At 68.6% G+C, this 56,974-nt stretch carries 53 protein-coding genes and 1 riboswitch (2 of these 54 running past the window's edge); of the genes, 39 read left to right on the top strand and 14 right to left on the bottom strand.

Annotated features, from left to right (window positions below; all coding sequences use genetic code 11):
• From FX134_RS05760 to FX134_RS05745, 4 genes are all read left to right on the top strand, one after another.
• On the top strand, positions 1-380 hold the 3' portion of the coding sequence (locus tag FX134_RS05760; protein WP_080798921.1) for an amidohydrolase family protein. Its footprint begins 922 nt before the window's first position; the window shows 380 of its 1,302 coding nt (coding positions 923-1,302); its start codon lies beyond the left edge, outside the window; the stop codon is at positions 378-380.
• Positions 381-733: 353 nt separating this feature from the next.
• Entirely contained in the window at positions 734-1,576 is an 843-nt protein-coding gene (modD, locus tag FX134_RS05755; protein ID WP_080798918.1) for a ModD protein, read from the top strand.
• A 167-nt stretch (positions 1,577-1,743) separates the two neighbouring features.
• Complete coding sequence (locus FX134_RS05750; protein WP_080798916.1) at positions 1,744-2,352, top strand: RNA polymerase sigma factor; 609 nt, start codon at positions 1,744-1,746, stop codon at positions 2,350-2,352.
• Positions 2,349-3,983, top strand: coding sequence for a DUF4179 domain-containing protein (locus FX134_RS05745; RefSeq protein WP_080798914.1), 1,635 nt, complete (start codon positions 2,349-2,351; stop codon positions 3,981-3,983). Before FX134_RS05750 ends, FX134_RS05745 begins: the two co-directional genes overlap by 4 nt.
• 49 nt (positions 3,984-4,032) lie before the next feature.
• On the opposite strand, the gene FX134_RS05740 is transcribed toward FX134_RS05745, so the two are convergent.
• Complete coding sequence (locus tag FX134_RS05740) at positions 4,033-4,341, bottom strand: hypothetical protein (RefSeq protein WP_080798910.1); 309 nt, start codon at positions 4,339-4,341, stop codon at positions 4,033-4,035.
• A 217-nt stretch (positions 4,342-4,558) separates the two neighbouring features.
• Between FX134_RS05740 and FX134_RS05735 the strand changes: the two genes are divergently transcribed.
• Positions 4,559-4,882 carry a DUF1292 domain-containing protein gene (locus FX134_RS05735; protein WP_080798907.1) on the top strand — a complete coding sequence of 108 codons (324 nt, stop codon included), beginning with the start codon at positions 4,559-4,561 and terminating at the stop codon, positions 4,880-4,882.
• A gap of 15 nt (positions 4,883-4,897) precedes the next feature.
• Here the strand turns inward: FX134_RS05735 and FX134_RS05730 are convergent, their stop codons facing one another.
• Positions 4,898-5,092 (bottom strand): hypothetical protein, encoded by a 195-nt coding sequence (locus FX134_RS05730; RefSeq protein WP_080798904.1) that lies wholly within the window; start codon positions 5,090-5,092, stop codon positions 4,898-4,900.
• 132 nt (positions 5,093-5,224) lie between these two features.
• Between FX134_RS05730 and FX134_RS05725 the strand changes: the two genes are divergently transcribed.
• Positions 5,225-5,443, top strand: a complete 219-nt coding sequence (locus FX134_RS05725) for a helix-turn-helix domain-containing protein (RefSeq protein ID WP_080798900.1) — start codon at positions 5,225-5,227, stop codon at positions 5,441-5,443.
• Between the two features lie 41 nt (positions 5,444-5,484).
• Here FX134_RS05725 and FX134_RS05720 read toward each other — a convergent pair whose 3' ends face one another.
• The 5 genes from FX134_RS05720 to FX134_RS05700 form a co-directional block, all read right to left on the bottom strand.
• Positions 5,485-5,898: a pyridoxamine 5'-phosphate oxidase family protein gene (locus FX134_RS05720; protein ID WP_080798897.1), complete on the bottom strand. Its 414-nt coding sequence runs from the start codon at positions 5,896-5,898 to the stop codon at positions 5,485-5,487.
• A gap of 46 nt (positions 5,899-5,944) precedes the next feature.
• Positions 5,945-6,739 (bottom strand): energy-coupling factor transporter transmembrane component T family protein, encoded by a 795-nt coding sequence (locus tag FX134_RS05715; protein ID WP_080798895.1) that lies wholly within the window; start codon positions 6,737-6,739, stop codon positions 5,945-5,947.
• Positions 6,732-7,709: an energy-coupling factor transporter ATPase gene (locus tag FX134_RS05710; RefSeq protein ID WP_080798892.1), complete on the bottom strand. Its 978-nt coding sequence runs from the start codon at positions 7,707-7,709 to the stop codon at positions 6,732-6,734. Before FX134_RS05710 ends, FX134_RS05715 begins: the two co-directional genes overlap by 8 nt.
• A complete protein-coding gene (locus tag FX134_RS05705; protein ID WP_080798889.1) occupies positions 7,685-8,506 on the bottom strand; it encodes an energy-coupling factor transporter ATPase in 822 nt (273 codons plus the stop codon). Before FX134_RS05705 ends, FX134_RS05710 begins: the two co-directional genes overlap by 25 nt.
• A 61-nt stretch (positions 8,507-8,567) precedes the next feature.
• Positions 8,568-9,203 carry an ECF transporter S component gene (locus FX134_RS05700; protein WP_232050854.1) on the bottom strand — a complete coding sequence of 212 codons (636 nt, stop codon included), beginning with the start codon at positions 9,201-9,203 and terminating at the stop codon, positions 8,568-8,570.
• A 136-nt stretch (positions 9,204-9,339) separates the two neighbouring features.
• Positions 9,340-9,516, bottom strand: a riboswitch (FMN riboswitch).
• Positions 9,517-9,798: 282 nt separating this feature from the next.
• Here FX134_RS05700 and FX134_RS05695 point away from each other — a divergent pair.
• The 3 genes from FX134_RS05695 (at position 9,799) to FX134_RS05685 (ending at position 12,334) form a co-directional block, all read left to right on the top strand.
• Positions 9,799-10,299: an L-2-amino-thiazoline-4-carboxylic acid hydrolase gene (locus FX134_RS05695; protein ID WP_080798886.1), complete on the top strand. Its 501-nt coding sequence runs from the start codon at positions 9,799-9,801 to the stop codon at positions 10,297-10,299.
• A gap of 132 nt (positions 10,300-10,431) precedes the next feature.
• Positions 10,432-11,880, top strand: coding sequence for an alanine/glycine:cation symporter family protein (locus tag FX134_RS05690; RefSeq protein WP_080798883.1), 1,449 nt, complete (start codon positions 10,432-10,434; stop codon positions 11,878-11,880).
• 322 nt (positions 11,881-12,202) lie between these two features.
• Positions 12,203-12,334 (top strand): LuxR C-terminal-related transcriptional regulator, encoded by a 132-nt coding sequence (locus FX134_RS05685; protein WP_143412143.1) that lies wholly within the window; start codon positions 12,203-12,205, stop codon positions 12,332-12,334.
• A gap of 125 nt (positions 12,335-12,459) precedes the next feature.
• Here FX134_RS05685 and FX134_RS05680 read toward each other — a convergent pair whose 3' ends face one another.
• From FX134_RS05680 to FX134_RS05670, 3 genes are read right to left on the bottom strand one after another with little or no spacing between them, the layout of a single operon-like run.
• The gene (locus FX134_RS05680; protein ID WP_080798880.1) at positions 12,460-13,149 is read right to left on the bottom strand and encodes a ferric reductase-like transmembrane domain-containing protein; all 690 of its coding nucleotides are present in this window, start codon (positions 13,147-13,149) and stop codon (positions 12,460-12,462) included.
• Between the two features lie 24 nt (positions 13,150-13,173).
• A complete protein-coding gene (locus tag FX134_RS05675; RefSeq protein ID WP_080798877.1) occupies positions 13,174-15,441 on the bottom strand; it encodes a molybdopterin-containing oxidoreductase family protein in 2,268 nt (755 codons plus the stop codon).
• Positions 15,442-15,459: 18 nt separating this feature from the next.
• A complete protein-coding gene (locus FX134_RS05670; RefSeq protein WP_080798874.1) occupies positions 15,460-16,260 on the bottom strand; it encodes a 4Fe-4S dicluster domain-containing protein in 801 nt (266 codons plus the stop codon).
• A 257-nt stretch (positions 16,261-16,517) separates the two neighbouring features.
• On the opposite strand from FX134_RS05670, the gene FX134_RS05665 reads away from it, so the two are divergent.
• A complete protein-coding gene (locus tag FX134_RS05665) occupies positions 16,518-17,975 on the top strand; it encodes a helix-turn-helix transcriptional regulator (protein ID WP_080803808.1) in 1,458 nt (485 codons plus the stop codon).
• 708 nt (positions 17,976-18,683) lie between these two features.
• Here the strand turns inward: FX134_RS05665 and FX134_RS05660 are convergent.
• Together FX134_RS05660 and FX134_RS05655 are read right to left on the bottom strand one after the other, a co-directional pair.
• Entirely contained in the window at positions 18,684-19,382 is a 699-nt protein-coding gene (locus FX134_RS05660) for a response regulator transcription factor (protein ID WP_080798871.1), read from the bottom strand.
• Positions 19,363-21,105: an ATP-binding protein gene (locus FX134_RS05655; RefSeq protein WP_080798868.1), complete on the bottom strand. Its 1,743-nt coding sequence runs from the start codon at positions 21,103-21,105 to the stop codon at positions 19,363-19,365. Before FX134_RS05655 ends, FX134_RS05660 begins: the two co-directional genes overlap by 20 nt.
• Before the next feature lie 226 nt (positions 21,106-21,331).
• Here FX134_RS05655 and FX134_RS05650 point away from each other — a divergent pair, with 226 nt between their 5' ends.
• The 6 genes from FX134_RS05650 to FX134_RS05625 all read left to right on the top strand — a co-directional run bounded on the left by FX134_RS05650 (position 21,332) and on the right by FX134_RS05625 (position 29,523).
• Positions 21,332-23,698, top strand: a complete 2,367-nt coding sequence (locus tag FX134_RS05650) for a molybdopterin-containing oxidoreductase family protein (RefSeq protein ID WP_080798864.1) — start codon at positions 21,332-21,334, stop codon at positions 23,696-23,698.
• Positions 23,699-23,702: 4 nt separating this feature from the next.
• On the top strand, positions 23,703-24,266 hold the full coding sequence (locus FX134_RS05645; RefSeq protein WP_080798859.1) for a 4Fe-4S dicluster domain-containing protein: 564 nt from the start codon (positions 23,703-23,705) through the stop codon (positions 24,264-24,266).
• 254 nt (positions 24,267-24,520) lie between these two features.
• A complete protein-coding gene (locus tag FX134_RS05640; protein ID WP_080798855.1) occupies positions 24,521-25,936 on the top strand; it encodes an alanine/glycine:cation symporter family protein in 1,416 nt (471 codons plus the stop codon).
• A gap of 370 nt (positions 25,937-26,306) precedes the next feature.
• Positions 26,307-27,557 carry an aminoacetone oxidase family FAD-binding enzyme gene (locus tag FX134_RS05635; RefSeq protein WP_232050852.1) on the top strand — a complete coding sequence of 417 codons (1,251 nt, stop codon included), beginning with the start codon at positions 26,307-26,309 and terminating at the stop codon, positions 27,555-27,557.
• Positions 27,550-29,247 carry an NAD(P)/FAD-dependent oxidoreductase gene (locus FX134_RS05630; protein ID WP_080798844.1) on the top strand — a complete coding sequence of 566 codons (1,698 nt, stop codon included), beginning with the start codon at positions 27,550-27,552 and terminating at the stop codon, positions 29,245-29,247. Before FX134_RS05635 ends, FX134_RS05630 begins: the two co-directional genes overlap by 8 nt.
• 30 nt (positions 29,248-29,277) lie before the next feature.
• Positions 29,278-29,523, top strand: a complete 246-nt coding sequence (locus FX134_RS05625; RefSeq protein WP_080798840.1) for a hypothetical protein — start codon at positions 29,278-29,280, stop codon at positions 29,521-29,523.
• A 4-nt stretch (positions 29,524-29,527) separates the two neighbouring features.
• On the opposite strand, the gene FX134_RS05620 is transcribed toward FX134_RS05625, so the two are convergent.
• On the bottom strand, positions 29,528-29,926 hold the full coding sequence (locus tag FX134_RS05620) for an MGMT family protein (RefSeq protein WP_080798837.1): 399 nt from the start codon (positions 29,924-29,926) through the stop codon (positions 29,528-29,530).
• Positions 29,927-30,294: 368 nt separating this feature from the next.
• Here FX134_RS05620 and FX134_RS05615 point away from each other — a divergent pair, with 368 nt between their 5' ends.
• The 13 genes from FX134_RS05615 (at position 30,295) to FX134_RS05555 (ending at position 48,605) form a co-directional block, all read left to right on the top strand.
• Positions 30,295-31,578, top strand: coding sequence for an efflux RND transporter periplasmic adaptor subunit (locus tag FX134_RS05615; protein WP_232050851.1), 1,284 nt, complete (start codon positions 30,295-30,297; stop codon positions 31,576-31,578).
• 2 nt (positions 31,579-31,580) lie between these two features.
• Positions 31,581-32,297, top strand: a complete 717-nt coding sequence (locus FX134_RS05610) for an ABC transporter ATP-binding protein (RefSeq protein ID WP_080798833.1) — start codon at positions 31,581-31,583, stop codon at positions 32,295-32,297.
• Complete coding sequence (locus tag FX134_RS05605; protein WP_080798830.1) at positions 32,294-33,481, top strand: ABC transporter permease; 1,188 nt, start codon at positions 32,294-32,296, stop codon at positions 33,479-33,481. Before FX134_RS05610 ends, FX134_RS05605 begins: the two co-directional genes overlap by 4 nt.
• A gap of 326 nt (positions 33,482-33,807) precedes the next feature.
• The gene (locus tag FX134_RS05600; protein WP_080798828.1) at positions 33,808-39,228 is read left to right on the top strand and encodes a DUF4430 domain-containing protein; all 5,421 of its coding nucleotides are present in this window, start codon (positions 33,808-33,810) and stop codon (positions 39,226-39,228) included.
• The gene (locus FX134_RS05595) at positions 39,225-39,944 is read left to right on the top strand and encodes a DUF4430 domain-containing protein (RefSeq protein WP_080798826.1); all 720 of its coding nucleotides are present in this window, start codon (positions 39,225-39,227) and stop codon (positions 39,942-39,944) included. The genes FX134_RS05600 and FX134_RS05595 overlap by 4 nt, the downstream gene beginning before the upstream one ends.
• A gap of 28 nt (positions 39,945-39,972) precedes the next feature.
• Positions 39,973-40,866 (top strand): energy-coupling factor transporter transmembrane component T, encoded by an 894-nt coding sequence (locus tag FX134_RS05590; protein ID WP_232050850.1) that lies wholly within the window; start codon positions 39,973-39,975, stop codon positions 40,864-40,866.
• Positions 40,854-41,540, top strand: a complete 687-nt coding sequence (locus FX134_RS15055; RefSeq protein WP_080798823.1) for an energy-coupling factor ABC transporter ATP-binding protein — start codon at positions 40,854-40,856, stop codon at positions 41,538-41,540. Before FX134_RS05590 ends, FX134_RS15055 begins: the two co-directional genes overlap by 13 nt.
• A 32-nt stretch (positions 41,541-41,572) precedes the next feature.
• Positions 41,573-42,340, top strand: a complete 768-nt coding sequence (locus FX134_RS15050; protein WP_232050849.1) for an ATP-binding cassette domain-containing protein — start codon at positions 41,573-41,575, stop codon at positions 42,338-42,340.
• Positions 42,337-43,032, top strand: coding sequence for an ECF transporter S component (locus FX134_RS05575; RefSeq protein WP_080798820.1), 696 nt, complete (start codon positions 42,337-42,339; stop codon positions 43,030-43,032). The genes FX134_RS15050 and FX134_RS05575 overlap by 4 nt, the downstream gene beginning before the upstream one ends.
• 44 nt (positions 43,033-43,076) lie before the next feature.
• Positions 43,077-43,685 (top strand): L-threonylcarbamoyladenylate synthase, encoded by a 609-nt coding sequence (locus FX134_RS05570; protein ID WP_080798818.1) that lies wholly within the window; start codon positions 43,077-43,079, stop codon positions 43,683-43,685.
• A 334-nt stretch (positions 43,686-44,019) separates the two neighbouring features.
• Positions 44,020-44,997, top strand: coding sequence for an alpha/beta hydrolase (locus FX134_RS05565; protein ID WP_080798815.1), 978 nt, complete (start codon positions 44,020-44,022; stop codon positions 44,995-44,997).
• Positions 44,976-46,469, top strand: coding sequence for a glycerol kinase GlpK (gene glpK / locus FX134_RS05560; RefSeq protein ID WP_080798812.1), 1,494 nt, complete (start codon positions 44,976-44,978; stop codon positions 46,467-46,469). The genes FX134_RS05565 and glpK overlap by 22 nt, the downstream gene beginning before the upstream one ends.
• Before the next feature lie 192 nt (positions 46,470-46,661).
• Positions 46,662-48,605 (top strand): FAD-binding protein, encoded by a 1,944-nt coding sequence (locus tag FX134_RS05555; protein ID WP_172623399.1) that lies wholly within the window; start codon positions 46,662-46,664, stop codon positions 48,603-48,605.
• Between the two features lie 87 nt (positions 48,606-48,692).
• On the opposite strand, the gene FX134_RS05550 is transcribed toward FX134_RS05555, so the two are convergent.
• A complete protein-coding gene (locus FX134_RS05550) occupies positions 48,693-50,126 on the bottom strand; it encodes a helix-turn-helix domain-containing protein (protein WP_080798809.1) in 1,434 nt (477 codons plus the stop codon).
• Between the two features lie 90 nt (positions 50,127-50,216).
• On the opposite strand from FX134_RS05550, the gene rpiB reads away from it, so the two are divergent.
• The 10 genes from rpiB to atpA form a co-directional block, all read left to right on the top strand.
• On the top strand, positions 50,217-50,657 hold the full coding sequence (gene rpiB / locus FX134_RS05545; RefSeq protein ID WP_080798807.1) for a ribose 5-phosphate isomerase B: 441 nt from the start codon (positions 50,217-50,219) through the stop codon (positions 50,655-50,657).
• 223 nt (positions 50,658-50,880) lie between these two features.
• Positions 50,881-52,137, top strand: a complete 1,257-nt coding sequence (glyA, locus tag FX134_RS05540) for a serine hydroxymethyltransferase (protein WP_080798804.1) — start codon at positions 50,881-50,883, stop codon at positions 52,135-52,137.
• Between the two features lie 13 nt (positions 52,138-52,150).
• Positions 52,151-52,792 (top strand): uracil phosphoribosyltransferase, encoded by a 642-nt coding sequence (gene upp / locus FX134_RS05535; RefSeq protein ID WP_080798800.1) that lies wholly within the window; start codon positions 52,151-52,153, stop codon positions 52,790-52,792.
• A 228-nt stretch (positions 52,793-53,020) separates the two neighbouring features.
• Positions 53,021-53,482, top strand: a complete 462-nt coding sequence (locus tag FX134_RS05530; RefSeq protein ID WP_080798796.1) for a deoxycytidylate deaminase — start codon at positions 53,021-53,023, stop codon at positions 53,480-53,482.
• A 299-nt stretch (positions 53,483-53,781) separates the two neighbouring features.
• Entirely contained in the window at positions 53,782-54,063 is a 282-nt protein-coding gene (locus FX134_RS05525; protein WP_080798793.1) for a hypothetical protein, read from the top strand.
• 19 nt (positions 54,064-54,082) lie between these two features.
• Positions 54,083-54,868 carry a F0F1 ATP synthase subunit A gene (gene atpB, locus FX134_RS05520; protein WP_080798791.1) on the top strand — a complete coding sequence of 262 codons (786 nt, stop codon included), beginning with the start codon at positions 54,083-54,085 and terminating at the stop codon, positions 54,866-54,868.
• A gap of 104 nt (positions 54,869-54,972) precedes the next feature.
• Positions 54,973-55,185: an ATP synthase F0 subunit C gene (gene atpE, locus FX134_RS05515; protein WP_080798788.1), complete on the top strand. Its 213-nt coding sequence runs from the start codon at positions 54,973-54,975 to the stop codon at positions 55,183-55,185.
• Between the two features lie 51 nt (positions 55,186-55,236).
• On the top strand, positions 55,237-55,854 hold the full coding sequence (atpF, locus tag FX134_RS05510; RefSeq protein WP_080798785.1) for a F0F1 ATP synthase subunit B: 618 nt from the start codon (positions 55,237-55,239) through the stop codon (positions 55,852-55,854).
• Positions 55,844-56,422 carry an ATP synthase F1 subunit delta gene (gene atpH, locus FX134_RS05505; protein WP_080798783.1) on the top strand — a complete coding sequence of 193 codons (579 nt, stop codon included), beginning with the start codon at positions 55,844-55,846 and terminating at the stop codon, positions 56,420-56,422. The genes atpF and atpH overlap by 11 nt, the downstream gene beginning before the upstream one ends.
• Positions 56,416-56,974, top strand: partial view of a F0F1 ATP synthase subunit alpha gene (gene atpA, locus FX134_RS05500; RefSeq protein ID WP_172623398.1) — the 5' end (the start) only. It continues 1,013 nt past the right edge of the window; the window shows 559 of its 1,572 coding nt (coding positions 1-559); the start codon lies at positions 56,416-56,418; its stop codon lies beyond the right edge, outside the window. Before atpH ends, atpA begins: the two co-directional genes overlap by 7 nt.

Raw genomic sequence — 56,974 nt, 5'->3', positions numbered from 1 at the left:
ACCACGACCTGATGCAGGACCTCTACCTGCTGGCGCTTCTGTACAAGGGGTCGACGGGCGACCCGGCGCAGGTCACGCCGAAGCAGGCGCTTGCCGCCGCCACGCGCATGGGGGCGCTCTCGCAGGGGCGCGAGGACTGCGGGTATGTGGCGGTGGGGGCGAGGGCCGACCTCTGCGTGTTGGACACGTCCGGCCCCTCGTGGGCGCCCATGACGAACCCGCTGGTGAACGTCGTGTACGCAGGCCACGGCGCGGACGTGTGCCTGACGATGTGCGACGGCCAGGTGGTCTATCGCGACGGCGCGTGGCCCACCCTCGACGTCGAGCGCGCCAAGGCCGAGGTCGAGGCGCGAACGAAGCGCATCATCGCCGAGCTGTAGGGAAGGAAGGTTTTCGACTCTGCGCGCTGTGTTCGCCTCCGCTCAGGCGTCTAGCGCGCTGGTCTGCGATGTGCCGCAACGGCTTGCGGCGACAATTCGCTCATCTGGAAGGTCATGGACAAAAACGGCCTTCAGGACTGATTTGGAAGCCGAAACACCCGGCTCGAATCCTCGCGACCAGGGGTTTCTTCTATTTCCAGCCGCAAGGTGCGCAAAAAATCAGTCCCGAAGGCCGATTCTGTCCACGCCTCTCCTCGGGCGGACAGTTTCTAAGCGCCACAGAATTCGCCTCTAGGCGCGGGGGCGTCGTTGGCCTATCCTTAGATGGCGATAATCTAAAGGAAGGGAAGGCCATGCTGAGGATTCCTGACGCGCGTATCGACGGGTTCATCGCCGAGGACGTGCCGTATGTGGACTTGACCTGCGCGGTGCTCGGCATCGACGGGCAGTCGGGCGAGATGGCGTACTTCACGCGCGAGGATTGCGTGCTGGCGGGCGCGAACGTGGCCGCGCGCATCGTGGGGAAGCTCGGCTGCGAGGTGGGCGAGGCGCGCCGCGACGGCGAGCATGTGGCGGCCGGCGAGGAGTTCTTCGTCGTGCGCGGCGCGGCGGCCGACCTGCACGCGGCGTGGAAGGTGTGCCTCAACGTGTTCGACCACCTGTCGGCCGTTGCCACGAAGACGCGCGCGATGGTGGACGCGGCGCACGCCGAGAACCCGCGCTGCGAGGTGCTCACCACGCGCAAGAGCATGCCGGGCGCGAAAGACCTGCTCACCGAGGCCGTCATGGCGGGAGGCGCGTTCCCGCACCGGCTCGGGCTCTCGGAGACGGTGCTCGTGTTCGACCACCACCTCACGTTCTTCGGCGGCTTCGACGCGTTCGTGGAGCAGCTGCCGGACATCAAGGCGCGCTGCATCGAGAAGAAGCTCTTCGTGGAGGCCGACGCCGCCCGCGCCCGGGTGCTCGCGGCCGCCGGCGTGGACGGCATCCAGCTGGACAAGCTGCCGCCCGAGGAGCTGGCCCCGCTCGTGGCCGAGCTGCGCGCCATCGACCCGCGCGTAACGCTCGTGGCCGCGGGTGGCGTCAACCCCGCCAACGCGGGGGCGTACGCCGCCACCGGCGTGGACGGCCTGGCCACCACGGCCCCCTTCGCCGCCAAACCCCTCGACATGAGCGTGAGGATGCGCGCGCTGTAGGATGCTCGCGGCCGAACGGCGCGCATTTGCCATCAAGCGGAGCGCCCGGCCCCTACTGCGAGCGAAGGCCTCCCGTCCCCCAATTTTCTCCGGCTTTTTTCCCGAACGCCGTAACATTCCGCCCGTCCCGCCCGTCTAATAGGCATCCGACTGAAAGAGGAGGCCGCGTGGACGATCTGATACACCGGGCACGGCATGGCGACGCCGAGGCGTTCGCCGCGCTGTTCGAGCACAACAAGGATCCCTTGTGGAGGGCCGCGATGGCGGTGCTCGGCAACGTGGACGACGCGGCCGACGCGCTGCAGGAGACGGCCGTGAAGGCGTGGCGCGCCATGCCGCGGTTCGGCGGGCGCAGCAGCCTGGGCACGTGGCTCATGCGCATCCTGCTTCGGACCTGCGTCGACGTGCGCCGGGCGCGCATGAGCGAGACGCCCTGGGCCATGGAGGCGTCGGGCGACGCGGGCGCGTTCGACGAGGCGCGGGCGCTCGTGGGGCGCGGCCCGACGGCCGACCGCGACGAGGTCATGGACGTGCGCGCGGCCATCGCGCGGCTCTCGGCGGACGATAGGGCGGTGCTCTCGTTGTTCTACGTGAGCGATTTCCCCACGCGCCGCATCGCGGACATCCTCAACCTCTCGGAGGGGGCCACCCGGACGCGACTCGTGCGGGCGCGCGAGCGCTTCAAGGCCGCCTACCTGGGAGAAGGCGCGGAACAAGGCCGAGACAAAAGCGAAGACGACGAAGACGGACGGTGGAAAGCGGAGGTGGCGCGATGAGCGACGCGAGGCGCGAGCAGGAGGAGAAGCTGAACAGGGCCCTGGCCCAGGGGCTCGACGCGGGGCCAGTCCCCCCGCGCGTCCAGGCCGGGCTGGATGAGACGTACGCGTCCCTCGGGTCGATCCCGCAGGAGCGTCCGCAGGGCGCCGGCGTCCAGGCCCAGGCGGCGCAGCGACCCTATGCGGCCCAGCCGACGCGCCGCAGCGGGCGCGTCGTGCGCCGCGGAGCCGTGGTGGCCGCGGCGGCGGTGCTCGTCGTGCTGCTCTCCGGCGCCGCGTTCGCCGCGACCACGCTTCTGCAGATGCAGCCGGGCGACGTGCCGTTCTTCGGCAGCGGCAAGAACCTGCCCATCTACGGCAGCCTGCAGGAGGGCGTGAGCAGCCTCAACGCCGAGGTGGGCCAGACCGTCGAGGTCGACGGCGTGCGCGTGACGCTGGACACCGTGTCGTCCGACCGCAACATCGTGAACCTGTTCTTCACGCTGGAGAAGGAGGGCGGCTTCGACCTGTCGCAGCTGGCCAACTACGAGGGCTCGCAGGAGAACGAGTGGTCGCGCCTGCAGCGCCTCGCGCCGCGCTTCACCTACACGCTCACGAGCGCAGGCGAGCAGCTGGGCACGGGGCAGGCCAGGCTGCTCGACGCCTACCAGGAGGGCGACACGGTGAAGGTGATGCAGCGCATCGTCCCAGAGGCGACGCTGCCCGACCAGACTGAGATCGCGCTCGAGGGCTGGGCGAGCTGGAAGCCCTACGAGGAGGGCACCGAGCCGTTCTCGTTCGATGTCGGACTCGACCTCAGCACCGTGGCGCAGCCGCGCGAGCTGGGCGCGCAGGACCTCGTGTTCCCCACGAGCGACGGCGACAAGACCATGGGCATCCTGCGCTTCACGGCCTCCGAGCTGGGCACCGTCATGGTGGTGCGCAACGACAACGCCTGGACCGGCGAGCCCATGACGGAGGGGTCGTCCTACGACCCGCCCGAGAACGTGCTGCCGCCCGAGCTGGTGAAGATGACCGACGACAAGGGCAACGTGCTGAACTTCGTGAACGCCGGCGACGGAGCGGGCCACAGCCTCGATGCGCCCGTCGTGGCCGAGCTCTCGGGCTTGGCGAGCGACGCGACAAGCGTCACGTTCACGCCGATGACCAAGACCGATGCGGCGAAGGCGGGCCAGGAGCCGGACGCCGTAGAAGCCCGCAAGGCGATGAACGCCCAGAACGAGCCGCGAAGCGTGGACGTCTCGCAGATCGGGACGAAGCTGGAGACGAGCGAGTTCGGCGGTTACGAGGTGGTGGAGCGGAGCGTCGCCGACCGCACGATCGCCATCAAGCTCAAGCCGTTCGGATGGGTGCCCGGCGGCCTGCACTCCATGTTCGAGCTCATTCCCGACGAGGATGTCACGTACCTGGCCAGCGAGTGGACGAACCCCGAGACGGGCGAGACCGAGAAGGCCTACCATTCGGCCATCCGCTACAGCAAGTACGATTACCTCACCGGCGACCTCGTGCAGATGGACTCGTACTACGCGGCGTCGGACGAGGAGCTCCAGGGTCTGACACAGTACAGCTATTCCACGATGTTCGGCTACTTCGTGGAGGACGCAGACGCGGCGCAGACGCTCTCGTTCTAAAGCGCGACCGCAAAATGGCGTAGAAGGGGACTGTCCCCTTCTACGCCATTCACTTTCCTAAGAGCTTCTTGATGCCGCCGGCCGCCAGGGCCGCGCCGCCGCCGATGGCGAGCAGGCCGGGGCCGGGCAGGACGAGCATCGGCACGCCCACGGCCATGACCGCGCCGCCGATGGCCGTCTGCACGGCGCCGCCGATGCGGTTCGGCTTCTTCGCGCCCGCCTCGTCGATGATCGTAGCGGCGCTGCGGGCTGCGCCTGTGGCCTTCTTGCCGTAGGACGGCGCTTGGAACGTGCCGGCCGCCTTCTCGCGCGCGCTGGAAACGGGGTCGACGTCGATGAGAGTGTACTGCTTGCCCATGGTGTCCTCGCTTGATCTCGGTGTCCCCCCGATTATACGGGCCGCGCGCCCGTAGCGGCTGCGTTCCCGCGCATGTCACCGTTCGGTAACGTGCTCACCGCGCCTTCTCCAAAGGTCGCGCCGACTTGGTGAAGCGCGGGGGCGAGGGGCGTCCTGCCGCGGCGCTTGTGGTACCCTGGTCGGACACGCGAGACGTCACGAGGTAAGGAGCCAGCCAATGCGCGAGGGAAGCGCCCCGAATTTCTGCCCGCCGGTTGAGGAGGGCCTCACCATCGTGCTCGAGGACGAGGCGGGGGAGCAGGTGGACCTCGAGTTCCTCGGCGTCATCCTGCACAACGGGCGCCGCTACGGGTTCTTCTTCCCGGTGACGGACGACGAGCCGGCGGGCTCTTCCGGCGAGGTCGTCCTGCTCGAGGTGACGGAGCTCGACGAGGAGGGCCAGCCCGCCGCGTTCGAGCTCGTCGAGGACGAGGGCATCGCCGCCGAGGTGTACGCGGACTTCCGCGCCGCGACCAAGGACCTCTACGACTTCGCCGGCTGACGCCCCGTCCGCGCGCTAGCGCCCGAGCGGATCCCAGCCGGCAGCCGGCTTGACCCGCTCGGACTGCGCGATGGCCGCCAAGTACATGATCTCCTGGTTGATGGCCTTCTCGAGCCGGCACACCTCTTCCTCGGTGCGCGCGAAATCGAAGATGCGCTCTGCGGCGCGCCTGATCTCGCCCATCAGCTCTTCGTACCCGTTCTCTTCCATCTGCGACCTCTGCCCTTCCCTCGTTGCCGTGACTTTTCCGGTAAACCCTCAGCGCGCGACTCCCTGTTTTATTGACGGGGTGTAAACTATAGTTTACGACTTTTCCTCCAAGCGGGGCTAGCTTTATCGGGCATGGAGAACACTTCACTAAAAACCCAGCTTGGAGCAAAGATCGCACGCCTCAGATCCGGCAACGGAATCTCGCAGGGTACGTTTGCGCTGATGGTGGGCGTAAGTCGCAAATACCTCATCGATATCGAAGGCGGTCGGGCCAATCCGACGGTGGACATGCTCGAGCGCATCGCGGGCGGCCTCGACACCACGGTGGCCGACCTGTTCCTCGATTCCTGAAAGGCCGAACAGAACCGCCCGTCGGGCAAGAGCTCTGCCGCCTACAGCTCCACCGGGTTCCAGCTGCCGTCGATGTCGCAGAGCCACGCCTCGGGCTCGGTCACGGAGAAGAACGTGAGCGTCTCGTCGTGCGGTCCGTCGTAGCTCTCGCCGAGGCCCACCAGGTGCTCGAAGCCGGCGCGGCGCACCTCTTCGTTCGCGCGGTCGTCCAGATCGGCCTTGCCGCGCATGATCACCCAGCCGTGCCCCGGCTTCCAGGCGGTCAGCTCGAAGCGGGGGTTGGCCTCGAGCTCGCGGTAGACGTCCTTCGTGGTGGCGGTGCAGAACCAGATGCGCCCGTCCTGCACGGCGGCGAAGCTGAAGGGCCGCACGTGGGGCTGGTCGCCCTCGCAGGTGGCCAGGTACCAGGCGGGCACGCTCGTGAGGTAGTCGACGATGGTCTCGGTTCCGTTCATGGAGGATTCCTTTCGGTAGGGGGTGCGCTCGGCCCGGGCGGGCCGCTTACGCGGGGATGAAGTTCGCGGCGATCACGCAGGCCAGCATGAGCGCGACCGTCGCCGCGCCGCCCGCATCCACCCGCGTGCATTTCAGGGGGTTCAGGCGCGTGCGCCCGACGCCGCCGTGGTAGCAGCGCGCGTCCATGGCCGACGAGAGCGTCTCCGCATGGCGGAAAGCGCTGGTGAACAGCGGCACCACGAGCGAGGTGAGCGTGCTCAGGCGGCCCTTCGACAGCGCCGCCCCGCGGCTGATCTGCGCGCGGTACACCGTTTGCAGCTCCAGGGTGAACTGCGGCAGGAACCTGAGCGCGATGCCCATCATCATGGACAGCTCGTGCGCCGGCACGCCGATGCGCCGCAGGGGCCCGAGCAGCCGCTCGAACGCCTCGGTGATGTCGAGCGTGGGCGTGGTCAGGGTGAGCAGGCTCATCCCCAGCAGCAGAAGAAGCAGCCGGCAGGCGATGAACGCGGCCTGCCAGAGCCCCGCCTCGCTTATGCGGATGATCCACCACTCGAAGAGCACGGATCCGCCCTGCACGAAGAACACGTTCAGCAGCGCCGTGATGACCACGATGAACGCGAGCGGCGCGATGGACTTGAACGCCGAGCCCAAGGGGATGCCCGCCGCGGCGAAGAACCCGAGGACGAACGCGGCGCACGCCGCGAGCCCCCAGAACGACTGGGCGACGAACACCACGGCCATCACCGCCAGCGCGAGCACCAGCTTCACGCGCGCGTCCATGCGGTGCACGGGGCTCGTGCCGGGCCAGTAGCGCCCGATGACGGCGAGGTCAGGCATGGTCGGCCTCCCCGGCGGGGCGCGAGGCGGCGTAGAGCTTGGCGAGGTCCTCGGCGAGCGACCCGAGCCCGTAGAGCTCGCGGGGCAGGTCGAGCCCCTCGGCGCGCAGCTCCGCCGCCAGCTTCTGGGCGGCCGGGGCGTCCAGGCCGATGGCGCGCAGCTCCTCGCCGCGCGAGAACACCTCGGCCGGCGTGCCGAACGCGAACTGCCGGCCCTCGTTCAGCACCAGCACGCGGTCGGCCAGGCGCGCGAGGTCGTCCATGCTGTGCGACACCATGACCACGGTGAGCCCGCTTCGGTGCAGCTCGTCGATGAGGTCGAGGAACTCCTCGCGCGCCACGGGGTCGAGCCCGGCCACCGGCTCGTCGAGCACGAGCGTCGAGGGCTCCATGGCAAGCACGCCCGCGAACGCCACGCGCCGCTGCTGGCCGCCTGAGAGCTCGAAGGGGCTCTTGGGGCCCACCTCGTCGGGGTCGAGGCGCACGCTTCGGAGCGCCGAGCGCACGCGGGCGTCCACCTCCTCGTCGGAAAGCCCCAGGTTGCGGGGTCCGAACGCCACGTCCTCCTGCACGGTGGCCGCGAACAGCTGGTGCTCGGGGTACTGGAACACCAATCCCACCTTGCCGCGGCACGCCTGCGCCACGCGCTTGTCGGCCAGGTCCTGGCCGTCCAGGAGCACGCGTCCGCGCGTGGGGCGCACAAGGCCGTTCATGTGCTGGATGAGCGTGCTCTTGCCGCTGCCGGTGTGGCCGGCCACGCCCAGGAACTCGCCGTCCTCCAGCGCGAAATCGATGTCGCGCAGCGCCCACACCGCATCCGGCGCGCTGCCCCAGGCGGGCGCGCCCTTCTCGAGCGAGGGCGGGTCGGCTATGACGCCGGCCTCGCGGCGGCGCCTGACGCGGCGCTTGCGCTTCTCCTGGCGCTCGGGATCGACGTACGAGTAGCTCACGCCTTCGAAAGCAATCGGCACAGCTCCTCCTTCAGGCTCGTCGTTTCGATGTGCGTGCCCACCGGCACCCCGCGGCGCTCAAGCTCGAGCGACAGCGCGCAGGCGAAGGGCACGTCCAGGCTCAGGCGCTCGAGGAGCTCGGCCTGGACGAGGATGTCGGCGGGCGCTCCGTCGGCGGCCACGCGGCCGCCTTCGAGCACGATGACGCGCTCGGCCTGGGCGGCCTCCTCCATGAAGTGCGTGATCATGACCACGGTCATACCGCGCTCGTGCAGCTCGCGGCACACGCGCAGAAGGCCCTTGCGCCCGCGCGGGTCGAGCATGGCCGTGGCCTCATCCAGGATGAGGATGGCGGGCTCCATGGCCAGCACGCCGGCGATGGCCACGCGCTGCTTCTGCCCGCCGGAGAGCGCCGCGGTCTCGCGCTTCTCGAAGCCCTGCAGCCCCACGTCGGCGAGTGCCGCCGATACGCGTTCGCGCAGCTCGGACGTGGGCACGCCCAGGTTCTCCGGCCCGAAGGCCACGTCGTTCTCGATGAGGCTGGCCACCAGCTGGTCGTCGGGGTTCTGGAACACCATGCCGGCGTTGCTGCGGATGAAGTACACGGCGCGCTCGTCGCGCGTGTCGCGGTCGAGCACGGTCACGCTGCCCTCGTCGGGCACGAGCAGCGCGTTGATGTGCTTGGCCAGCGTCGACTTGCCCGAGCCGTTGCCGCCCAGGATGCACACGAACTCGCCCTGGGCGATGCGCGCGTCCACGCCGTCGAGCACGAACGCCTCGCCGTCGTAGGTGAACCCCGCGTTCTTGAATTCGATCATGTGCGCGTTCGTCCTTTCGATGCCGCCCGCGGCCGCGCGCCGCGGGCGGAGAGGGCGGCCCTTAGCGGCCCTTGACCTGCTTCTTCTTGGGTGTGATGAGGTTGGAGACGCTCTTGTACACGATGAGCGTGAGCACGGCGTTCAGCGTGGCCTTGATCAGGTTGAACGGCGTGAGGATGGGCAGGATCATGGCCACGACCGCGTCGATGGGCACGCCGAGCCATGCCGGCGTGATGATGAGGTTGCCGAGGATGGCCATGACGGTGGCGGCGAACACGCTCAGCACCAGGCCGACCGCGCCGCTCTTGAACGTGCGCGAGCGGCGATACACCAGCGCCGCCGGCAGGATGAACCCGGCCACCACGAGGATGTTCATGATGGCGCCGGAGAAGTCGGCCATGAGGATGCCGTGGATGATGGCGCCGACCACGCCCACGGCCAGGCCCGCGGCCGGCCCGAATGCGAAGCCGCACACCATGGCGGGCATGGCCGACGCGTCGTACTTGAGCCAGGCCACGCCGGGCAGCAGCGGGAACTCGATGAACGACAGCAACACGCCGATGGCGCACATGAGCGCCATCGTCACCAGCTGACGGGTGTCCCATTTGTTCGTGTTGGTGAATTCGTAGGCGGGCGCGGCGGCGCCCTTCGGCTCGACGATCTCCTCGTCGATGCGCGGCGTATCGGTTTCCTGCATGGCGAACCCTTTCTCTCAAGGCCGAGCGGATTGCGGGTCAGGTTTTCCGGCCTAAAGAGAAAACGAGCCCGTATGAATTCCTTCCATACAGGCTTCGTGGGGTCCGCGTGGGTCGCGCGCCGGGCGCGCTCGCGGATCTCTGCCTCTTCCATCCGGACTATACCGTTGGTTTTGGGATCTCACCAAAATCAGCCTGCGAGCGCCGATCCTATCGGGGGCGCTTGCAGGGTCGCGGACTCCCGGCTTGCCGGCGCGCGTGCGCCCGAGCCGGATTACCGCCAGTGAGGAATTGCACCTCGCCCTGAAACAGAATCCATAGGGCGCATTGTAGCCGCCCGGTTGCCCCGTGGCAACCGTCGTGCGGCAATTGCGCGCGAAAAGCGGCCCGTTTCCCCACAGAACGCGCGGTTTGCGGGGCGAAGGGCGCGCAAGGAGCCAGGCGTCGTCCGTCGCGCCATCGAAATCAGGGGAATCCCGTGGCGCGAGGGCAGCCGGATCCTCGGCAGCGTGTCTGCGGATGCTGTCGCCGCTTGGCCGGGCCAGGGGGTATAATCGTCGGCGAAGTATCAGGGGAACGCGAAGGCGAGGAGGGGCTATGCCCGAAAGCAAGGTGGTCAACGAACCGCGCATCAAGAACCCGCTCATCAGGGCCATCCGCGAGCTTCTGGAGCACCGGGCGCTGTGGCTCTACCTGCTCACCGACGAAGCCGCGAAGGCGGGTGCCGACCCCGCGACGTTCGCCCCGACGGCCGTGAAGCGCTGCGGCCTGTTCCAGGGGGCGGAGCTCGTGGCCAAGGGCGGCGGTACGAAGAGCCTCAAGAGCCTGAAGCGCGGCCTGTTCGGCAAGCCGGCGCAGATGGTGTTCGAGATGGACGTCAAGGACGTGCAGGACGACCGCTTCGAGCTGGAGTTCCACTACTGTCCGCTCGTGAAGGCGTGGCAGAAGCAGGGCTGCACCGACGAGGAGATATCCGACCTCTGCGACTGGGCCATGTGCGGCGACCGCGGCATCGGCGAGGCCTACGGTTGCGAGCTCGACTTGCCGAAGACCATCGCCCGCGGCGACGACGTCTGCCACCTCATCTACCACCGGTAGGCGCCTGCTCTTTGTCATCCTGAGCGGAGCGCGTCAGCGCGGAGTCGAAGGGTCCCGTGCGGCGGGCGGGTTGTGGACGCGCGGCGTTGTTTCGCCGGGGCCGGCGTCCGGTCGGCTACAATAGGCCGCTGTATGTTTGAGATCCTCGACACCATCGACTCCTTCGTGTGGGGCCCGGCCATGATCGCGCTTCTGCTGGGCTCGCATCTGTTCCTCACGTTCAAGACGGGGTTCATCCAGCGCAAGCTGCCCCAGGCCATCAAGCTCTCGCTCACCTCCGACCCCGAGGGCAAGGGCGACATCAGCCACTTCGGCGCGCTGGCCACGGCGCTCGCGGCCACCATCGGCACGGGCTCCATCGTGGGGGTGGCCACGGCCATCCTGGCGGGCGGGCCGGGCGCGGTGTTCTGGATGTGGATCACTGGCGTTTTGGGTATCGCGACGAAGTACGCCGAGGTGTACGCCGCCGTGAAGTTCCGCGTGCGCGACCACAACGGCTTCATGCTGGGCGGCGCGATGTACATCTGGGAGCGGGCCTTCCGCCGCAACGACCGCGGCGAGCTCGATCCGAGCCCCGGCGGCCGCACGCCTAGGTGGGCGAAGGCGGGGGCCGTCGCGTTCGCGGGCTTCGCGGCCATCGCGGCCATCGGCACCGGCTCGGCCGTGCAGGCGTCGGCCATGACGGGCATCATCACCGCGAACGTCGACGTCGCGCCGTGGGTGATCGGCATCGCCATCGTGGTGCTGGTGAGCGTGGTCATCTTCGGCGGCGTGCAGTCCATCTCGAAGGTGTGCGAGAAGCTCGTGCCGTTCATGGCGGTTGCCTACGCGGGTGGGTGCATCGTGGTGCTCGTGATGAACGGGCCTTTGCTCGGCGAGGCGCTCGGGCTCATCTTCGAGTGCGCGTTCACGGCGAAGGCGGCGTTCGGCGGCGCGGTGGGAAGCGGCCTCATGATGGCACTGCAGTTCGGCTGCGCGCGCGGCCTCTTCTCCAACGAGTCGGGCCTGGGCTCGGCGCCCATCGTGGCCTCGGCGGCGGCCACGCGCAACCCGGCGCAGCAGGCGCTCGTGGCCATGACCGGCACCTTCTGGTCCACCGTGGTCATCTGCGCGCTCACGGGCGTCGTGCTGGTGTCCACGATGCTCGCGAACCCCGATATCGCCGCCGATATCCTGGCGAACCCCACCGTGTACTCCGGCGCGCAGCTGGCAAGCGAGGCGTTCGCGAAGATCCCCTGGTTCGGCACGCCCATCCTGGTGCTCGGCATGGTGGCGTTCAGCTACACCACCATTCTGGGGTGGTCGTACTACGGCAACCGCTGCATCACCTACCTGTTCGGGCGCTACGCCATCCGGCCGTACCAGGTGGTGTACGTGGCCGTCGCGTTCTTCGGCGCCATCGGGGTGGGAGACATCGTATGGACCATCAGCGACATCGGCAACGCGCTCATGGCGGTGCCTAACATCGTGGTGGTGCTCGCGCTCTCCGGCATGGTGGCCCGCGAGACGCGTCACTACGTCACGTGCGGCCATCTCGATGAGCGCGACGAGACCCCCATCCCCCAGTTGGACGGCAAGTAGCGGACGCGAGCGCCGTCAGCTGCCCCCGCCGCACGTCGTCCCGCCGGCGAAGTGGCAGGAATTTGCGGCTGTGGCACTCGCGGCGGTGAGATAAAATTTCCGACCTGGGGAAACGTCAAGAGAGGAGCGCTCGAAGGGGCGAAAACCCCCTCAATTCGTGCCACAGCCGAAAAAATTGACATAAGCTTCCCGATCATCTTTTAAATGCGCGCGTTGAGAGCATCGCAGCTGATGCCGCGCGGGATCCTTCGACTCCGCTCAGGATGACGTGGGCGCTTCCCACCTGTGAAAACACGCCACATCCTCCGGATCGTGCCCGTTCATCCAGGAGGAGCTCGTGCTGGCCGAAAGCACGGTGAAGACGCACATGTCCCACATCTACGCCAAGCTCGAGGTGAGCGGCCGCCAGGAGATGATGGACCTCCTGTTCGCCGAAGAACGCGCGCGGCCTTGAGTTTTCTTCCTGTCCGAGGGCAATTGTCGACCCAAACACACGCCACAGAGCCGTGAAGCGTGTGTTTGGGTCGACAATCGGGGCGGCGGGTCCCCGCAGCGCGAGGACCCGCCGCTCTTCAGACGTCACGCCTCGACGGCGCGGCGCTTCCTTTCCCGCAGGTATGCCGCCACGCGCAGCACGACGTAGGCCAGCATCACCACCGTGTACACGGCGATGCTGAACGCCGCCTTCTGCCCGGCGGCCGACACCGTAGGCGCCAGCACCAGCAGCAGGTGCAGGTACGTCAGCCCGAAGAACACGTAGGCCCACCGCTGCAGCGCCTTCCACGCCTCGGGCCGCATGCGGGCCTTCACCGAGTTGAACGACGTCACCGTGAGCGCCGCCAGCAGGATGATGAGCAGCGTCGACACCACGAACGACGCCACCATGGCTGGCCGCATTCCGGCGAACCCCGACAGGATCTGCGCGAGATACTGCCCCAGGTAGTTCACCACGTGCCCGATGACCAGGATAGCCGCGATGATGGACAGCTCCCCGCGGATCGGCATCAGCGCGTGGCGCAGCTTCGACCCGCGCGGCAGCACGCCGATGTACATGACCACGGCGAACAGCGCGAACCCCAGCAAACAGCGCGTGAAGTACGGGTATGCGGCCGCCGCCACCTCCCGCGACACGCCGAACAGCATCCGCGACAGGAACAGCACGTCCACCGCCACCGCCACCACGTAGAACGACACCGGGTAGCGCTTGATCGGCCTGCGCAGCAGATAGGCGAGCAGCGCGCTCGCCACCAGAGCGATAAGCAACTCCATGGAACCCACCTCCTTCGCGGCGGCCTACTTCCCGACCGGGGCCACGTCGCACAGGCCGCAGCGGAAGGGCGGGAAGCCGGTGACGGGGTCGAAGTCGCGCGTGCACAAGAGGTTCACGTTGGCCTGGTGCCAGCCATGGAAGATGTCCACCATGCCGGGATGCACCAGGTTCGTGACCTCGGCTTTCATGACGATCTCGTTCTGGAAGTTGAACACGCGCACGTCGTCGCCCTCGGCGATGCCGCGCTCGCGCGCGTCGGCCGGGTGCAGGCGCACCACCGGGTCGGGCATGAACTGGTTGAGCCAGGGGATCTCGCGCAGCTTGGAGTGCGTGTAGAACGGCAGGCGCGAGCCCGCGTTCAGCACGAGCGGGTACTTCGCGTCCTCGCCCGTGGCGTTGTAGGGCGAGTGCACCGGCTCCTCGTAGATCGGCAGGCCGTCGTAGCCGAAGCCCTTGAGGATCTCGGAGTCGAACTCGATCTTGCCCGACGGCGTGTTGAAGCCCACCTCGCCGTCCTTGCGCAGCTTGCCGCTGACGTGCTTGTCGGGCTCGTTCTTGGCCCCGGGGATCTCGAGGCCCTCGGGGTTGGCGCGCAGATCGTCAAGCGTGACGTCGAGCTTGGCCGTGTCCAGGATGTTCTGGAGCGCCGCCTCCACGTCGCCGCCGAAGCACTCCTCCTCGAAGCCCAGCTTGCAGCCCAGATCGAGCATGATCTTCCAGTCCTCGCGCGCCTCGCCCGCCGGCGCCACGCACGGCTCGCGGAAGATGATCTTGCGCCCGTACACCGCGAAGGGCGCCATGCGCTCGTGGCACATGGCCGCGGGCAGCAGGATGTCCACGTAGTCGTGGGTCCAGGGGCGCTCGTAGTAGTCCACGGCGGCCACGAACTCCAGCTTGCCGATGGCCTCCTGGTAGCGGTCGGACTCGGGCCAGATCATGGCGTTGCTGGCCACGAGGATGGCGGCCTTGATCTTGCCCTCATCCACGTACTCGGGCAGCTTGGCCGTCTGGAAGTGCTTCGTGAACGACACCCACGCGGGGAAGTCGTCCTTGTCGACGCGCTTCTCGGCGAACTTCTGCTCGGTGTAGATGTTCTCGCCGCGGAACGCGGCCGTGGAGGCGCTCACGTCGAGGGGCAGCCCCTGGTAGGGGAACATGATGCCGCCCTTCTTCTCGATCATGCCCAGCAGAACCGGGATCATGAACACGGCGCGCAGCGAGTTGCCCACGTTGGAGGAGTGCGCCAGGCCGGCCGAGCTGGTGACCAGCGTACTCGGGGCGTTCTCGGCGATGAGGTGCGCGGCGGCCTCCAGCTTGTCGGCGGGCACCCAGGTGATCTCCTCCACCTTCTCGGGCGGGTACTGGGCGGCCAGCTCCTTCAGGCCGTCGAAGCCGTGCGTCCACTCGTCCACGAACTCCTGGTCGATCAGGTTGTCGCGGATGAGGATGTTGATGAAGCCGAGCGCGAGCGCGCCGTCGGAGCCGGGGCGCAGCTGCAGGTGGATGTCGGCGAGGCCGGTCACCGTGGGCGTGATGCGCGGGTCGACGATGACGTACTTGCAGCCGTTCTCCTTCTGGTCCATGAAGATGGCGTGGCGGTTGGGCTGCGACCAGGCGGCGTTGAGGCTCCAGATGAGGCAGCTCTTCGTGGCCTCCGAGGGGTTGGCGCCGCTCGTGTTCGAGCCGCGGCCGAACACGAGCTGGGAGGTGATGCTCGTGGCCGTGGAGCACAGCGAGCTCTCCAGGCCGTAGGTGGAGCTGCCGAACAGCGTCGCGACGCGCTGGATGGGCGGGCGCGGCTCCTTCGGGTCGCCGCAGTAGAACATGACGGCGTCCGGGCCGCTCTCCTCCTTCACGCGGTTGAACTCGGCCACGATGGCGTCGTAGGCTTCGTCCCAGGTGATCGCTTCCCAGGTGGACGTGCCCGTGCCCTTGGGGTTCGTACGGCGCAAGGGGGTGGTCAGGCGCTTCGGGTCGTAGAGCTCCTGGATGCTGGCCAGGCCCTTCGCACACAGAGGCGTGGTGGGATGCGGCTCGCGCGACTCCACGCGGACGATCTTGCCGTCCTGCACGTAGGCGGTGAGCCCGCACTTGGGCACCTGGTTGCACATGTCGCAGTAGGTGTAGCGCTTCTCGATGGGCGCGTCGGGGTCGACGGCGCCCTCGGCGTGCGCGATGTCGTAGCCGAATCCGCTGGTGAGCGCGGCTCCCGCGGCGACGGCCGCGCCTCCCTTCACGAACGAGCGGCGGCTGATGGCGGCGTCGAGCGGCGTTGCGTTGGTATCAGTCATGATGGGTTCCCCTCCCCGTTAGTCGTTCTTGGCGTTGTCGGCGGCTTTGGCCTCGGCCTTCTTCTTGTCGCGCGACTTCTTCACGCCCACGCCCACGCCGACGCCCACCGCGGCCACGGCGGCGACGCCCACGGTGGCGGCCACCGGGTCGATGCCGGGCGCGGCTTTCGAGGACTCGGCGGCGTACTCGGCCTTCGCGGCGAAGGGCAGCAGGCTCTCGTCCATGCCGTTTCCGGCCACGTAGTAGAACGACGTCTCGTCGATGCGCACGGCGTCGCCCTTGGCGATGCGCTTGCTCACGTCGCTTTCGGGATCGTCCAGATCGCCGAAGAAGCGCGCCTTGGCCGGGCAGTTGAGCACGCACGCGGTCTTGAGCCCCTCGGCCACGCGCTCGTGGCAGAAGATGCACTTCTCCACCACGTGGGAGCGCTGCACGCCGTAGGCCTCGTAGGGCGCCTGCTCGGCCTCGCCGAAGTAGTTGCCCTCGTCCTTGTTGACGGCGCAGGCGCCGTACGGGCAGGCCGTGATGCACGAGCCGCACGCGATGCAGGCGTCGTAGTCCACCATCACCACGCCGTCGTCGAGCTTATGGCTCGCGCCGGTGGGGCAGACGGCCACGCACTGGGGGTCGTCGCAGTGCATGCAGGCGTGCGGGAGGTAGGCGCGGCCGCATTCGCCGGGCTCCTCGCCCCATTCCACGCGGTCGAGCTTGCCCCACGACACGCCCGGGCTCTGGTTGTTCTGCAGCTGGCATGCCACGATGCAGGCGCCGCACCCCGCGCAGCGCTTGAGGTCGATGAGCATTCCCCATTTCGTCATTGCCTCTCCTCTCCTTGGTTTCCCCTTCGCCCCCGGGTCGCGGGGGCGTCGCCTTGCACTGTGCCAGAACGGGCGCGCGGGGCCCATCGGACGCGGGTGACGAACGTGCAAAACCGCATCGTATGGGATATATGATTTCCCTGGTCGAGCCTGATGGACGCGCGGCCTTCCCCCGTGCCCGCGGGAGGGGTAGAATGTGCCCCGGGAAGCGCGTGGCGCGGGAGGGCGCGGCGCGGCGAGTCGAGGGGGCGTTTCGCATGGGGGAGCAGTCCAGATGGCCGGACGTGTGGTCGAGCGTGTCGCGGCACGCGCACATGTCGCTTGCGGTGGGGTTCGCCTGCACGGTGGCGCTGCCGCCGACGCTGCTCATGGCCGCCTCGCCCGACAACGCGGTGAACGTGCTCGTGAACAAGCCGCCCCACGGGGCGTGCATGCCGTCGCTCGTGGCGGGCGTCGTGGCCTGCGCGCTCATGGCGTGGAAGGGCGAGCGCGGCCTCGCCTGGCTCGTGCGCACGGTGAGGCCGCTCGCGCTCGGCGTGGCCATGGCGCTCTTGGGTGCGGTCTTCTTCGTGCCGCTCATCACCGGCGGGCCCATCGATGTGGCCGAATCGTGCGTTATCGCCCTCTCCGGGGCGCTCATGGTGGTGCTCTACCTCCTGTGGATGCGCGCGTTCGGCGCGCTGCCGCCGCGCGACATGCTCCTCACGCTGTTCGTGGCGCAGATGCTCACCTGCGCCATCAACGCGCTCCTGTCGCTGGCGAACAGCTACACGGTGCTCGCGGCCTCGGTGGTGCTGCCGCTGGCCTCGGTGCTGTGCCTGCGCGCGGCGAAGCCCGCGCCTGACGACGCGCCCGAAGCCCCGCCTGCGGCCGAGCCCGCGCGCCTTTCCCGCAGCTCGCTGGCGAAGCTCGCCGCGGTGGTGTTCCTCTGGGGCGTGATCGACCACTTGCTGCGCGGCGAGTTCGACGCCCTTCTGCGCGCGCAGACGCTGGCCTCGCCGTTCGCGCTCTCGTACCACGTGGCGGCGTTTATCGTGGTCATCGCCGCTGTGGGATGCGCGTACGCCCTGTTCGCGCTCAAGGACCGCTTCCTATTCGGCCACCTGTACCGCGTCGTCTTCCTCCTGGGGCTCGCGAGCATCCTGCTTCTGCCCGTCGTCGTGTCCGGGCACCTGCCCACGACGGGGTTCGCGTGCAGCGTGGCCATGTACCAGTTCGTGTTCCTGTTCGTGTGGATAGCCTCGGCCACCGTGTTCCGCACGCGCGCCTACGACGCGGCGCGGTTCTTCGGCATCGTGTACGGCTGCTGGTCGCTCGGGTCGTTCGTGGGCGCGCTGTTCAGCTCGGCGCTCGTGCGACACCTCACCGTGGAGAACGCGGGCCTGGTCGCCCTCGCCGTGGCGCTCGCGGTGGCCCTGGCCTACACGACCGTGTTCACCGAGCGCGATGCGAACCGGCTCGTGCAGATCGTGCCGTACAGGCGGCGCTCGCCGTTCAAGGAGCGCTGCCTGGCCGTGGCGCACGCGGGCGGCCTCACGCCCCGCGAGACCGAGATCGCCATGCTCATCGCGCAGGGCCGCGACTCGGCTCACATCGAGCAGAAGCTCTACCTCTCGCGCAGCACCGTGCAGACGCACCGCATGCACATCTACCAGAAGCTCGACATCCACAGCCGCCAAGAGCTCCTCGACGCCATAGAGGCCGCCGAGGGCTAACGGGGCGAAGGGCATCCGGTGCCCAGCCGTCCAGTGCACCGGATTCAGCGATTTCGGGCGCGACGCTACCCGAACGCCGTTGTCGGACGTCACTCTACGGCCGAAGTGGCAGGAATTTACGGCTGTGGCACACGCGGCGGTGAGATAAAATTTCCGACCTGGGGAAACGCCAAGAGAGGAGCGCTCGAAGGGGCGAAAACCCCCTCAACTCGCGCCACAGCCGAAAAAAGTTGACATAAGCTTCCCGATCATCTTTTAAATGCGCGTCTGGATGATGCAGGACGGGGGTAATGTCATCAACCCTCAGAATGCCACCAGGGGTTTTGCAAATAGCATATTCCCGATAGCGCAATTTCCGCCCGAAATCAGGGAATGCCTGCGTTTTGTCCATGATGCGATCTCGGCCAACCTTTAAAAGCCATTCGGGGGTAGTTGCACGCGAATCGGCTCGTTCCAACACAAAAATCCCCCTCGTGAAAGATTTCCGACGATCCGTGCCGCCTCTTGCTTCTCGCACCTGGGGAAACTCTAGGGAAACTTTTCCCTGAGGAGTCAGCGCCCGCCTCTTTCCACCTCTGGCTCTTTCACGTCGGGGATTTTTGTGTCGAGCGACCTAGATTCGCGTGCAGTGCAGGGCAGTTGCCGGCACCGGGCGCCCTTGAGATGACGTTTGATGACATTATCCCCGTCCTGCGTCATTAAGCCCCCTCAGCAGGCTTCGGGGTCGAGGCGGTAGCCGATGCCCCAGACGGTGAGGATGACGCGCGGCTCGGACGGGTCGTCCTCCACCTTCTCGCGGAGCTTCTTGATGAACACGGTGATGCTCGTCGTCTCGCCGACGAACTCCTTGCCCCACGCGGCCTCCACCAGCTGCTCCTTCGAGAGCACGAGGCCCGGGTTCGACGCCAGCGCGTGGAGGATCTTGAACTCCTTGGGCGTGAGGGCCAGCCGCGCGCCGTCCTTCGTGGCCAGGAACTGCCCCGCGTCCAGCGCGAAGCGCCCCACCCGCACCGCGCTTGAAGGCGCCGCCGCAGCCCCCGCCGCCATCGCCGCGCGCCGCAGCTGCGCCTCGATATGCATGAGCAGCTCGCGTGGGTCGAAGGGCTTGGTCAGGTAGTCGTCGCCGCCGGCCTGGAAGCCCACGCCCTTGTCCACGATGTCGCCCTTCGCCGACAGGAAGATCACCGGGCAGGTGAACCCCCGCGCTCGCAGCTCGCGGCAGACGGCGAACCCGTCCATGCGCGGCATCATGACGTCCATGATCACGAGGTCGGGCCGCTCGCGCGCGGCCACGTCGAGCGCCGCTAGGCCGTCCTCGGCGTAGGCGAACTCGTAGCCGGCGTCGCGGATCATGCCCGACACCAAGCGCTCGATGCTGGCCTCGTCGTCAACGAGCAGAATCTTCATCGTAATCCTCCGTATCGACGGGAACGTAGGGGATGCGCACCGTGAACGTGCTCCCCACCTTGCGCTCGGACAGAAGCTCCACCGTGCCGCCGTGCAGCTCGGCCAGCTCCTTCACCACGGCCAGCCCCAGGCCCGTGCCGCGGTAGCGTCGGTTGGGGGACTGGCCCGCCTGCCGGTAGCGCTCGAAGATGCCCTCCTGGTCCTCGGGCGCGATGCCCATACCGTCGTCGGCCACGGACAGCACGACGGCCCCGTGCGGGAAGCGCTCGGCATCGGCGCAGGCGCCCGCGGGCTCGAAGGCGGCGCGCACGGCCACCGAGCCCCCGACGTGCGTGTACTTGATGGCGTTGTCCACGAGATTCTCCACGATGCGGCGCAGCTTCTCCCAATCGGCCATCGAGAGCGGCACGTCGGGGTCGGCCTTGGCCGCGAGCGCCACGCCCTTGTTGCGCGCGACGGGCGCAAGCGAGTTCTTGATGAATCCGATGAGGTCGACGAAATCCACCGGCTCGCGCACCAGCTCGTTCTTGCGCGCCTCGGCCTTCGAGATGGTGAGGATGTTGTTCACCATGTTGAGCAGAAGCGTCGCGTTGGCCTCGATCTCCTCCACGGCGCCGCGCGTCTTGGCGTCGAGCGCGTCCTCCTCGCGCAGGATGCGGGCGAACGCCAGGATGGACGTGAGCGGCGTGCGCAGCTCGTGGCTCATGATGGCGAAGAACTCGTTCTTGTAGGCCGTCTCCTCGCTGAGCGTGTCCAGCGCGCGCTTGAGCTCGGATTTCTGGTAGAGCAGCAGGTCGTTCAGGGCCGAGAGCTTGTCGGTCTGGCTCTGCACCTCGCTTTCCATATCGGTGTAGAGTCGCTCGAGCTGCCGCGCCATCTTGTCGAAATCGCGCGCGAACTCGGTGATCTCGTCGGGGCTGCGCACGCCGTCCAGCGCGAGCCGATGGTCGAAGTCCCCCTCGCCGATGCGCTTCGCGGCGTCGCCGAGCTCCTCGATGGGCCGCAGCACCAGCCGGCTCACCGCCACGTAGATGCCCGCGCACGCCACGATCAGCACGAGCAGCACCATGAACACCTGCTGCAGAACGCTCGTGTGCATGCCGGAGGTGTAGATGTCCATGGGCTCGGTGATGGACATGGCGCCGCCCACGTCCCCCACGCGCATGCCCTCCTTCTCGTAGCCGTACTGGTCCAGCTCGCCGGCGGGCTCGCCATGGCATTCGAGGCACGTCTCGGTCACGCGAAGCGGCTCGACGTAGCGGAACACCCGCCGCCCCTCGTCGTCGAATTCCACGCCGTGGAAGGACTTGAGCGCGGGGTCGGCGGCGAACGCCTCGAACGCGCGCTGCTCGAAGGAGTCGGGGGCGTTGGCCTGCTGGCGCGGGCTCTCGTTCGTGAAGTTGATGATGTAGTCGGTGTTGGCGGTGAACAGCGTGCTCACCGATTTCGCGGCCACGACGCACACGAGATGCTTCGTGCGGAACGTGCCGTCGTCGTTGCGGTTGATGACGTCCTGGTTGATGTCGACGAAGTCCCAGACGGCGCGCATCTCGTCGGCGAGCACCTCGGCCTTCTCGAGCGCCTCGTTCTGCGCTTGCTGCTGCTGCAGGTTCATGTTCCACGCCGCGTCGAGGGCCATGAGCGCGACGATGAGCGCGCCGATGCCGACGGCGAATTTGAACCGGATGCCGAAGCGGCGCTGCCTCGAACCCCCTGTGCCCATGCGACCTCCCCCTGTGCCGTATCCTCCATTATCCGCGATGGCGCGGCCGAGGGGAACAGGCGCGGGCGGGGTAATTCTTTTTTAATACTTTGGGAGGGGATTCTTAATGAAAAGTTCCGGGCGAATCCATTGAAGGGAGCGCGCGAAGTGTGGAGAATATGTGGCGAGGGGTGCGCCGGGGGAGAAGGCGGCGCACGAAGAAACCGTTTGGAGGAGGGAGCTCGCTATGTTGCATGCAGAAACCCCTGCCACGCCGTCGTTGTCGCGCAGGACGTTCGTGGCGGCTGCGGCCGTCACCGGCGCCGCGGCTGCGGCGGGCCTCGCGGGATGCAGCCCGCAGGCCGAGGAGAAGAAGCCCGAGGAGGGCGGCGGCGAGGCCCAGCCGGCCGTCGACCCGTACGAGGGCGCGCAGATCTTCTACTCCACGTGCCCGCCGGAGTGCCAGCACCACAACCTGAAGGCCTACGTGGTTGACGGCAAGATAGCCAAGGTGGAGTCGTCCGAGATCAACGACTGCGCCGCCTGCGCCCGCGGCATCGCTCGCGGCTACATGACCAACGACCCCAACCGCCTCACCGTGCCGCTTCTGCGCGACGGCGACAAGGGCTCGGGGAAGTTCAAGGAGATCACCTGGGACGAGGCTTATCAGCTCATCGAGGAGAAGTTCAAGGCCGCCATCGACTCCGACGGTGTGTCCTCCATCTGCTACGTCACGGGCTCGGGCAACTTCGGCGCCATGCACGGCCCGGTGGCGAGCGCCTTCTTCGCGCACCTCGGCGGCGCGAGCACCACGGTGGGGTCGCTGTGCTGCGCGGGCACCACGGCGGCGCAGGTGCCCATCTACGGGCAGCGCTTCCTGGATACGCGCAACCAGATCGAGAAGAGCGACTACGTCATCATCTGGGGCAACAACCCCGCCATCTCCAAGCAGGGCTACTTCCAGCGCTTCGAGAAGGTGGTGGCGAACGGCGGCAAGGTGGTCGTCATCGACCCCGTGTTCTCCGAGTCGGCCTCGAAGGCCTCCGAATGGGTGGCGCCCTGGCCCGGCACCGACGCGGCCATGGCCCTGGCCATGATCAAGGTGGTCGTGGACGAGGAGCTCTTCGACCGCGAGTACGCGCTCGCGCACACCTGCGCGCCGTGCCTCGTGGACAAGGCCACCGGCGAGCCCGTGCTGGAAAGCGCCGATGATCCCGCGTCCTTCGTGGTGTTCGACGCCAAGAGCGGCGAGATCGTGCGCCACGATACGGCCGGCATCGAGCCCGCGCTCACGCTGGAGGGCACGTCCGCGGCCGATGGCTACAACACGGAGTTCGAGCTCATCTACGCCGAGGCGGCGAAGTGGGACGCGGCGGCGGCCGAGGCCGAGTGCGGCGTGCCCGCGGCCGACATCGAGCGTCTGGCCCGCGAGTACGCCCAGGCCGGCAAGGCCATGATCATCCAGAACATGGGCGGCTTCATGCGCACCGAGAACGGCACCTACGCCGTGGCCACGCAGCTGTACCTGGCCGCGCTCTGCGGGCATGTGGGCCACGAGGGCGACGGCGTGAGCGACGCCGGCGGCATGAACGAGGTCAAGACCGGCGCTCCCATCCCGGCTCCCAAGGTGGATCCGGCGCCGCCTGCCATCCCGCGCTTCAAGTTCGGCGAGGCCGTGCTGGCCGAGGATCCGCTCAAGGTGAACGTGCTCTGGTCGATGACCGGCAGCCCCATGACCCAGTGGCCCAACACCAACATGGTGAAGGCCGCGCTCGAGAAGATCCCCTTCGTGGTCACGGTGGACCAGTACCTCACCTCCACCGGCCTCTACTCCGACCTCGTGCTGCCCTGCACCGGCGTGTTCGAGACCGAGGGCGTGCTGGCCAACCACCGCAGCCACTACATCCAGCTGTGCGAGAAGGCCGTGGACGGCCCCGGCGAGTCCAAGAGCGACTTCGAGATCTTCGCCGAGCTGGCCGGGCGCTTCGGCTTCGGCGACGCCTTCGGCAAGCCCATGGACGAGATGATCAAGAACGTGCTCGAGCCCACGGGCGTCACCTACGACGAGCTCGTGGAGAAGAAGGCCGTCGACGTGGTGGGCTACGACTACATCCCCTACAAGGACGGCGTGTTCCTGACGAAGTCCAAGAAGGCCGAGTTCTGGGTGGCCGCCTGGAAGAAGGAGGGCTTCAACCCCATCGCCACCTACGCCCGCGCCGAGGAGGACGCGCGCAACGGCGACGAGCTGGCGGCGAAGTACCCGCTGTTCAGCGTCCAGCGCAAGACGTACCGCGGCGTGCACTCCACGTTCAACCAGCTGGAGTGGATGGACGAGGTGTGCGACCAGGCGCCGGTGGTGCTGCTGAACGCGGCCGACGCCGAGGCGCGCGGCATCAAGGGCGGCGACGCGGTGGTGGTGTTCAACGACCGCGGCGAGCATCGCGGCGTGGCCGAGGTGGGCGAGCGCATCAAGGCCGGCGTGGTGGGACTGCAGAACGGCTGGTGGGAGCAGCAGGGCGGCGCGTCGAGCTACGTCACCAACGACAAGTGGAAGACGCTCGGCGGCACCCACTGCTGCAACCAGACGCTCGTCGAAGTGAAGAAGGAGGCGTAGAACCATGGCGCTCGGATTCTGGATGAACAACAAGGACTGCTACGGGTGCAAGACGTGCTCCATCGCCTGCAAGAGCGAGAAGCAGCTGGGCAAAGGCGTGCTTTTGCGCCGCGTGACCGACATCACGCAGGACAAGCCTTTGGCGGTGTCGTTCCTGTCGATGTCGTGCAACCACTGCGACGATCCCGTCTGCCTGAAGAACTGCCCCGTGCAGGCGTACACCAAGCTGGACAACGGCATCGTCCAGCAGAACCACGACCTGTGCATCGGCTGCAAGACCTGCGTCGAGGCGTGTCCGTACGGCGCTCCGTGCTACGACGAGGAGGAGAGCAAGACGTACAAGTGCGACATGTGCGTCGACCGGCAGGCGCGCGGCGAGCTGCCCGCCTGCGTGGCGGCGTGCCCCGGCATGAACCTGGCCGTGGACGAGATGGACGCGCTCAAGGGGGCGCATCCGGCCGACATCGTCTCGGACGAGGCGTCCGGCACGAAGCCCAACTTCGTGATCACCGTCGACCCGCTGCTCGCCGAGGAGCCCGACGACCTGGCCGCGGAAGACCGCAAGTAGGTTGAACGGACGGCCCCGCGCCAGCCCGCGGGGCCGTCCCTCTGTCACGCCCCCTTTGTCCCGTTCAGCGGCCGTTCGCTGGGAATTTCGCGATTGTTGACGGGCGGCGCGGTTTCGCCTCGGTATAATCCGAATGCTTTAGCGTGCGAAAGCGCCCATGCCGAAACATCTTCGCGAGCGTCCGAACCTGCTTCGGCATCGACCCTTTCCTGCGCGTGCGCATCCGAACGATATGAGGAGAGAGGGGTCGGGGCATGGACATCGTCCAGATCATCGGCGACATCGACGCGTTCGTATGGGGTCCTCCCATGATCGTGCTGCTTCTGGGGTCGCATCTGTACCTGACGTTCCGCACCAGGTTCATCCAGCGCAAGCTTCCTACGGCCATCAAGCTATCGGTGACGAAGGACCCGGACGCGCCCGGCGACATCAGCCAGTTCGGCGCGCTCACCACGGCGCTGTCGGCCACCATCGGCACCGGCAACATCGTGGGCGTGGGCACGGCGGTGCTCGCCGGCGGCCCGGGCGCCATCCTGTGGATGTGGCTCACCGGCGTGTTCGGCATGGCCACGAAGTACGCCGAGACGTTCGCCGCCGTGAAGTACCGCGTGCGCGACCACAACGGCAATATGCTCGGCGGCGCGATGTACGCATGGCGCCGCGCGTTCGAGCGCGACGGCAAGGCCCCGTGGTGGGCCATGCTCGGCGCAGGGGCGTTCGCCCTGTTCGCGTCCATCGCTGCGTTCGGCATCGGCTCGGCGGTGCAGTCGAGCGCCATGACCGGCATCATCACCTCGAACGCCCCCGGCGTGCCCGAATGGAGCATCGGCCTGGCCATCGTCATCATGGTGTCGCTCGTCATCTTCGGCGGCATCAAGATCATCTCGAAGGTGTGCGAGAAGCTCGTGCCGTTCATGGCCATCGCCTACGCGTGGGGCTGCATCGTTATCATTGGTCTGAACTGGGAATACGTGTGGCCTGCCATCTGCCTCATCTTCGAGAGCGCCTTCACGGCGAAGGCGGCGTTCGGCGGCGCCGTTGGCAGCGGCCTCATGCTGGCGCTGCAGTTCGGCTGCGCGCGCGGCCTGTTCTCCAACGAGTCGGGCCTGGGCTCGGCGCCCATCGTGGCCTCCGCCGCGTCCACGCGCAACCCGGCGCGCCAGGCGCTCGTGTCCATGACCGGCACGTTCTGGGACACGGTGGTCATCTGCGCGCTCACCGGCATCGTGCTCGTGTCCACGATGATCGCGAACCCCGGCATCCTGGAAGGCGGCACCATCTCCGAGGGCGCCGACCTCACGAGCGCGGCGTTCGCGTCGATTCCCTACGTTGGCACGCCCATCCTGGTCATCGGCATGATACTGTTCGCCTACACCACCATCCTGGGATGGTCGTACTACGGCAATCGCGCCGTCACCTACCTGCTGGGCAAGCGCGCCATCCGACCCTACCAGGTGCTCTACGTGCTGGTGGCGTTCCTCGGCGCCATCGGCGTGGGCGACTTGGTGTGGACGATCTCCGACATCACGAACGCGCTCATGGCGGTGCCGAACATCATCGTGGTGCTGCTGCTGTCGGGCCTGATCGCCCGCGAGACGAAGCACTACGTGTGGGAGAAGAACCTCGAGGAGACGGACGACACGCCCATCCCCGTGCTCGAGAACAAGTAGCGCATCCCGCGAAACCCGTTTGCGACCTCCGGATCCCCTTCGAGATGCCGGGGGTCGCCCTTTTTCCGCCGAGGACGCCCCTATCTTGCAAAGTCCTCGAGTTTTGCGCCCTCGCGTTGCCGAAAAGTACCGAAAACTGCAATGTTGTCGAGTTATGCACCTCCTCCAGAATGCTCGCGCGAGAAAAGTTGCACTGGGGAAACATCTGACCTGGGGTTTCCCTGCAAGGCCTTCGTCGATGCGAGCGAATGCGGCCAAAAGTCCCAACGGAGAGGTGCATAACTCGAGGACATTGCAAAACCATCTCATTCGGGCCGAGCTAGCCGGTGCGAGGATGCTCGGCCGCCGTGCTTGCGGTATCATGGCGGACATGGAGAAACTGGCTATCATAGGAGGCGGCGCGGCGGGGCTCGCGGCCGCCATCGCGGCGGGGCGCGCGCTGCGCGAGGGCGGGAAGGCGGCCGAGGTCGTCGTGTACGAGCGCGACGAGCGCGTGGGACGCTCCATCCTGGCCACGGGCAACGGGCGTTGCAACTTCTCGAACGCGCAGGTGGATGCGGGGTTCTACCGCAACGGGACGTTCGTTGGCGCGTCGCTGCTGGAGCTTGCGGCGCAGCAGGGGAGCGGGGACGATCCGGTACACGCCTTCTTCGGCGACCTGGGCCTCGCGTGGCGCGAGGAGTCGGAGGGACGCCTCTACCCCTTGGCGAACAAGGCAACCAGCGTGCTCGACGTGCTGCGCGCCGCCGCGGCCGTCGCGGGCGTGCGCGAGGCGTGCGGCAGGCAGGCCGTGCGCGTCGACGTGCCGACCGAGGCCGGCGGGCGCTTCCATATCCGCTTCGTGGACGGCGCGGTGGAGCACGCCGACGCCGTGATAGTCGCAGTCGGCGGCCGGGCGCTCGCGGGGATCGAGCTGCCGGGCGCGCTCCCCGCCAGTGCGCCCGCGCCCGTGCTGGGCCCTTTGCGCACCGATCCGCGCGTGACGAGGCAGCTCAACAACATACGCGTGCGCTGCGCCGTTTCGCTCTCTGCCCCCGACGGTGTGGAGAGGGCGCGTGAGCAGGGCGAGCTCCTGTTCCGCGACTACGGCGTGTCGGGTATCGCCGTGTTCAACCTGTCGCGGTTCGCCCGTCCCGGCGACATGCTGCTCGTCGACCTGCTTCCCTCGGTGGAGGTAGATGAGGTAGAGAGCTTCCTGTATTCGCGGCGCAAGCGGCTTGCGGCAGATGGGCGCGCGCTCGACGGGGACGCCTTCCTACGCGGCCTCGTGCTGCCCGCGGTCGGGCGCGCCGTGCTGCGGGAGGCCGGCATCCCGCCCGAGGCTCCTTTCGGAAAAGGCGAGGTTCCCGCGCTCGCCCGCGCGCTCAAAGGGCTTGCGCTCGAAGTGCGCGGCATCGGCGACGAGCGCCAGTGCCAGGTATGGCGCGGCGGCCTCGACGTGGGCGCGTTCGAGCCGCGCGCGTGCGAGGCGCACGAGGTACCCGGGCTGTTCGCGGCGGGCGAGGCGCTCGACGTGGACGCGCCGTGCGGCGGCTACAACCTGCACTGGGCGTGGGCGAGCGGCATCCTGGCCGGTCGCGCGGCTGTCGCGCGCCTGGCGGACGGAGGCGCGCATGCTTGAGGTGGCGAACGTGCGCCTGCCACTCGATGCGGGGCTTCCGGGAGCTGCGGCTGAAGCGCTCGTACGTGCGGCTGCCGCGGACGCGCTCGGCGTGGACGAGAGCGCAATCCGCTCCGTGTGCGTGCTCAAGCGCAGCGTGGACGCGCGCAAGAAGCGCGACGTGCACTTCGTGGCGACGCTTGGCGCAAAGCTGGCGGAGGCGGCCGCCGAGGAGCGGGTGCTCGCCGCAGCGGTCGAGAACCCGCAGGTCAAGCGCCACACCCCCTACGAGCCGCTGGTCGTACCCGCGCTCGGCGCGGCGCTCGCGGCCTCCGGCGAGCCGCGGCCCGTCGTGGTGGGCTCGGGGCCGGCGGGGCTCTTCTGCGCGCTCTACCTGGCGCGCGCGGGGCTTTCGCCGCTCGTGCTGGAACGCGGCGGCGACGTGGACGAGCGCCTGGCCGCCGTGGCCGCCTTCGACGCGGGCGGGCCGCTCGACGCGCAGACGAACATCCAGTTCGGCGAGGGCGGTGCCGGCACGTTCTCGGACGGCAAGCTGACCACCAACATCAAGAGCCCCAACGCGCGCCACGTGCTGCGCCTGTTCGCGGACGCCGGCGCGCCCGAAGAGGTGCTCTGGCAGGCGAAGCCCCACATCGGCACCGACCTTCTGGTGGACGTGGTGCGCACGATGCGTCGCCAGATCGAGGCGGCGGGCGGCGAGGTGCGCTTCCACGCCCAGCTTGTCGGGATGCGCTTCGAAGGCGGCGCGCTGGCGGCCGTCTCGGTGCGCGACGGGCGCACGGGCGCGGTGGAGGAGCTTCCGGCGCGGCGCGTCGTGCTGGCCTGCGGGCATTCGGCGCGCGACACGTTCCAGCTCGTGCGCGACGCGGGCGTTTCCATGGAGCGCAAGCCGTTTTCCGTGGGCGTGCGCATCGAGCACCCGCAGGCGCTCGTGAACCGCGCGCAGTACGGCGAAGCGGCCGACCACCCGGCGCTCGGCGCGGCCGATTACAAGCTGGCTGTGCATCTGCCAAGCGGCCGGAGCGCCTACACGTTCTGCATGTGCCCCGGCGGCCAGGTGGTGTGCGCGGCCAGCGAGCCCGAGGGCGTGGTGGTGAACGGCATGAGCCGCCATGCGCGCGACGGCGAGAACGCGAACAGCGCGCTTCTGGTGGGCGTGGGTCCCGAGGACTTCCCGGGCAAAGACGTGCTCGCGGGCGTCGAGCTGCAGCGGGCCATGGAGCGTGCGGCCTACGCGGCGGCCCACGCTGCCGGCGGCGCGCCGTACGCCGCGCCCGCGCAGACGGTGGGGGACTTCCTCGCCGGGCGCGCGGGACACGCGAGTGCAACGGTGCATCCTACGTACGCGCGCGGCGTTGTCTGGTGCGATTTGCGCGCGTGCCTGCCCGGCTATGTGGCCGACGCCCTGGCCGAGGCGCTGCCCCTGCTCGACCGCCGGCTGCACGGCTTCGCAGACGCGGGCGCCGTCATGACCGGCGTGGAGGCGCGCAGCTCGAGCCCCGTGCGCATCGTGCGCGGCGAGGGCCTGCAGGCGCGCCTCGAGGGCACGCCCGACGACGCCCCCGAAAGCGGCCTCTACCCCTGCGGCGAGGGCGCGGGCTACGCCGGCGGCATCATGAGCGCCGCCTGCGACGGCCTCCGCGTCGCCCAGGCCGTCGCCGCATCCTACGCCTCTGACCTGGGATGCTAGAGCAACGACTGTCTTGATGAGGGGGTATCCATGAATGTAAAAGAAGCCGCGATGATCGCCGCGAAATACGCGATCGAGATGGAGACGCTTCTGAGGCCCGACGAGACAGCGCTTTACATGACGAAGTCGGGGTTCGCCATAGAGGGTCTTGGAGCGCTGGCGAATATCGTGGAGAGAAGGCCGCTGCAAGACGCTCGCACGTACAAGACCATTGTCATTTCAGATGAGAGTGGCGAAGTCGTGAGTTACGAATCAACTATCATCGCATTTCCCTAACCCTCTATTCCCCCAGCTCGGCTTGCCAGTCGAAGTCGGGCGGGGGACCGGTGGGGGCGTCCGGGTCGCAGGCGGCGTCCATACGGCCGTCCCATTGGCACGCTGCCATGTCCACGCGGCCCTCGTCGTCGAACGCAACGCCCTCGGCCTCCAGCATCACACGCTGCTCGTCGGGCCCGCCGAATGCGAACGACTTGCACAGGCCCCCGTCCTTGAACACCACGCGGTGGCAGGGGATGCAGCCGGGATCGGTGCCGGGCTCGGGGTTCGCCCGCAGCGCGTAGCCCACGTAGCGGGCCGACCTCGGCGCCCCGATAAGCCTTCCCACCTGGCCGTACGTCGCCACTTTGCCGCGCGGCACCTGACGCACCACCTGAAACACCCGCCTGGAGAAATCCCCCATCGACCACAGCTCCCTTCGCAACCAAGTTTTCCGGCACCAGTATACGGCAAGATACGGCAAGCGGATCGAGCCGTCGGAGCGCAACCCGGAGCGCATCCGGACGCGCGCGCCTCCGTCCGCGTCGATTGCGGCTTCCCTTTTCAGGGCGTTCACCGTATGATTGAGGTACGGCCGCTCCATGGGAGCCGCCCCCGCAACGTTCGCACGGGAGGTTTGAGATGGGTCCGACAAACAATCGCCGTCAGGGAAAACCGGGCGGCATCGAGCCTCCGAATGTCCCGCCGCGCGCGTTCGGGCAGGTCGAGGGCGCAACGCAGGCGCTTCCTCCCTGGGAGGGCGGCCTTGTAGATCCCGATGCCCTCGCCGACATGCGCGCGTTCAACGACCTGCGCGCCAAGCGCAAGAAGCAGCGTCGCCGCAAGATCATCGCGGGCGTCGCATCGGCTGCGGCCGTGATCGCCATCGCGGGCGGCGCGTGGGCCTGGTTCGCGGCCGATCAGGCGGCCAAGGCCCTGCAGGACAGCGCCCCGCAGACCGCCGTCGTGGAGCAGGGTCCCTACGTCGAGACCGTGTCGGCGTCCGGCAGCCTCCGGCCCGTCGCGTCGGTGAGCGCCACGCCCGAGGTGGACGGCATCGTGGGCGAGGTGCTCGTGTCCGAGGGCGACGCGGTCGAGGCCGGGCAGACGCTGTTCACCGTGGTCAACGACGAGTTGGACAAGGCGGTGAAGCAGGCGGCCCAGGGCATCGCGGAGGCCGAGAACGGCGTGGCCCAGGCGCAGAACGCCGTGAACGACGCCTACCGCGCGAAGTCCTCCGGCCAACAGGCCGCCGCGAGCGTCCAAGCGGCTGCGGAGGAGGCGGCCGGCATGCCGGACGGCGGCTCGTCGTTCGACGCGGCCAGCGCCGACTCGGCCATCCGCCAGGCCGAGCTGGCGCTCGGCAACGCGAACCTGGCCCTCCAGAACGCGCAGGCCGCCTACGACGAGGCGGTGGCCCGCGCCGACAAGCGCACGGTAACGGCCTCCATCGCGGGCAGCGTGATCGCCGTCAGCATCGAGCCGGGCAAGGCGCTCGGCGCGACGGCCACCGGCGCGGCCTCTCCCGTGCAGATCGCCGACTTGTCGCAGATGACGGTGTCCGTCGGCGTCAACGAGATCGACATCCTCAAGATCACGGCCGATCAGACTGCCGAGGTCACGTTCACCGCGGCCCCCGACCTCGTGCTGCCGGCCACGGTGACGAGCATCGCCACCACGTCCGACGGAGCGGCCGAGAACATGGGCGGCATGGGCGGCGCGGTAACCTATACGGTCAAGCTGCTCATTGCCGAGCCGGACCCGCGCCTCAAGCCCGGCATGACCGCCAAGGCCACCATCGTGACCCGCACTATCGAGAACGCCCTTATGGTGCCCATCTCGGCCGTTCAGGACGACGGCGCGGGCGGCAGCTACGTGCTGGCGGTCGTCGATCCCGGAACGATGGAGGTCGAGCGGCGCGAGGTGGAGGTGGTCGCCTCCGACGGCCTCATCACCGTGGTCGAGGGCGGCCTCGAGCCCGGCGACGAGGTGACGGTCGGCTCCATGGAGGGCGTCGGCGCGACGGACGGCGGCCCCGCCATGGGCATGGCCGCCCTCGACGTGAGCGCGGGCTAACCATGGCCAACGTCGTCGAGGCCATCGACCTCCATCGCATCTACGAGAGCGCGTCGGGCTACACCCACGCCCTGCGCGGCGTGTCGCTCACGGTGGCGCAGGGCGAGTTTTTGGCCATCATGGGGCCGTCGGGCTCGGGCAAGTCCACGCTCATGAACCTGCTCGGCTGCCTCGACACGCCCACGCGCGGGCGCTACCTTTTGGAAGGCGTCGACGTGGCCGCCTATCGCGACGACGAGCTGGCAGAGATCCGCGCCACGCGCCTCGGCTTCGTGTTCCAGTCGTTCAACCTGCTGCCGCGCGCCACCGTGCTGCGCAACGTGGTGCTGCCGCTCATCTACACGGCCTGCCCGCGCAAGGAGCGCGAGCTGCGCGCCCACGCGGCGCTGCGCAGCGTCTCCATCGACGAGCGGCTCTACGACCACAACAGCAACGAGCTCTCCGGCGGCCAGATGCAGCGCGTGGCCATCGCGCGCGCCCTGGTGAACGATCCGGCCCTCATCCTGGCCGACGAGCCCACCGGCAACCTGGACACCGCCACGGGCGATATGGTGCTCGCCACGTTCAAGCGCCTGCGCGACGCGGGCAAGACCATCGTGCTCATCACGCACGAGCCCGACGTGGCCGCCCACGCCGACCGCGTCGTGCACATCCGCGACGGACGGCTCTACGAGGGGGCGCAGCCGAGCGCCGGCGGCGGGGAAGGGGCGCGCCCATGAGGATAGGCGACCTCTTCTACGAGACATGGCACGCTCTGTCGGCCAACAAGGGCCGCTCGCTGCTCACCATCTTAGGCATCGTCATCGGCATCGCGGCCGTCATCGCTATGACCTCGCTCATCGCGGGCATCCAGAACACGCTCATGGGCGAGATGGGGTTCTCGCAGGCGCGCCAGGTGTCCATCAGCGCCTACTCGCCTGACGGCATCACGTTCGACGATCTGGACAGGCTTGCGCTGGGCATGCCCGAGTACGAGACCATCACCGGTGCCGGGTACGCGTCGACCGAGGTCACGGGCGCGGACGGGCAGAAGAACTTCGTGGGCGTCACCGGCGTGCGCCCCGACTTCTTCGCGGTGAACGGCTCGAAGCTCAAGGAGGGGCGCTTCTTCACCGACGCCGAGGAGCAGGGCGCCGCGCGTCTCGTCGTGGTGGAGGCGAACTCGCTCATGCAGCTCTTCGGCAGCGCTGACGCCCAGGTCATAGGCTCGTCCATCCGCCTCGGCAACGACGACTACACGGTGGTGGGCGTGCTCGAGTCCACCTCGTTCATGGGCGGCGCGCCGCTCTACGTGCCCTTCACCACGGTCGAGACGCGGCTGGGCGGCGGGGGCGGCATCCAGCAGATCCTCGGCATCGCGCGCGAGGGTACCGACATGGACCGCCTGGTCGAGACCACGCAGACGTTCGTGGCGCAGTATTTCAACGCCGAGCCCGACACCGTCTACGTGCAGTCCCTCGACGCCGTCATCCAGCAGATGGAGACGATGATGGCGTCGTTCTCGCTGCTCATGGGGTCGGTGGCGTCCATCTCGCTGTTCGTGGGCGGCATCGGCATCATGAACATGATGCTGACGAACGTCACCGAGCGCATCCGCGAGATAGGGCTCCGCAAGTCGCTCGGGGCGCGGCGGCGCGACATCACAAAGCAGTTCCTGCTGGAATCGGTGATGCTCTGCGTGACGGGCGGGGTGTTCGGCATCGTGTTCGGCTTTCTGGCCGCGTTCGGGCTGGGGCAGCTGGTGGGGGCCGTGCAGCCTGGCATGAGCGTGACGCCCGTGCTCGCGCCCGAAGTGGTAGCCGGTGCCGTGGGCGTGTGCGTGCTCATCGGCGTCGTGTTCGGGTCGTACCCGGCCCGCCGCGCCGCCAAGCTCGACCCGGTGGAGTCGCTGCGCTACCAGTGAGGGGCGCGTTGTCTGAGCGGAGCGCGCCAGAGCTCCCCTGCGTCTCCCTTCCGCCTTTCGCCCGCCAACGCCGCGCTTTTCGGAGCGAAACGGTGGTAGAATGCCACGGATATGTTGATTGGCTAGGATGGAGCGCGCCGGGCGCGGCGCCGGACCGCCGAGGAGGCGGCCCGAGGGGAATGCGGGTGGGAATCCCGCGCTATACCAGTAACCGTAAACGCCGATGAGCGGAACCAGGCAGCGTGCGGCAGCGCTGTCCCGTCTCAGACGAGGCAAAGTCGGAACACCTGTCCATCGTACCTCGAGGCCCTGGAAGAGAGGTTCCGATGACCATCGGTTCTCACGCTGCGCGCGCCACCTCGGCGGGCGCGGGAATCCCCAAGAAGCTGCTTTCGCTGCTGCTGGCCTACGTGCTGGCGGCCTCCCTCGCGCCGAGCGCCGCCTGGGCGCAGCTCGAAACGCCCGCTGCCGACGCGTCTGCGGAGGAGCCGGCTGCTGAGCCGGCCGCGGAAGAACAGCCGGGCGTCGAGCCTGCCGAGGAGCCGGCCGAGCCGACGGAAGAGCCGCAGCCCGTCGAGGCTGCTCCCGACCCCGCGCCGGCCGCCGAAGAGCCAGCCGAGGCAGAGCCCGCCGCCGTCGCCTCGGCCGAGAGCGCCTCCGCGCCTGCGGCGACGCCGGCCCCGCGCGCGGCCGCGAGCACGATCGACGGCGTGCGTATCAAGGCCTCCGCCACCGCCGACCTGCCTTCCAAGATAGGCGTCGGGCAGCCGCTCTACGCCTGGGCGTTCGTCGAGGAGGACGACGGCTGGTGGGACGTCGAGGAGGTCGAGATCGACGACTACTCCGGCGCGACGTTCCAGTGGTACCGCGGCGCGACGAAGGTGTCCTACGCGTACGGCGCATCGAGCTACCGCGGCTACGCTCCCATCGACGGCGCGGTTTCCCAAACCTACCAGGCAAGCGAGTCCGACCAGGGCTCGTATCTCGCGGTGAAGGTGACGCTGCCGGGTGGCGGCGAATTCTGGTCTGCGGCCTCAACCTCCCAGGTAACGGACGGCAAGGCGACGCTGACGTCCGTCGCGATCAGCGGCAAGGCGAAGACGGGGCAGGTGCTTTCCGCCACGGCGTACGGCGAGCCGCAGTACAGCTGGCAGGATCCCGAGCCGGTCATGGCGGGCGTGGCGTTCCAGTGGCTGCGCGGCGCGGCCGAGGACGGCGGGTTCGCCCCCATCGAAGGCGCTGCGGGCGCGACGTACCAGGTGGGGCCCGAGGATGCCGGATGCTACCTCAAGGTCGTCGCCAGCTCGTCGAACACGGTGGAAGCTGTGGCCGGCCCCGTCGCGGCGGCGGGTTCGCCGGGCAACGAGGAGCGCCTCGCCGCGGCCCTCGAAGCGCTGGAGAACGACGGCTTCAGCGGCTGGTGCCCGAACCCCGTGTACGGCGTGGACGCCAACCTCAACGACATGACGGAGGCCGAGCTCGCGAAGCTCGGGTTCTCCGACGTGATTTCCACGGTCTCGTCGGCCGCCTTCGCGAACCCCGACCCCCGGCAGACGGGCGGCGTCGACACGTCGAGCGGCTCCTCCAACGGCGACATCGCGTACTTCTACGTCTCGCCCGACGAGAAGGGCGGCCTGGACTACGGCGTCATCCGCAAGCTGGATCTGACGTTCTCCCTTGTCTGTGGCGACGCGTCCGATACGTACGCGCCTGCCAAGGCCACGGTGCTCGCGTGGGACGAGGGCCGGGTGGAGCGCCTGCTCAAGGAGAAGGCCGCCTCGCTCGCCATCGGCTTCGCGCCAGGCGAGGGGGCAGGCGCCGTCACGCAGGACCTCACGCTGCCGAACAAGCTGGCGGGCAGGACGTGGTCGGAGGTGACGTGGACGTCGTCCGATCCCGAGGCCGTCAACGTCACCGGGTACGCGTGGGAGGACCGCACCGGCAAGGTCACGCGCAGCGCGGCCGATCGCACGGTGCGCCTCACGGCAACCGTGGGCGTCGTGACGTCCGGCGGTCCCGAGACGACTATCGAGAAGACGTTCGACGTCACGGTGAAGGGCGACCCCGAGAAGGTGGCGGCCGCGAAGGCCGAGCTCCAGCAGAAGGTGGATGCGAGCTTCACGTACGACAACGTCAGGCTGGCCGAGACGGGCGCCGTCGCCGACCGCGACGCGCTGACGGGCGATGTGCAGCTGCCCGTGCCGGCGACCATCGGCGTTGATGGCAAGTATTACGAGGTGGCCTACACCGCCTCTGCCGACGCTGTGGTCGTGAACGGCTGGGCCGGCACGGTGTACCGCCCGCTGCCCGGCGAGGATGCGGCGCAGGTGGACATCGTGCTCACGGTCACCGACAAGGCGAATCCCGAGATCAGCGCCGCGAAGACGCTCGCGTTCACGGTGGCGCCGCTCGAGCAGGCCGACATCGACCGCGAACTCGCGCTCATGGACGCGGCCGTCGCCGGGTACGCCGCCGCCATCGCGAACGACCAGGACGCCGACGCGGTCACGAGCGACCTGCATGCGTTCCAGAAGACGTATCTCGACGCGAACGGCAACTTGGCCTGGGCATACGATCGCACGTCGGCCGATGCCGCAGGCGCGGGCATCGTGCCGGTGGACTTGGAGGGCTACGACCCCATGGGCACGGCCGGCTGGAGGCTCTTCAAGTCGAGCGATCCGTCCGTGGTATCCCACGAGAACCTGCTCGTGACCCAGCCCGAGTACAACGCGAAGGTGACCATCGAGTCGCGCCTGGCCAGCGAGAAGTACGCCCGCTACGCCGAGCGCTATCCGGACAACGCCGCCTTCCAGAAGCTCGCCGGGCGCGACGTGTCCGCCGAGTTCGCCGTCAGGGGCGAAAGCGGGCAGGAGGACCCCTTCGTCACGGCCACCTGCTCGGTGATCGGTGTCGACAAGGACGGCGCGGCGCAGACCTGGGCGGCTGCCGAGCCGTACACGCTGGACGTCGGCGCCACCGTGGCCGACCTCGCCGAGGCGCTGTTCGCGAAGACGGGCATGGCCGCCGACTTCGGCGTCGGCGCGTGGGGGTGGTCGCTCAACGCCATCACCTCGCCGTTCGATGCCGGGCTGACGCTTCGCTGGGGCACGCTCCAAGGCTTGGGCTGGATGTTCTACGTGAACGGCCAAGACCTCGGCAAGGGCGCGGGCGACTACGCGCTCCAGCCGGGCGACCGCGTCATCTGGCGCTACGGCTCGTGGCAGGATCCTGCGCCTGCCGACAAGCTGTCGGTGACGTGCGAGGTCATCGGCACGGACGCCGACGGCGCGGCGCAGACGTGGGCCTCCGCGACGGCGTTCGCCCTGGACGAGGGCGCCACGGCCGCCGACCTCTCCGAGGCGCTGTTCGAACAGGCGGGCCTCACCGCCCAGACGGGCACGGGCGCGTACGGCTGGTACCTGACCTCCATCGCCTCGCCGTACACCGGCGAGCAGCTGGGAAGCGTCGAGACGTCCCCGGGCGTATGGTCGTTCTGGCAGCTGTTCGTGAACGGCGAGCTGGCTAACGTGGGCGCCGGCGGCTGCGTGCTCGCGGCCGGCGACGTCGTCACGTGGTGCTACGGCTCCGACGGCACGCTGCCCGGTCAGGTGGCGGCCTCCTGCGAGGTCATCGGCCTCGACGCGAACGGCAACGCGCAACGGTGGGCCGCGCCGGCATCCTATACTATGGTGGAGGGCGCCACGGCGGCCGACCTCACGGAGCAGATGCTCGCGAAGACGGGGCTTGAGGGAACCGTCGTCCGGGGGGATTTCTGGTACCTCAGCGACATGACCTCGCCTTACGACGACGCGCTCACGCTCGCCTTCGATCCCACGACGGGCGCCTACTGGCAGATGTTCGTGAACGGGGAGTGGTCGCTCGACGGCGCCGACGCCTACACGCTCCAGCCGGGCGACTCCGTCACCTGGTGCTACACGGCCGATCCGAAGCTGCCCGACCCCGATGCCGCGGTCCCCGACCCCAACGCCCCGCGCCCGAGCTACGACGCCTCCTGGCCCGGCTTCGCGGGCGGCGGCGCGCCGGGCGGCGCGGTGGTGTCCAGCCCGACGCCCGCCGAGTCGGCCGAGCTCGCCTGGTCGTACCGCTACGCGGATGCGAAGACCGGCGTGTCGGAGCCGCTCGTCGTCGACGGCGATGTGTACCTGGTCACGTCGGGCGAGTTGCGCCGCATCGACGCCGACACGGGCGAGGTGCTGGCCGCGGCCAACGTGGGCGGCACGTTCCTGTACAGCTGCCGCCCCGCCTACGCGGACGGCGTGATCGTGGTGCCCTTCGACGACGGCAGCCTGGCCGCGTTCACGGCCGACCGCCTGACCTGCGTGTGGAAGACCGCGCCGCTTCCCACGGCGGACGGCGCTCGCTACCAGTCCCTTTCGTCGCTGACCGTGGCCGATGGGCGCGTGCTCGCCGCGTTCACCGTGGTGGGCGCGGGCGGCGTCGGCGTGCGGGGCGCGCTTCTGTGCGCGAGCCTCGCCGACGGCAGGGTGCTGTGGACGAAGGTGGACGACGCCGCGGACGGCTCCGCCGCCGGGTACTACTGGGCGGGCGCGGCCGCGTCCGGCGGCGACGTGGTGATCGGCGACGAGGCGGGCGCGGTGACGCTCTTGGACGGCGCGACCGGGGCGGCGAAGTCGTCGGTCGCGCTCGGCGCGCCGTGCCGTGCGGGCATCGTGGAGGTTCCCGCGCAAGGGCGCGCGGCCGGGGCGGCGGCGTACGCGGCGGTCACGACGGACGGCACGCTCCACCTGGTCGTGCGCGAAAGCGACCAGCTGCGAGCGGCCGGCTCGGTGCGCTTCGCCGAGCGTTCCACCTCCACGCCGGCCGTGGCGGGCGGCAAGGCGTTCGTCTGCGGCGCCGATGCGGAGGGCTATGGAACGCTTTCGGTCATCGACCTGGGCACGCTCGCCGTCGACTGCGCTTTGCGTGGCGGCAGGGGCGACGCGCAGAGCGCCCCGCTCGTTTCCGTGCAGGGCGACGGCACCTACGCCTACTTCACCTGCAACGGTCTGCCGGGCGGCGTCTACGGCTACCGCCTGGGCGACGAGGCGGCCTACCTGCTGTTCGCACCTGAGGGCGAGCAGCGGCAGTACACTGCGGCGTCCGTCGTGGCCGACGCGCAGGGCAACCTCTACTACACCAACGACTCGGGCACGCTGTTCGCGCTCAAGGGCCGCGCGGGGGCGAAGGTGACGTTCGAGGCGAACGGCGGCTCGTACGTGGCGCCCGTGTACGTGGCGCTCGGCACGGCGCTGATCGCCCCCGCCGACCCCGTGCGCGACGGCTTCACGTTCGCCGGCTGGTTCGCCGACGAGGCTTGCACGACCCCGTGGAGCTTCGAGGCGAAGGTGGAAGGCCCTCTCACGCTCTACGCGAAGTGGACGGCGAAGGGGCAGGGCGGAGATCCGGAAGCTACGGGCTCGTCGTCGCGCCCGCTTGCCCGGACGCCGTTCGGCTCCGCGCCGGCAGCCGCGCGCTCGCCGCTCGCGGAGGCGGTGCAGGCTGTGAAGGAGGCCGCCGCGCCTGAGGCCGCCCAAGCGTCTGCGGCCGGCAGCCGCGCGAAGACGCTCGCGGCGTCCGGTGGCGCCGCCGACGCGGGAGGGTCGGAGGCGCTCGGCGGCGGGCTGAACCCGCTTGCCGCCTCGGGCCTTGCGCTCGGCGCGGTCGGGCTCGTGGCCGTGGGCGCGTACGTGCTGATCGCGCGCAGGAGAAACGGAGGATTGTCATGACCGGGACTGAGATCGACGAGGCCGCGCGCCAGGCGACGACGGCGGCGCGGAAGGACGGCGCGGCGCAACCCGAGCCGTCGAAGCGTCGGCTCTCGACGGGGCAGCGCATCGGCGCGATCCTCGCGGCGGCGCTCTGCGTCGCGGCCATCGGGGTGTCGGCGGCGTTTTTGTTCCAGCCATCCGTCGAGCTCGCGCCCGCCGATGCGCCCCAGGCCGCGCCGGCGGAGGCCCCCGCCGAGTCCGAGGCCGCGCTCCAGGAGGAGCCGGCGGCCGACGGATCCGAGGAAGCCCCGGACGACGCTCCCGCCGACGAGCCCGCTGCCGCCGTTGCCGAGGAGCCCCGGCAGGAGGCCCCGGCCCCCGAGACGCCCGCGCCGTCCCCGGCGGCATCGCCCGCGCCGGAGCAGCGCTCCACGGTCACCGTGAGCGTGCAGGTGAGTTCTTCGGCGGTGGGCGACCCGGTGTCCGGCGGGACCACCGCCACGTTCGAGCCCGGCGCGACGGTCTACGACGCCCTCATGGCCTGCGGATTGTCGGTGAACGCCTCGCAGACGGGCTTAGGTGTGTACGTGACCGGCATCGGGGGGCTCGCGGAGTTCGACCATGGCGGCAGCAGCGGATGGGTGTACACCGTCAACGGAGCGGATCCAGGCGTGGCCGCGAGCGCCTGCACGCTGCAGGACGGAGATGCCGTGCAGTGGTTCTACGTGGTGTGATGGGCTTGGGCGGAAAGGCGGCGAAGCGGTGACGGAGAATCCGAAAGCGGCGAAGGGCACTGTGTTCGACCTGTTCCATCCGGTCGTCGCGCTGGCCTACTTCGCCGCGATGCTCGTGCTGGGCATGGCGGCGCTGCAGCCGGCCTACCAGGCCGTGTCCCTCGCGGCGGCGCTCGCGCTGGGCGTCGCGCTGCGCGGCTGGCGCGCGACGGCGCGCGGCCTCGCCTGGCAGCTGCCGCTCGTCGCCATCGTCGCGCTGGCGAACCCCCTGTTCTCGGCCTCCGGCTCGACCGAGCTCTTCCGCATCGGCGTGCGGGCGTTCTACCTCGAGAGCTTCGCTTTCGGCGTCTGCATGGGGGTGATGCTGGCGTCGATGCTGGTCACGCTGGCGAACGCCTCGCACGTGCTCACGGCCGACAAGGTCATGGCGCTCTTCGGCGGCGTCGCGCCCACGATCGGCCTCATGCTGTCGATGGCCGCGCGGCTCGTGCCGCAGTTTTTGCGCCGAGGCGCCGATGCGGCCGGCGTCCAGCGCGCGTGCACGGCGGCGCGCGGGTCGGGCGGCGGGGGGCGCGCGGGCCGGCTGCGCGACAACCTGCGGCTGACCTCGGTACTCATGGGCTGGAGCATGGAGGACTCGCTCGAGACGGCCGACGCCATGAAGGCGCGCGGCTGGGGCGCGGCGCCGGCGCGCACCACGTATGCGCGCTTCCGGTTCCGCGCGCTCGACGCGGCCGCGCTCGCGGTACTCGGCGCGCTCTTCCTCGCGAGCGCCGTCGCGGCGTGGGCGGCGTGCGCGCGGTTCTCGTTCTACCCGGCCATCGCGGGCTTCTCCCCCTGGTGGAACTGCCTGCCCTTCGCGGTGCTGGCCGCGTTGCCGTTGGCGCTCGAGGCGGGGGAGCGTGCGCGATGGAGGCGGTGAGGTTCGACTCGTTCTCGTTCGCCTATCCGGGCGGCGAGGCCGTGGTGGGTCCGGTGGACTGGACGGTGCAGGAGGGCGCGTTCCAGCTGCTCGTGGGCGCGACGGGCAGCGGCAAGACCACGCTTCTGCGCTGCCTCAAGCCCGCCATCGCACCGGTGGGCGAGCGCGCGGGCGCAGTAGCGGTGTTCGGCCGGCCCGTGGGCGACCTCGACGCGCGGGAGGCGGCGGCGCTCGTCGGGTACGTGGCGCAGAGCCCCGAGAACCAGATCGTGTGCGACTCGGTGTGGCACGAGCTGGCGTTCGGTCTGGAGAACCTCGGCGTGCCCCGGCCCGAGATGCGCCGGCGCGTGGCCGAGGCGGCGCACTTCTTCGGCATCGAGCCGTGGTTTCGCCGCGAGGTGGCCGAGCTCTCCGGCGGCCAGAAGCAGATGGTCGCGCTGGCGTCGGTGCTGGCCCTGCGCCCGCGCCTGCTGCTGCTCGACGAGCCCACCTCCCAGCTCGATCCCGTGGCCGAGAAGAGCTTCCTGCACGCCCTCTTCCGCGTGAACCGCGAGCTCGGCATCACCGTCGTGGCGGCCACCCACGCCCCCGAGTCCATGGCCCCCTACGCTACCGCCGCCGCCCGCCTGCGCGAAAAGGTAGAGTTGGGATATTTAAAGCAGGAGAGGGCATAAGGAAGGGGGGTCGCCCGGGGGGGCTAGGAAATGTGTATAAGAGAAAGCTCGTGGAGGCGCGTGCCGCACGGCACCAAGTCGTGGCCGCAGCCGAAGGCGCCCCGGCCGTCGTCGTGCGCGACGCCCACGTACGCTACCGCCGCGGCGACGACTGGGTGCTGCGCGGCACGGACCTCGACGTGCACGCGGGGGCGATCCATGCGCTCGTGGGCGGCAACGGCTGCGGCAAGTCGACGCTTCTGCGTGCGGTCGCCGGCCTCATGCGCCCCGAGCGCGGCCGCGTGCAAAACCGCCTGGCCGACCGTCAAGCGCTCCTGCCGCAGGATCCGAAGGCGCTCTTCGTATGCGACACGGTGCTCGACGAGCTGCGCGAGTGGCAGGCCTCGGCCGGCTTCGGCGACGCCGCGATCGCCCACGCGCTCGCTCGCTTCGGCCTCGAGGGCCGTGAGGAGGCCCACCCCTTCGACCTCTCCGGCGGCCAGCAGCAGAAGCTCGCGCTCGCGAAGCTTTTGCTCGTCGATCCGGCGCTGCTGCTGCTCGACGAGCCCACGAAGGGCCTCGACGCGCCGTCGAAGGTCGAGGTCGCGCGCGTCCTGCGCGAGCGGGCCGACGCCGGGGCCGCGGTGCTCATGGCCACGCACGACCTGACGTTCGCCGCGCTCGTGGTCGACGAGGTGACGATGCTCTTCGACGGCGAGGCCGCCTGCACCGAAACCGCGTGCGACTTCTTCGCGGAGAACCTGTTCTACCGGCCCGTCGAGGACGGGTTCGCCCGCCTCTGGCAAGGCGGGGCCTCGTGAGCGCCCGGCCCGCCCGCATCCTGGCCGCGCTCGAGGTCCCGGCGCTCGTCGCCGTGCCGGCGGCGCTTGCGGCATGCGCGTACTTCGAGGTGGGGCAGGGGGCGCTGCTCACCGTGGCCGTGGCGCTCAGCGCCGTCGGCGTGTTCTTCGCCAGCTTCGAGGCCTCGCGACCGGCCCTGCGCCAGATCATGCCCACGGCGGTGCTCGCCGCGCTGGCCGCCGCCGGACGTTTGCTGTTCGCGCCTTTCCCCAGCTTCAAGCCGGTGAGCGCCGTCTGCATCCTCGCGGGCGCGGTGTTCGGGCGGCGCAGCGGTTTCCTGGTGGGCGCGCTCGCGGCGCTCGTGTCAAACCTCTTCCTCGGGCAGGGGCCGTGGACGCCGTGGCAGATGTACGCCTGGGGGCTCGTGGGCTACCTGTCGGGCGTCATGGCCGATCGCGGCTGGCTGGACCGGAGGCCCGTGCTGTTCGCGTGGGGATTCTGCTCGGCGATGCTCTACGGCCTGCTGCTGAACGGCTGGCACGTCATCGGGTTCGTGCAGCCGTTCAGCTGGGCGGCTGCGCTGCTCGCCTATGCTGCGGCGCTGCCGTTCGATGCCGTGCACGGCGCGGCCACGGTCGTGTTCCTCGCCGCGCTCTACGTGCCCTGGCGCACCAAGCTCGAGCGCATCAAGCGCAAGTTCGCGCTCGTCTGACCGTGCTACAATGCCCCTCGACCATCAAGGGTTAGGAGCCTCCCATGCCAGCACCCTCCAGCGTTCTGCGAGAGGCCGCGGCCGCGCTCGATCGCGGCGAGGCCGTCATCTTCCCCACGGAAACCGTGTACGGCCTGGGCGTGTCGGTGCGCGCGGCGGCCGGCCCCGACGTGCTCTACGACCTGAAGGAGCGCGACCGCGGCAAGCCCATCTCGTGGCTCGTGGGCAGTGTGGACGACCTCGACCGCTTCGGCGCGCATGTGCCCGAGCTCGCCCTCAAGCTCGCTCGCGCGTACTGGCCCGGCCCTCTCACCTTGATCGTGCAGGCCGCTGGCGAGGTGCCCGAGGCGTTCCGATCGGCCGCGGGCACCATCGGGCTGCGCATGCCCGACAACGAGGTCGCCCTCGACCTCATCAAGGCCGCTGGCTGCCCCTTGGCCACCACCTCGGCGAACATCTCGGGCCAAGCGGCCACGGGCGCCTTCGCGGGCCTCGATCCCGCGCTCGTCGCCCGCGTTGCCGCCGTCGTTCCCGACGGGGCCGACGACGACAAGAGCGGCCTCGCCTCCACCGTCGTCGACTGCACCGGCGAGCGCCCCCGCATCCTCCGCGAAGGCGCAGTCACCCAAGCCGATATCGACGCGCTCGCCTGAGCCGTGACGCCGTCCCGTCCCTTTGTCACGGCTCCTCCCTCACGCTCGATGCAAAGTCCTCGAGTTATGCACCCTTGCGTTGGCGAAAAGGCCTCGAAACTGCAATGTGCTCGAGTTATGCACCCTCCAAGCGGCCATTCCGACGGCCGCCCTCGCGGTGCGGAAAATCCGACCTGGGGTTTTAGGGCAGCGCGCTCTCGCGAACCAAGGGGAAGGGCGCTTTTCCCGCTGCGCGAGGGTGCATAACTCAATGACTTTGCAAAAGCAGGCCTCGGCGCGCCGCGTGCTTGGGTCGGGTATAATGGAGGCTCACATACCTGGGGAGGGGATTCATATGGACTCAACGGCATCCGTCACTCCGATCGGCTTTCTCTCGCACGATGGCGCGTCCACCATCAAGGGGCTCGTCTGGGCGCCCGCCCAGACGCGGGGCCGCCGTCCGCCTGCGCCGCGCGGCGTCGTCCAGATCGTCCACGGCATGTCCGAGCACGTCGGGCGCTACGACGAGTTTGCCCGCCACCTCGTCGCGCACGGCTTCGTCGTGTGCGCCGAGGACCATATCGGCCACGGCAAGAGCGCCCCGAGCCCCGAGAAGCTGGGCTGCCTGCCCCCGGACGGCAAGGAGATCCTCATAGAGGACGTCCACGAGCTGCGCAAAACCGTCACCTCGCGCTACTCCCGCCAAACGCCCTACATCCTGCTCGGCCACTCCATGGGCAGCTTCATCGTGCGCGCCTACCTGGCCCGCCACGGCGAGGACGTGGCCGCGGCCGTCATCTGCGGCACGGGCCAGCAGCCGCTGCTGCTCTCGCGCGCCGGCAACCTGCTCGCGCGACTCATCGCGAGGTCGAAGGGCCCCGACCACCGCAGCGCGTTCATCGACGGCCTGGGCGCGGGCGCCTACGGCAAGCAGATCGAGGGCGCGCGCACCTCGCACGACTGGCTCTCCACCGACCCGGCCGTCGTGGACGCCTTCCTCGCCGACGAGCTGTGCGGGGCCATGTTCTCCGTCGGCGGCTATGCGACGCTCACCGACCTCACGGGCGAGGTGGCCACCGCCTCCTGCGCCGCGAAGGTGCCCAAGGAGCTTCCCCTGCTGTTCGTCGCCGGCGCCGAGGACCCGGTGGGCGCGCGCGGCAAGGGCGTGAAGGCCGCCGCCGACCTCATGCGGCGCGTCGGCGTGCAGGATGTGGAGACGAAGCTCTACGAGGGCATGCGCCACGAAATCCTCAACGAGCCGGGGCGGCGTCAGGTTTATACTGACATCGTCGATTGGATTGAGGAGCACGCATGCGAAAAGCCTACGTCGTAGCGCTCGACCAGGGCACCACCTCGTCGCGCGCCATGCTCATCGACGCGCAGGGACGCGCGGTCGATGCGGTGCAGAACCCGTTCCCGCAGATCTACCCGCAGCCGGGCTGGGTGGAGCACGACCCGCGCGACATCCTGTCCTCGCAGATCGGCGCGCTCACCGAGCTGCTCGTGTCCAACAGCCTGGGGCCGGCCGACCTCGCCTGCATCGGCATCACGAACCAGCGCGAGACCACCGTCGTGTGGAACCGCGAGACGGGCGAGCCGGTGGCGAACGCCATCGTATGGCAGTGCCGCCGCACGGCCGAGCTCGTGGAGGAACTCTGCGGCGATGCCGCCGTGGCCGAGCGCGTCACGGCGACGACCGGCCTCGTGCCCGACGCCTACTTCTCGGCCAGCAAGATCAAGTGGATCCTCGACCACGTGGAGGGCGCGCGCGAGCAGGCCGAGGCCGGCAAGCTGGCCTTCGGCACCATCGACACGTGGCTCATCTGGGCGCTCACGAACGGCGCGGTGCACGCCACCGACGTCACGAACGCCAGCCGCACCATGCTCTTCGACATCCACGAGATGCGCTGGGACCCGTGGCTACTCGACCTGTTCGGCATCCCGGCGTCCATGCTGCCCGAGGTGCGCCCCTCGTCAGGCGACTTCGGGCGGACGGCCACCGGCGGCATCGTGCCCGGCGTGCCCATCCGCGGCGTGGCGGGCGACCAGCAGGCCGCGCTCTTCGGCCAGTGCTGCTTCGAGCCCGGCCAGGCGAAGAACACCTACGGCACCGGGTGCTTCTTGCTCATGCACACGGGAGGGGAGGCGTGCCGCTCCACGCACGGCCTGGTCACCACCGTGGCGGCCTCCGCGCCGGGCGCGGCGGGCCCCGAGTACGCGCTCGAGGGCAGCGTGTTCATGGCCGGCGCGCTCATGCAGTGGCTGCGCGACGACTTGGGCATCATCGACGACATGGCCGAGACCTCGGCCATGGCCCGCAGCGTGCCCGACACCGGCGGCGTGTACGTGGTTCCCGCGTTCACCGGCCTCGGCGCGCCGTACTGGGACGCGGAGGCGCGCGGCGCCATCTACGGGCTCACGCGCGGCACCCGCCGCGAGCACGTCGTGCGCGCGGCGCTCGAGTCGCTGGCATACCAGGTGCGCGACCTGGCCGTGGCCATGGAGGCCGACGCCGGCGTGCCGCTCAAGGTGCTCAACGTGGACGGCGGCGCCTCGGCCAACGACTTCCTCATGCAGTTCCAATGCGACATCCTGCGCACGCCCCTGCGCCGCCCGAAGAACACCGAGACCACCGCGCTCGGCGCCGCCTACCTGGCGGGGCTCGCGGAGGGCTTCTGGGACGACGTCGACACGCTCTGCGCCCTGCGCGCCGACGACGACGCCTACGAGCCCGGCATGGAGGACGCCCGCCACGCCAAGCTCCTCGAAGGCTGGGCCCGCGCCGTGCACCGCACGATGAGCTGAAGGCTCGAAATCCTTGAAACAACCCCGTTTGGGTCAGGCGTTTTCCTGAAACGACCCCGAAAGCGCTATGGCCGCGCGCCCCCTTTCGCGCGATCCTCGACCTGTCGCCCGCAAGCGGTGCGACGGACATCGAGAACGGAACAGGAAGGGGAGATTCTCATGGAATCGAAGGCTTATTCTCGACGGAGTTTCTTGAAGGGCGCGGGGGTCGCCGGAATCGGCGCGGCGGGCTTCGGGCTTGCGGGCCTCGCCGGCTGCGCGGCACCGGCCCAGGACGCGGGTGCGAACAGCGGCGGGGACGCCGGCTATACGTTCGCCGACACGGTCGCCTGGAACGCCGAGTACGACGTGGTGGTCGTGGGCTTCGGCGGTGCCGGCGGCGTGGCGTCGGCGTACGCGGCTGACGCGGGCGCCCGGGTGCTCGTGTGCGACAAGGCGCCGCTCGGCGAGGAGGGCGGCAACACCCGCTTCGCCGCGCAGATGTGCGTCAGCGGCACCGACCCGGACGCCACCTACCGCTACTACCAGAACCTCGCGTGGCACTTCGACTACGACGAGGAGATGCTGCGCACCTACACCGACGGCGTCTGCCAGATGGAGGACCTGCTCAAGCACCTGGGTGCCGAAGAGCCCACCATGTGGAAGAACGGCACCTCCATCACCCCCGAGTACCCCGAGTACGACGGCGGCGAGGCCATCACTGAGTGGTACGCCGCGCCGGGTATGTACAACAGCTCGCTATGGCAGCTCATCCGTAAGAACGTCACCGACCGCGCCGACGCCATCGACGTGTGGCTCGAGTCGCCCGCCGTGCGCCTCGTGCAGGACCCGCTGTCCCGCACCGTCGTGGGCGTCGAGATCGACAAGAAGGGCGAGACGGTGCTCGTGCGCGCCAAGCGCGGCGTCGTGCTCTCCTGCGGCGGCTTCGAGAACAATCGCGAGATGATCCAGGACTACCTGGGCGCCGCGCGCCTCTCCCCGCTCGGCACGCTGCACAACAACGGCGACGGCGTGCGCATGGGCATCGAGGCGGGTGCCGCTCTCTGGCACATGGAGGCCTACGAGTCGCTCGGCATCCTCAGCGGCAACGCGTGGGCGGTGGAAGAGGGCCAGCGCGCCAAGCTCGAGCCGGCGAAGCTGAATCCGCGTGCTCCGCTCATCTCTCTCGACAGCGAGCTCTACGGCGACGGCAGCATCCTGCTCGTGGGCGACGACGGCAGCCGCTTCGTCGACGAGAACGCCATGCACCGCCACGGCCATGTGTACTCCCACGGCGTGTGGCGCAACCCCGTGGCCAACTACGAGCCGTTCCTCATCTTCGACGAGGCGAAGTACCAGGAGCTCAAAGAAGCCGGCTATATCGACGATGAGCGTGAGGCGAAGCTTTTGAAGGCGGCTTCTCCCGAGGAGCTGGCGGAGAAGATGGGCAAGGACCCGGCCATCTTCGCCCAGACTGTCGCCGACTTCAACGCGTTCGCCGAAGGGGGCTGCGACTACACCTGCGGCCGCAAGGCCGAGAGCATGCGCTCCTTCGACGGGCAGGCGTACTACGCCGCCGAGTTCCGCTCGTGCGTGCTCAACACCCAGGGCGGGCCGCGCCGCAACAAGAACGCCGAGGTTATGGACACGCAGGGCAACCCCATCCCGCACCTGTACAGCGCCGGCGAGCTGGGCGGCATCACGCCCTTCCAGTACAACTCGGGCGGCAACCTCGCCGAGTGCATGGTGTTCGGCAAGATCGCCGGCACGAACGCCGCAGCCGAGAAGGACGAGCTGCCCCTGTTCGAGGCGCCCAAGCCCGTCGAGGCCGCCATCAAGTACGAGCCGGGCGCGGCGAGCGACGCCCAACCCGAGGAGGCTCCGGAGGTTGCTCTGGCCGCCGGCGAGTACCTGGGCGTCGGCTCGGGCGGCATGGGCGGCGACATCACGGTGAAGGTGGCCTACGCCGACGACACCATCAAGTCCATCGAAGTCGTCGCGGAAAGCGAGACGCCCGAGATCGGCGGCAAGGCCCTCGAGACCCTCACCGCCGAGGCCGTGGCGAAGAACACCGCCGACGTCGACGCCGTCTCCGGTGCCACGCTCACCAGCACGGCGTTCATGGCGGCCGTGAAGGACGCCATCTCGAAGGCGTAAGCGCCGCAGACCCCTCCCTCCTCTGCGGGCCGCGCGCTCCTTATGCGAAAGCCGCCCCGGCTCCTCGGCCCGGGCGGCTTTCGCGCCTCACAGCGACTCGATGAGGGTGAGCAGCTCCTGCTTGCCGTGGATGCCCAGCTTGCCGTAGGCGTTGCGGGCGTGGCCCTTCACCGTGTTCTCGGAGATGACGAGCGACGAGGCGATGTAGCCCCGCGAGCGCCCCTTGGCGATGAGCTGGACGACCTCCACCTCGCGTGGAGTCAGGCCGTGCCGCTCGCCCAGCGCGAGGCAGCGCTCGTCCACCTGGGAGTAGTCGATGCGCGCCTTGCCGCGCTCGCCCTCCCGGGCGAAGGACGAGAACGCGTCGTAGGCGGTGAACTTGTTGAAGACGAACACCACGCTCGCCACCAGGAAGAACGCCAGCACGATCATGAAGTTGGACGGCAGGTCGCCCGCGCTGATGACAGAGGCGGACACGAGCTGGCCGGTACCTACGGCGAGGTTGCTCAGACCCCAGCCCGCCATGAACACCGTGAGGGGCGGGAACTCGCGCCGGTTCTCCAGATCGACGAGGAGCATCCACAGGAGCGCGGTGACCAGGGCATGAGGTACGTTGATGATGAGCAGGGCCGCCGCGCTTGCGTGCGACGTGAACGAGAGCACCACGAACACGAACAGGCAGCACAGCAGCACGAGCTCGAAGAGCTGGCTCAGCCGCACCTCCGGGCCGCGTTCAAGCAGCACCACCAGCAGGGTCGAGACGATGCCGATGAGGATGAGGCAGTGCAGCCAGCTGTAGCCCACCAGCAAAGGCGTGCCGAAGAACCCGGCCACCACGCAGAAGGCGGTCACTTCCAGGGCCAGCGCGACGAGGAAGCTCGCGCTCGTGCGCTGCGCGTCGCGCTCAGCCGGCCCGCCATCGCGCTCGATCGCCCGCGTCCGCGCCGCCCGTGCCTTATGGATCGCCGGTTCGAAGGCCAGCGGCACGCAGCAGACGAGCGGGTAGACGGCGGCGTCGGGCAGCAGGAACAGCGCGATCCTCGCCAGGTAGGCTATGACCAGCGACACGACGACGCACACGATGGCCCGCTGGAAGCCCAGGCCGATGTAGAGCTTGCCGCAGCGCAGATAGCACCATGCCATGCTCAGCGACCCCACGGCTCCCATGACCAGGTCGGTTCCGGGAAACGGCCCTATCGCGACCACGCCGAGCGGCACCAGGCAGAAAAGCGCCGCGAGCGCCCACGTGAGGGGTTTCGGGACGCTCCGGCCTGACAGGCGCCTCCCGAACGCGGCGAGCAGCGCGGCCAAGACGAGGCAGACCGCGCCCTCGCTCAGGTACAGGCACGCTGCCGGAGTGGTGCAGAAATGGTTCCATATCTTGACCATCGCGTACTGCCAGGTGGCCGTGAGCGCGATCGGCAGATAGAGCGATGCCGGATTCTCGCGCACCAGACGGGGCAGCGCCGCCAGACCCGCCTTGCCGCGAACGCTCGTCGCCGGTTGTTCCCGCATCCCCATGCATTCCCTCCTCGAAACCGATGCTCCTATTATCCCACAACGCGCAATGCTCTATACTGGGACGCGACGGAGAAGAAGGGAAGGCGAACCATGAAGATCAGCATCGCAAGCGACCACGCCGGATTCGAGCAGAAGCAGGCGCTCGTCGATTACCTGGCGGCCCAGGGCCACGACGTGATCGACCGCGGCCCGGACACCGACGACCGCGTCGACTACCCCGACTACGCCGCCCTCGTGGCGCGCGACGTGACGGGCGGCACTGCCGAGCGCGGCGTGCTCGTGTGCGGCACGGGCATCGGCATGGCCGTGGCCGCCAACAAGATCGACGGCATCCGCGCCGCCAACGTGACGAGCCCGCTGTTCGCCGCCCTCGCGCGCGAACACAACGACGCGAACGTCGTCGCCGTGTCGGGTCGCTTCGTCGACGAGGCCGTGAACCGCGAGATCCTCGACGCCTTCATGAACACCGCCTTCGGCGGCGGCCGCCACGCCGGCCGCGTCGAGAAGATCGCCGCCCTCGAAGGCGAGTAGGGATCCTTCGACTGCGCTCCCTTCGGTCGCTCCGCTCAGGATGACAGGCGCACGCTCCCTTCGGTCGCTCCGCTCGGGATGACATCGGGGGAGTTTTCGGTTGAAGGTTTCCATGCGGTTAAGATGATCCGCATTCCCCGTCCGTTCGGGCGGCGCGTCGGCAATCCTGACCTGGTTTGTGCTAGCATGCATCCATACTTTGCGTCCAGCGAAAGGAACCGCCATGCCCTTGACCTACCTGCCCGAGCAAGATCCCGTCGTCGCCGACGCCCTACGAGCGGAGCTCGCCCGCGAGCGCGACTCGGTGGAGCTCATCGCGTCGGAGAACTTCACGTCGCCCGCCGTCATGGAGGCCGTGGGCAGCGTGCTCACGAACAAGTACGCCGAGGGCTACCCGCGCAAGCGCTACTACGGCGGCTGCGAGAAGGTGGACATCGTGGAGGACCTCGCCCGCGAGCGCGCCTACGCCCTGTTCGGCGCCGGCTTCGCCAACGTGCAGCCCCACTGCGGCGCGAACGCGAACCTGGGCGCGTACGAGGCGCTCATCGAGCTCGGCGACACGGTGCTCGGCATGAGCCTGGCCGAGGGCGGCCACCTCACGCACGGCTCGCCGGTGAACTTCTCGGGCCGCCACTACCGCTTCGCCAGCTACGGCGTGGACCCCGAGACCGAGACCATCGACTACGACGAGGTCGAGCGCATCGCCAAGGAGGTGCGCCCGAAGCTCATCGTGGCCGGCGCGTCGGCCTACCCGCGCATCATCGACTTCGAGCGCATGGCCGCCATCGCGAAGGAAGTGGACGCGTACTTCATGGTGGACATGGCCCACATCGCCGGCCTCGTGGCCGCGGGCGCGCACCCCAGCCCCGTGCCGCACGCCGACGTGGTCACCTCCACCAGCCACAAGACCCTGCGCGGCCCGCGCGGCGGTTTCATCCTGAGCAACGACGAGGACATCGCCAAGCGCGTGGACAAGGCCGTGTTCCCCGGCTCTCAGGGCGGCCCGCTCATGCACGTCATCGCCGGCAAGGCCGTCGCGTTCAACGAGGCCGCGCAGCCCTCGTACAAGGACTACATCGCCCGCGTGGTGGAGAACGCCGCGCGCCTCGGCCAGGGCATGATGGACGGCGGCCTGCGCCTCGTGTCGGGCGGCACCGACAACCACCTGTGCCTCGTGGACCTCACGCCCGCCGACGTCACCGGCAAGGACGCCGAGAAGCTCTTGGAGAGCGTCGGCCTCACGGTGAACAAGAACTCCATCCCCAACGAGCCGCGCAGCCCCTTCGTCACGAGCGGCATCCGCGTGGGCTCCGCCGCGGCCACCACACGCGGCTTCACGGCCGATGACTTCTACGAGGTGGGCCAGCTCATCGCCGCCACGGTGTTCAACGCCGAAAGCGACGCCAAGCTCGCCGACATCCGCACGAAGGTGGACGCCCTGCTCGCCGCCCACCCGCTGTACCCCGAGCTGGACTACTAAGGAGGGCCCGCCCATGACCAAGCACTACGACCGCGTCACCGTCGTCGACCATCCCATGGTGCAGCACAAGCTGTCGAAGCTGCGCAACAAGGCCACCTCGTCGAAGGACTTCCGCGCCCTCGTGCGCGAGCTGGCCATGTTCGAGGGCTACGAGGCCACGCGCGATCTGGCCCTCGAGGACGTGGAGGTGGAAACGCCCATCTGCAAGACCACGTGCAAGCAGGTGGCCGGCAAGAAGATGGTGATCGTGCCCATCCTGCGCGCGGGCCTCGGCATGGTGGAGGGCCTGCAAGAGCTCATGCCCTCCACGTTCGTCGGGCACCTCGGCATGTACCGCGACCCCGAGACGCATGAGCCGCACGAATACTACGCGAAGCTGCCCGACAGCATCGCCCAGCGCGACGTGCTCGTGGTGGACCCGATGCTGGCCACCGGCGGCTCGGCCACCGCGGCCATCCACTACCTGCGCGAGCAGGGCGTGAAGAACGTGAAGCTGGTGGTGCTCGTGGCCGCCCCCGTCGGCATCGAGACCGTTCTCGCCGCCGACCCGGACGTCCAGATCTACACCTGCGCCATCGACGAGTGCCTGAACGACCACGCCTACATAGTCCCCGGCCTCGGCGACGCCGGCGACCGCATCTTCGGCACGAAGTAGCACGCTCGCCCAGGTTGAACCCCTCCCTTAAACGGGAGAGCAGATCCATGAAATTCCCCGAGCCGGAGAGCGCTCTGCGCGACTCCGGCGCATCCCGCAACAGCGCCAAGGAGGGGACGGCCCGCGCGACGTCCACCAAGCGAGTTCCGCAGCGAAGCGAGGACTGTCCGAGCGACTGGGCGTCGCGCGGGCCGTCCCCTCCGGTCTCGCAGGTTGAAAGGAAGCACCATGACCGAGCACATCGACCACCGTCCCAGCTGGGACGAGTATTTCATGAAGCTGGCGAACGAAGTCGCCACGCGCACCACCTGCATGCGCCGCGGGGTGGGGGCCGTCATCGTGAAGGACCGCCGCATCCTGGCCACGGGCTACAACGGCGTGCCCACGGGCCTGCGCCACTGCTCCGAGACGGGCTGTCTGCGCCAGGAGCTCGGCGTGCCCAGCGGCCAGCGCCACGAGATCTGCCGCGGCCTGCACGCCGAGCAGAACGCCATCATCCAGGCGGCGCGCTACGGCATCAACATCACGGGCGCGTCCATCTACATCAACACCCAGCCGTGCGTGGTGTGCGCCAAGATGCTCATCAACGCCGGCATCGAGGAGATCGTCTACCAGAACCCGTACCCCGACGAGCTGGCCATGTCCATGCTCCAGGAAGCCGGCATGAAGCTGCGCGTCTTCGAAGGCTAGCCCGCCGAACTGCCGCGCCGCGCCCGCAGCCGCTCGCCTGTATGGCCTGGCCGCTTACTGCGATTATCCGGGTCGCATATCGATAACCCGCCAAAACAGCGCCGTTCGACGAAAATATGCGGTTTGAGGCGAGCCCGCTGCTCGCTTTATGCAGTTTTTTGGCCGTCTTATTCGTCCACTCGCCCGAATTTTGTAGGAATTTGTTACCTTGTCGTAAGTCGGGCGAGAACTTCCGTTATCATACAGAGCGGCTTGATTTAGATGCGCAGGGATGCGCGGTCACACACGGAAAGCAGGTCATGGTAGGAGCGATCGTTTTAGGGGCGTTGGCCGGCATCGCGGGATTTCTCCCTCTGCTCGCCGGGCTGCGCATGACGAGACGGGTGACCGATACCAGCAACCTCGGGCATGCGGGGGCCCTGCTGTTGGGCGTGCTGCTATCGTTCATCGTGATCTTCGTTTCTGCAATCGTCTGCATCGTGGTGGCGCGCGATCTCGTACTGCCCTTCGTCCTGGCCGAGGTCGCCGCGCTCGCGGCTGCCGCCATCGGCTACGGCGTGGTGAAACTGGTGCGTAAGTGAAGATGGAAAGGTAAGACACGTGAACCCTCTTGATACCCTTGCGGAGGAGATTCCTCATCTCCAGGCGTCGTTCGATCCGGCATTCGTGTTCGGCGGCGGCGGCTTCGGGCTGACCCAGTACATTTTCTGGATGATCATCTGCCTCGCCATCACGCTCATCGTGATCCTCGCGGCCAGCAAGCGCCTCACCCTCGTCCCGTCCAACAAGTTCACGAGCATGGTCGAGTACGGCTACGAGTTCGTGCGCCGCGACATGGGCGAGAGCGCCATCGGGCAGGGCTTCAAGCGCCACGTGCCCTTCCTGGCCACGCTGTTCTTCTTCATCCTCATCTCGAACTTCGTGGGGCTCATCCCCGGGTGCAAGACGCCCACGGGCTCCATCAGCGTCACCTGGGCGCTCGCCATCATCTCGTTCGTCTACTTCAACTACTGGGGCGTGAAGGCCCACGGCGGCTGGGGCTACATCAAGTCCATCGCCCCGTCGGGACTGCCGAAGGTCATGGTGCCCGTCATCTGGTTCTTCGAATTCCTCTCCATGGTGCTGCGCGCGCTCACGCTTGCCGTGCGACTCTACGGCAACATGTTCGCCGGCCACATGGTGCTCGGCATCTTCGCGCTGGCCGCGAGCGTCTTCATCGGCGCCGCCATCCAGGGCGCCGGCGCCATCTACGGCGGCGTCTCGGTCGCGTGGCTTCTGTTCCTCATCGCCATGTACGCGCTCGAGGTGCTCGTCGCCTTCCTTCAGGCCTACGTGTTCACCATCCTTTCGGCGGTGTACATCTCGCTGGCCACGTCCGAGCACTAAGCCGCACCACCCCTTGGGTTTCACCGGCGCCATCCACCGCCGGATGAACATAGTAACAACTGGAGTCTTCGGGAAGAGCCCGGAGACGGCAAAAGGAGGACACTGTGGAAATTACACTCGCTGCCTTGAAGCTCGTGGGCTACGGCCTGGCCACGTTCGGCCCCGGTCTGGGCATCGGCATCGCCTGCTACGGCTGCTGCATGGCCACCGCGCGCCAGCCTGAACTGCAGGGCCGTCTGTTCACCAACTTCATCATCGGCGCCGCTCTCGCCGAGGCCCTCGCCCTCATCGGCTTCGTGCTCGCCTTCATCGTGTAACCTGAGCCTTCATCGGAAAAACGCCGCATGAGGCTGTAAGGAGGTTTACACGTGAAAGAACAAGCGAGAAGAACGGGGACCCGCATCGGGTTCGGCGCGGTCGCCGCAGGCGGCTTGACGCTCGCTTCCCCCGCGCTCGCGTTCGCGTCAGAAGGCGAGTCGGCCGGCATCTCGGCGATCCTGCCGGACATGGCGGAGTTCATCCCCATGCTCATCGGGTTCATCGTGATCGCCGTCGTGCTGCTCAAGTTCGGCTGGCCGAAGTTCGAGGGCATGCTGGAGAAGCGCGAGGAGCTCATCAAGGACTCCCTCGAGAAGTCCGAGCAGGCCCGTATCGAAAGCGAGCGCGTGCTCGAGGAGTACAAGCGCCAGCTGGAAGAGGCGAAGGGCCAGGCCGCGCAGATCGTCGCCGACGCCAAGAAGACCGGCGAGGCCGTGAAGGCCGACATCACCGAGAAGGCGCAGACCGAGGCCGCCGCGATGATCGAGAAGGCGCACGCCGCCATCGAGGCGGAGAAGAAGGGGGCCATCGCCGAGCTTCAGGGCTCCGTGGCCGACCTGTCCGTCGCCGTCGCGTCCCGCCTGGTGGGCGAGGACCTGAACGACGACGAGCACCGCAAGATCATCGAGCGCTACGTGAACGAGGCGGGCAGTTTCAATGCCAACTAACCGCCATGTTCTCAAGGAGAAGGTCGCGATGTATGCGTCGGTCCTGCTGGACGGCGCATACGAGGCAGGCGGTCAGGACGCCGTGCTCGAAGTGCGCGACCAAGCCGAGCGCGTCATGCGCATAGCGCGTTCGAACATGGAACTCTCCAGCTCCCTGGAGGACAGCTCCTATACGCCCGAGCAGAGGAACGAGCTGGCGCGCAACGTGTTCGCGCACTGCCTTCCGGTCCTCGTCGACGTTCTGGCCGTCATGGCCGAGCGCGGGGACTTCGCGTTGCTGTCGCGCGTATGGGCCAGCTACGGGGAGCAGCTCGAACGCAAGCTGAACGTCACCGTCGTCGACGTCACGACCGTCGTCGAGCTTGACGATCATCTGCGCGAGGTCATTGTAAAGAAGACGCAAGCCGATCTGGGAACCAACGTCGTTCTGCGCGAGCACATCGACACGTCCCTGATCGGCGGCATACTGATGAGTGCGAACGGCAAGCGAATCGACGCAAGCGTCCTGTCGCAGCTGGAAAACGCTCGCAACGTGCTCAAACTATCAACAGATGGAGGTGAATGCTAGTGACTGAAATCACCGCAAAGTCTATTGACGAGGCACTGCGCCAGCAGCTCGACGCGCTCAACATGAGCGTCGAATCTCGCGAAGTCGGTACCGTCGTCCAAGTCGGCGACGGCATCGCGCGCGTCGACGGCTTGAAAGACGCCATGGCGGGCGAGCTCCTCGAGTTCGTCGGCTCCAACGGCCAGACCGTGTACGGCATGGCCCAGAACCTCGAAGAGGACGAAGTCGGCGCCGTACTGCTCGGCGATGTCACCGCAATCAAGGAGAACGACCAGGTCAAGACGACTGGCCGCCTGGTGGAGGTGCCCTCGGGCAAAGGCCTGCTCGGCCGCGTGGTGAACCCGCTCGGCGTGCCGATCGACGGCAAGGGCCCCATCCAGGCCGACGGCATGCGCCCGGTGGAGTTCAAGGCCCCCGGCGTCATCTACCGCCAGCCGGTCGAGGAGCCCATGCAGACCGGCATCCTGGCCGTTGACTCGATGATCCCGATCGGCCGCGGCCAGCGCGAGCTGATCATCGGCGATCGCCAGACGGGCAAGACGTCCATCGCGG

Source organism: Arabiibacter massiliensis, from assembly GCF_902386925.1.
Lineage (GTDB): Bacteria > Actinomycetota > Coriobacteriia > Coriobacteriales > Eggerthellaceae > Arabiibacter > Arabiibacter massiliensis.
Note: the sequence above shows the minus strand (reverse complement) of the source record. Positions and strands in the feature narration are given on the sequence as shown.

Coding starts and splice junctions, on each gene's coding strand:
- FX134_RS05565 (WP_080798815.1), top strand. CDS start 44,020: ATGGACTCAACGGCATCCGTCACTCCGATCGGCTTTCTCTCGCACGAT.
- FX134_RS05600 (WP_080798828.1), top strand. CDS start 33,808: ATGACCATCGGTTCTCACGCTGCGCGCGCCACCTCGGCGGGCGCGGGA.
- FX134_RS05650 (WP_080798864.1), top strand. CDS start 21,332: ATGTTGCATGCAGAAACCCCTGCCACGCCGTCGTTGTCGCGCAGGACG.
- FX134_RS05570 (WP_080798818.1), top strand. CDS start 43,077: ATGCCAGCACCCTCCAGCGTTCTGCGAGAGGCCGCGGCCGCGCTCGAT.
- FX134_RS05735 (WP_080798907.1), top strand. CDS start 4,559: ATGCGCGAGGGAAGCGCCCCGAATTTCTGCCCGCCGGTTGAGGAGGGC.
- FX134_RS05525 (WP_080798793.1), top strand. CDS start 53,782: ATGGTAGGAGCGATCGTTTTAGGGGCGTTGGCCGGCATCGCGGGATTT.
- FX134_RS05605 (WP_080798830.1), top strand. CDS start 32,294: ATGAGGATAGGCGACCTCTTCTACGAGACATGGCACGCTCTGTCGGCC.
- FX134_RS05530 (WP_080798796.1), top strand. CDS start 53,021: ATGACCGAGCACATCGACCACCGTCCCAGCTGGGACGAGTATTTCATG.
- FX134_RS05705 (WP_080798889.1), bottom strand. CDS start 8,506: ATGATCGAATTCAAGAACGCGGGGTTCACCTACGACGGCGAGGCGTTC.
- FX134_RS05645 (WP_080798859.1), top strand. CDS start 23,703: ATGGCGCTCGGATTCTGGATGAACAACAAGGACTGCTACGGGTGCAAG.
- FX134_RS05690 (WP_080798883.1), top strand. CDS start 10,432: ATGTTTGAGATCCTCGACACCATCGACTCCTTCGTGTGGGGCCCGGCC.
- FX134_RS05715 (WP_080798895.1), bottom strand. CDS start 6,739: ATGCCTGACCTCGCCGTCATCGGGCGCTACTGGCCCGGCACGAGCCCC.
- FX134_RS05730 (WP_080798904.1), bottom strand. CDS start 5,092: ATGGAAGAGAACGGGTACGAAGAGCTGATGGGCGAGATCAGGCGCGCC.
- FX134_RS05680 (WP_080798880.1), bottom strand. CDS start 13,149: ATGGAGTTGCTTATCGCTCTGGTGGCGAGCGCGCTGCTCGCCTATCTG.
- FX134_RS05630 (WP_080798844.1), top strand. CDS start 27,550: ATGCTTGAGGTGGCGAACGTGCGCCTGCCACTCGATGCGGGGCTTCCG.
- FX134_RS05675 (WP_080798877.1), bottom strand. CDS start 15,441: ATGACTGATACCAACGCAACGCCGCTCGACGCCGCCATCAGCCGCCGC.
- FX134_RS05740 (WP_080798910.1), bottom strand. CDS start 4,341: ATGGGCAAGCAGTACACTCTCATCGACGTCGACCCCGTTTCCAGCGCG.
- FX134_RS05670 (WP_080798874.1), bottom strand. CDS start 16,260: ATGACGAAATGGGGAATGCTCATCGACCTCAAGCGCTGCGCGGGGTGC.
- FX134_RS05550 (WP_080798809.1), bottom strand. CDS start 50,126: ATGGGGATGCGGGAACAACCGGCGACGAGCGTTCGCGGCAAGGCGGGT.
- modD (WP_080798918.1), top strand. CDS start 734: ATGCTGAGGATTCCTGACGCGCGTATCGACGGGTTCATCGCCGAGGAC.
- FX134_RS05700 (WP_232050854.1), bottom strand. CDS start 9,203: ATGCAGGAAACCGATACGCCGCGCATCGACGAGGAGATCGTCGAGCCG.
- FX134_RS15055 (WP_080798823.1), top strand. CDS start 40,854: ATGGAGGCGGTGAGGTTCGACTCGTTCTCGTTCGCCTATCCGGGCGGC.
- glyA (WP_080798804.1), top strand. CDS start 50,881: ATGCCCTTGACCTACCTGCCCGAGCAAGATCCCGTCGTCGCCGACGCC.
- FX134_RS05635 (WP_232050852.1), top strand. CDS start 26,307: ATGGAGAAACTGGCTATCATAGGAGGCGGCGCGGCGGGGCTCGCGGCC.
- FX134_RS05695 (WP_080798886.1), top strand. CDS start 9,799: ATGCCCGAAAGCAAGGTGGTCAACGAACCGCGCATCAAGAACCCGCTC.
- FX134_RS05640 (WP_080798855.1), top strand. CDS start 24,521: ATGGACATCGTCCAGATCATCGGCGACATCGACGCGTTCGTATGGGGT.
- FX134_RS05620 (WP_080798837.1), bottom strand. CDS start 29,926: ATGGGGGATTTCTCCAGGCGGGTGTTTCAGGTGGTGCGTCAGGTGCCG.
- FX134_RS05610 (WP_080798833.1), top strand. CDS start 31,581: ATGGCCAACGTCGTCGAGGCCATCGACCTCCATCGCATCTACGAGAGC.
- upp (WP_080798800.1), top strand. CDS start 52,151: ATGACCAAGCACTACGACCGCGTCACCGTCGTCGACCATCCCATGGTG.
- glpK (WP_080798812.1), top strand. CDS start 44,976: ATGCGAAAAGCCTACGTCGTAGCGCTCGACCAGGGCACCACCTCGTCG.
- FX134_RS05615 (WP_232050851.1), top strand. CDS start 30,295: ATGCGCGCGTTCAACGACCTGCGCGCCAAGCGCAAGAAGCAGCGTCGC.
- FX134_RS05665 (WP_080803808.1), top strand. CDS start 16,518: ATGGGGGAGCAGTCCAGATGGCCGGACGTGTGGTCGAGCGTGTCGCGG.
- FX134_RS05725 (WP_080798900.1), top strand. CDS start 5,225: ATGGAGAACACTTCACTAAAAACCCAGCTTGGAGCAAAGATCGCACGC.
- atpH (WP_080798783.1), top strand. CDS start 55,844: ATGCCAACTAACCGCCATGTTCTCAAGGAGAAGGTCGCGATGTATGCG.
- FX134_RS05625 (WP_080798840.1), top strand. CDS start 29,278: ATGAATGTAAAAGAAGCCGCGATGATCGCCGCGAAATACGCGATCGAG.
- FX134_RS05660 (WP_080798871.1), bottom strand. CDS start 19,382: ATGAAGATTCTGCTCGTTGACGACGAGGCCAGCATCGAGCGCTTGGTG.
- rpiB (WP_080798807.1), top strand. CDS start 50,217: ATGAAGATCAGCATCGCAAGCGACCACGCCGGATTCGAGCAGAAGCAG.
- FX134_RS05720 (WP_080798897.1), bottom strand. CDS start 5,898: ATGAACGGAACCGAGACCATCGTCGACTACCTCACGAGCGTGCCCGCC.
- FX134_RS05595 (WP_080798826.1), top strand. CDS start 39,225: ATGACCGGGACTGAGATCGACGAGGCCGCGCGCCAGGCGACGACGGCG.
- FX134_RS05655 (WP_080798868.1), bottom strand. CDS start 21,105: ATGGGCACAGGGGGTTCGAGGCAGCGCCGCTTCGGCATCCGGTTCAAA.
- FX134_RS05745 (WP_080798914.1), top strand. CDS start 2,349: ATGAGCGACGCGAGGCGCGAGCAGGAGGAGAAGCTGAACAGGGCCCTG.